The sequence below is a fragment of the Pantoea eucrina genome (assembly GCF_002095385.1).
Taxonomy (GTDB): Bacteria; Pseudomonadota; Gammaproteobacteria; order Enterobacterales; family Enterobacteriaceae; genus Pantoea; species Pantoea eucrina.
The window spans coordinates 1-45,141 of sequence record NZ_MIPP01000032.1 but is presented as its reverse complement, the minus strand read 5'-3'; the positions used below and the strand labels follow the sequence as shown (position 1 = coordinate 45,141).

The 45,141-nt window shown below is 56.5% G+C and carries 43 protein-coding genes, 1 tRNA gene and 2 pseudogenes; 22 read left to right on the top strand and 24 right to left on the bottom strand.

All coding sequences use genetic code 11. The annotated features are described in order from the left end of the window. The 10 genes from bcsO to HA43_RS13665 form a co-directional block, all read right to left on the bottom strand. On the bottom strand, nucleotides 1-291 hold a 291-nt coding region (bcsO, locus tag HA43_RS13710; protein ID WP_128083818.1), incomplete at its 3' end, for a cellulose biosynthesis protein BcsO. Nucleotides 292-764: 473 nt separating this feature from the next. Continuing rightward, the gene (gene dppF / locus HA43_RS13705; protein ID WP_039381655.1) at nucleotides 765-1,775 is read right to left on the bottom strand and encodes a dipeptide ABC transporter ATP-binding subunit DppF; all 1,011 of its coding nucleotides are present in this window, start codon (nucleotides 1,773-1,775) and stop codon (nucleotides 765-767) included. Then, the gene (dppD, locus tag HA43_RS13700) at nucleotides 1,765-2,751 is read right to left on the bottom strand and encodes a dipeptide ABC transporter ATP-binding protein (protein ID WP_039381653.1); all 987 of its coding nucleotides are present in this window, start codon (nucleotides 2,749-2,751) and stop codon (nucleotides 1,765-1,767) included. The genes dppF and dppD overlap by 11 nt, the downstream gene beginning before the upstream one ends. Before the next feature lie 12 nt (nucleotides 2,752-2,763). Then, complete coding sequence (dppC, locus tag HA43_RS13695) at nucleotides 2,764-3,666, bottom strand: dipeptide ABC transporter permease DppC (protein ID WP_094111900.1); 903 nt, start codon at nucleotides 3,664-3,666, stop codon at nucleotides 2,764-2,766. Nucleotides 3,667-3,675: 9 nt separating this feature from the next. Next, nucleotides 3,676-4,695, bottom strand: coding sequence for a dipeptide ABC transporter permease DppB (dppB, locus tag HA43_RS13690; protein ID WP_039381648.1), 1,020 nt, complete (start codon nucleotides 4,693-4,695; stop codon nucleotides 3,676-3,678). 200 nt (nucleotides 4,696-4,895) lie between these two features. Next, nucleotides 4,896-6,506, bottom strand: a complete 1,611-nt coding sequence (dppA, locus tag HA43_RS13685) for a dipeptide ABC transporter periplasmic-binding protein DppA (RefSeq protein WP_039381644.1) — start codon at nucleotides 6,504-6,506, stop codon at nucleotides 4,896-4,898. A gap of 841 nt (nucleotides 6,507-7,347) precedes the next feature. Beyond that, a tRNA-Pro gene (locus tag HA43_RS13680) sits at nucleotides 7,348-7,424 on the bottom strand. Between the two features lie 121 nt (nucleotides 7,425-7,545). Continuing rightward, nucleotides 7,546-9,237, bottom strand: coding sequence for a kdo(2)-lipid A phosphoethanolamine 7''-transferase (eptB, locus tag HA43_RS13675; RefSeq protein WP_094111899.1), 1,692 nt, complete (start codon nucleotides 9,235-9,237; stop codon nucleotides 7,546-7,548). A 260-nt stretch (nucleotides 9,238-9,497) separates the two neighbouring features. Then, a complete protein-coding gene (locus HA43_RS13670; RefSeq protein ID WP_039381640.1) occupies nucleotides 9,498-9,926 on the bottom strand; it encodes an organic hydroperoxide resistance protein in 429 nt (142 codons plus the stop codon). A 73-nt stretch (nucleotides 9,927-9,999) separates the two neighbouring features. Continuing rightward, entirely contained in the window at nucleotides 10,000-10,464 is a 465-nt protein-coding gene (locus HA43_RS13665) for a MarR family winged helix-turn-helix transcriptional regulator (RefSeq protein WP_071668230.1), read from the bottom strand. A gap of 60 nt (nucleotides 10,465-10,524) precedes the next feature. Between HA43_RS13665 and HA43_RS13660 the strand changes: the two genes are divergently transcribed. Beyond that, nucleotides 10,525-11,118, top strand: coding sequence for an HD domain-containing protein (locus tag HA43_RS13660; protein ID WP_094111898.1), 594 nt, complete (start codon nucleotides 10,525-10,527; stop codon nucleotides 11,116-11,118). Between the two features lie 41 nt (nucleotides 11,119-11,159). Here HA43_RS13660 and HA43_RS13655 read toward each other — a convergent pair whose 3' ends face one another. Then, entirely contained in the window at nucleotides 11,160-11,456 is a 297-nt protein-coding gene (locus tag HA43_RS13655; protein WP_039381633.1) for an HTH-type transcriptional regulator, read from the bottom strand. A 699-nt stretch (nucleotides 11,457-12,155) separates the two neighbouring features. Between HA43_RS13655 and HA43_RS13650 the strand changes: the two genes are divergently transcribed. From HA43_RS13650 to HA43_RS13630, 5 genes are all read left to right on the top strand, one after another. Next, nucleotides 12,156-12,872, top strand: coding sequence for a DUF3053 domain-containing protein (locus HA43_RS13650; RefSeq protein WP_071668231.1), 717 nt, complete (start codon nucleotides 12,156-12,158; stop codon nucleotides 12,870-12,872). A gap of 431 nt (nucleotides 12,873-13,303) precedes the next feature. Continuing rightward, on the top strand, nucleotides 13,304-15,238 hold the full coding sequence (locus HA43_RS13645) for a PTS mannitol transporter subunit IICBA (protein WP_039381628.1): 1,935 nt from the start codon (nucleotides 13,304-13,306) through the stop codon (nucleotides 15,236-15,238). Between the two features lie 93 nt (nucleotides 15,239-15,331). Continuing rightward, nucleotides 15,332-16,480, top strand: a complete 1,149-nt coding sequence (mtlD, locus tag HA43_RS13640; RefSeq protein WP_039381626.1) for a mannitol-1-phosphate 5-dehydrogenase — start codon at nucleotides 15,332-15,334, stop codon at nucleotides 16,478-16,480. Between the two features lie 63 nt (nucleotides 16,481-16,543). Continuing rightward, nucleotides 16,544-17,089 carry a mannitol operon repressor MtlR gene (gene mtlR, locus HA43_RS13635; protein WP_175540444.1) on the top strand — a complete coding sequence of 182 codons (546 nt, stop codon included), beginning with the start codon at nucleotides 16,544-16,546 and terminating at the stop codon, nucleotides 17,087-17,089. Nucleotides 17,090-17,178: 89 nt separating this feature from the next. Continuing rightward, nucleotides 17,179-17,541, top strand: coding sequence for a YibL family ribosome-associated protein (locus HA43_RS13630; protein ID WP_065647847.1), 363 nt, complete (start codon nucleotides 17,179-17,181; stop codon nucleotides 17,539-17,541). A 6-nt stretch (nucleotides 17,542-17,547) separates the two neighbouring features. On the opposite strand, the gene HA43_RS13625 is transcribed toward HA43_RS13630, so the two are convergent. The 3 genes from HA43_RS13625 to fdhD form a co-directional block, all read right to left on the bottom strand. Next, the gene (locus HA43_RS13625; RefSeq protein WP_094111897.1) at nucleotides 17,548-18,510 is read right to left on the bottom strand and encodes a VirK/YbjX family protein; all 963 of its coding nucleotides are present in this window, start codon (nucleotides 18,508-18,510) and stop codon (nucleotides 17,548-17,550) included. A gap of 184 nt (nucleotides 18,511-18,694) precedes the next feature. After that, nucleotides 18,695-19,312 carry a superoxide dismutase [Mn] gene (gene sodA / locus HA43_RS13620; protein ID WP_039381619.1) on the bottom strand — a complete coding sequence of 206 codons (618 nt, stop codon included), beginning with the start codon at nucleotides 19,310-19,312 and terminating at the stop codon, nucleotides 18,695-18,697. Between the two features lie 149 nt (nucleotides 19,313-19,461). After that, nucleotides 19,462-20,253: a formate dehydrogenase accessory sulfurtransferase FdhD gene (gene fdhD / locus HA43_RS13615; RefSeq protein WP_223811803.1), complete on the bottom strand. Its 792-nt coding sequence runs from the start codon at nucleotides 20,251-20,253 to the stop codon at nucleotides 19,462-19,464. A 332-nt stretch (nucleotides 20,254-20,585) separates the two neighbouring features. Here fdhD and fdhE point away from each other — a divergent pair, with 332 nt between their 5' ends. Together fdhE and HA43_RS13605 are read left to right on the top strand one after the other, a co-directional pair. Further along, entirely contained in the window at nucleotides 20,586-21,512 is a 927-nt protein-coding gene (gene fdhE, locus HA43_RS13610; RefSeq protein WP_094111895.1) for a formate dehydrogenase accessory protein FdhE, read from the top strand. A 48-nt stretch (nucleotides 21,513-21,560) separates the two neighbouring features. Further along, nucleotides 21,561-22,172: a glutathione S-transferase gene (locus tag HA43_RS13605; protein WP_071668235.1), complete on the top strand. Its 612-nt coding sequence runs from the start codon at nucleotides 21,561-21,563 to the stop codon at nucleotides 22,170-22,172. A 57-nt stretch (nucleotides 22,173-22,229) separates the two neighbouring features. Here HA43_RS13605 and glyS read toward each other — a convergent pair whose 3' ends face one another. Together glyS and glyQ are read right to left on the bottom strand one after the other, a co-directional pair. Further along, nucleotides 22,230-24,299 carry a glycine--tRNA ligase subunit beta gene (glyS, locus tag HA43_RS13600; RefSeq protein ID WP_094111894.1) on the bottom strand — a complete coding sequence of 690 codons (2,070 nt, stop codon included), beginning with the start codon at nucleotides 24,297-24,299 and terminating at the stop codon, nucleotides 22,230-22,232. Nucleotides 24,300-24,308: 9 nt separating this feature from the next. Then, nucleotides 24,309-25,220, bottom strand: a complete 912-nt coding sequence (gene glyQ / locus HA43_RS13595) for a glycine--tRNA ligase subunit alpha (RefSeq protein ID WP_039381606.1) — start codon at nucleotides 25,218-25,220, stop codon at nucleotides 24,309-24,311. Nucleotides 25,221-25,423: 203 nt separating this feature from the next. Between glyQ and HA43_RS13590 the strand changes: the two genes are divergently transcribed. Beyond that, nucleotides 25,424-26,419: an acyltransferase gene (locus tag HA43_RS13590; RefSeq protein WP_039381604.1), complete on the top strand. Its 996-nt coding sequence runs from the start codon at nucleotides 25,424-25,426 to the stop codon at nucleotides 26,417-26,419. A 43-nt stretch (nucleotides 26,420-26,462) separates the two neighbouring features. Here the strand turns inward: HA43_RS13590 and HA43_RS19230 are convergent, their stop codons facing one another. Both HA43_RS19230 and HA43_RS19225 read right to left on the bottom strand, forming a co-directional pair. Then, a complete protein-coding gene (locus HA43_RS19230) occupies nucleotides 26,463-26,930 on the bottom strand; it encodes an alpha/beta hydrolase (protein WP_244555235.1) in 468 nt (155 codons plus the stop codon). Beyond that, complete coding sequence (locus tag HA43_RS19225) at nucleotides 26,930-27,379, bottom strand: alpha/beta hydrolase (RefSeq protein ID WP_244555234.1); 450 nt, start codon at nucleotides 27,377-27,379, stop codon at nucleotides 26,930-26,932. Before HA43_RS19225 ends, HA43_RS19230 begins: the two co-directional genes overlap by 1 nt. Before the next feature lie 289 nt (nucleotides 27,380-27,668). Between HA43_RS19225 and HA43_RS13580 the strand changes: the two genes are divergently transcribed. Together HA43_RS13580 and HA43_RS13575 are read left to right on the top strand one after the other, a co-directional pair. Next, nucleotides 27,669-28,772: an EpsG family protein gene (locus HA43_RS13580; RefSeq protein WP_223811801.1), complete on the top strand. Its 1,104-nt coding sequence runs from the start codon at nucleotides 27,669-27,671 to the stop codon at nucleotides 28,770-28,772. Between the two features lie 242 nt (nucleotides 28,773-29,014). Continuing rightward, nucleotides 29,015-30,052, top strand: coding sequence for an acyltransferase family protein (locus HA43_RS13575; RefSeq protein ID WP_039381595.1), 1,038 nt, complete (start codon nucleotides 29,015-29,017; stop codon nucleotides 30,050-30,052). Nucleotides 30,053-30,117: 65 nt separating this feature from the next. On the opposite strand, the gene HA43_RS13570 is transcribed toward HA43_RS13575, so the two are convergent. The 4 genes from HA43_RS13570 to HA43_RS13555 all read right to left on the bottom strand — a co-directional run bounded on the left by HA43_RS13570 (nucleotide 30,118) and on the right by HA43_RS13555 (nucleotide 33,384). Further along, nucleotides 30,118-31,251: an ROK family transcriptional regulator gene (locus tag HA43_RS13570; RefSeq protein ID WP_094111892.1), complete on the bottom strand. Its 1,134-nt coding sequence runs from the start codon at nucleotides 31,249-31,251 to the stop codon at nucleotides 30,118-30,120. Between the two features lie 93 nt (nucleotides 31,252-31,344). Then, nucleotides 31,345-32,085, bottom strand: coding sequence for a replicative helicase loader DnaC (gene dnaC, locus HA43_RS13565; RefSeq protein ID WP_094111891.1), 741 nt, complete (start codon nucleotides 32,083-32,085; stop codon nucleotides 31,345-31,347). Then, on the bottom strand, nucleotides 32,085-32,621 hold the full coding sequence (dnaT, locus tag HA43_RS13560) for a primosomal protein DnaT (protein WP_039381566.1): 537 nt from the start codon (nucleotides 32,619-32,621) through the stop codon (nucleotides 32,085-32,087). The genes dnaC and dnaT overlap by 1 nt, the downstream gene beginning before the upstream one ends. Before the next feature lie 100 nt (nucleotides 32,622-32,721). After that, entirely contained in the window at nucleotides 32,722-33,384 is a 663-nt protein-coding gene (locus HA43_RS13555; protein ID WP_094111890.1) for a hypothetical protein, read from the bottom strand. A gap of 128 nt (nucleotides 33,385-33,512) precedes the next feature. Between HA43_RS13555 and HA43_RS13550 the strand changes: the two genes are divergently transcribed. The 10 genes and pseudogenes from HA43_RS13550 to HA43_RS13505 all read left to right on the top strand — a co-directional run bounded on the left by HA43_RS13550 (nucleotide 33,513) and on the right by HA43_RS13505 (nucleotide 43,643). Then, complete coding sequence (locus HA43_RS13550) at nucleotides 33,513-34,073, top strand: DNA-3-methyladenine glycosylase I (protein ID WP_094111889.1); 561 nt, start codon at nucleotides 33,513-33,515, stop codon at nucleotides 34,071-34,073. 108 nt (nucleotides 34,074-34,181) lie between these two features. After that, nucleotides 34,182-34,844 carry an OmpA family lipoprotein gene (locus HA43_RS13545; protein WP_039381558.1) on the top strand — a complete coding sequence of 221 codons (663 nt, stop codon included), beginning with the start codon at nucleotides 34,182-34,184 and terminating at the stop codon, nucleotides 34,842-34,844. A 153-nt stretch (nucleotides 34,845-34,997) separates the two neighbouring features. After that, nucleotides 34,998-35,993, top strand: coding sequence for a LacI family DNA-binding transcriptional regulator (locus HA43_RS13540; RefSeq protein WP_094111888.1), 996 nt, complete (start codon nucleotides 34,998-35,000; stop codon nucleotides 35,991-35,993). A 61-nt stretch (nucleotides 35,994-36,054) separates the two neighbouring features. After that, entirely contained in the window at nucleotides 36,055-37,080 is a 1,026-nt protein-coding gene (locus HA43_RS13535) for a LacI family DNA-binding transcriptional regulator (RefSeq protein ID WP_039381552.1), read from the top strand. A gap of 127 nt (nucleotides 37,081-37,207) precedes the next feature. Continuing rightward, nucleotides 37,208-37,953, top strand: a pseudogene (locus HA43_RS13530) (sugar phosphate isomerase/epimerase family protein). 10 nt (nucleotides 37,954-37,963) lie between these two features. Then, nucleotides 37,964-38,911 carry a sugar kinase gene (locus HA43_RS13525; RefSeq protein WP_071668244.1) on the top strand — a complete coding sequence of 316 codons (948 nt, stop codon included), beginning with the start codon at nucleotides 37,964-37,966 and terminating at the stop codon, nucleotides 38,909-38,911. A 93-nt stretch (nucleotides 38,912-39,004) separates the two neighbouring features. Continuing rightward, a pseudogene (locus HA43_RS13520) lies at nucleotides 39,005-40,284 on the top strand (MFS transporter). Nucleotides 40,285-40,351: 67 nt separating this feature from the next. Further along, nucleotides 40,352-41,326, top strand: coding sequence for a glyoxylate/hydroxypyruvate reductase GhrB (gene ghrB, locus HA43_RS13515; RefSeq protein WP_039381539.1), 975 nt, complete (start codon nucleotides 40,352-40,354; stop codon nucleotides 41,324-41,326). Nucleotides 41,327-41,410: 84 nt separating this feature from the next. Next, nucleotides 41,411-42,697, top strand: coding sequence for a valine--pyruvate transaminase (locus HA43_RS13510; RefSeq protein WP_094111887.1), 1,287 nt, complete (start codon nucleotides 41,411-41,413; stop codon nucleotides 42,695-42,697). A gap of 40 nt (nucleotides 42,698-42,737) precedes the next feature. After that, nucleotides 42,738-43,643 (top strand): EamA family transporter, encoded by a 906-nt coding sequence (locus tag HA43_RS13505; protein WP_094111886.1) that lies wholly within the window; start codon nucleotides 42,738-42,740, stop codon nucleotides 43,641-43,643. 55 nt (nucleotides 43,644-43,698) lie between these two features. On the opposite strand, the gene ibpA is transcribed toward HA43_RS13505, so the two are convergent. After that, the gene (ibpA, locus tag HA43_RS13500; protein WP_039381531.1) at nucleotides 43,699-44,115 is read right to left on the bottom strand and encodes a small heat shock chaperone IbpA; all 417 of its coding nucleotides are present in this window, start codon (nucleotides 44,113-44,115) and stop codon (nucleotides 43,699-43,701) included. Between the two features lie 287 nt (nucleotides 44,116-44,402). On the opposite strand from ibpA, the gene HA43_RS13495 reads away from it, so the two are divergent. Continuing rightward, a complete protein-coding gene (locus HA43_RS13495) occupies nucleotides 44,403-44,759 on the top strand; it encodes a YceK/YidQ family lipoprotein (protein ID WP_223811800.1) in 357 nt (118 codons plus the stop codon). On the opposite strand, the gene HA43_RS13490 is transcribed toward HA43_RS13495, so the two are convergent. Continuing rightward, on the bottom strand, nucleotides 44,728-45,141 hold a 414-nt coding region (locus HA43_RS13490; RefSeq protein ID WP_211279579.1), incomplete at its 5' end, for a TolB-like translocation protein. The two genes, HA43_RS13495 and HA43_RS13490, sit on opposite strands and share 32 nt — an antisense overlap.

Below are 45,141 nucleotides of genomic sequence, written 5' to 3'. Positions count from 1 at the left end.
CGGCGCGGTAGCCGCCAGGCTGCTGAGCAGCGAGGCGCCCTCCTCTGCCGGAGCACGCGGAGCGGCAGGTATGGCTGGCGCGGCAAATGCCTCAGGGCCGGCCGGCTGTGGCTGCGGCAGATCGATACGCTGCCCCTGGCCCAGCTCCGGCGCATCATCTGTGCTCAGCTGGCGCAGAATGGCCCACTGATGATGATCGGCGCTCTGCGCCTGACCCGACATATCTTTGAAATCGATATCAAGCGTCTGCGTTTTTTCTTTGAAACGCTGCAGATCGTCATAATTCTTCATGATCAGTGCCTGTGAAAGCAGAGGGAATTTTTTGGCGAATATAGCACACACATTAAAAGTCGGTGAGAAAATTCTGATTATTAAAACCGCATATCTGATAAAGCTGCTTTATCTGTGTTTATAAAAAACCGGATGCTTTACCGGCGGGAGATACGCGGCGAAAAGAGACTAATGCATTGCCGTTAACCGAAACGAAAATGCCGCCGAAAAGAAATTAAATATCTGTAAAATAAGGATATTTATGATTTTAGCGTTGCGTAACCCCAGCGGTTCAGCCGGCAACGCCTGCACGGTGATTTAAGAATTTGTCTTAGCGCGCTGCGCGGGGAGCCCTGTCGCTGACGGTCAGATAACGTAATGTGATAGATTTCCGGACTTATGCCCGGTTAACCTGATAAAGGTTAGCATTGCTGAACTGTTTTCGCTAAAAAAAGAAAGGCTCCCGCGGGAGCCTTTTTTATCAGTGGCGTTAATCAGGGTGTTTCCAGCGGCTGGTTTTCATCCTGATCGACGGCAAAGCAGGCAACCTGCTGATCGCCATAGCGTTTGAGTTTTGGCTGCAGCTGCACGCAGGTGCCAAAACGGCGCCGGCAGCGTGCGTTGAACGCACAGCCCGGCGGCGGATTGAGCGGGCTGGGCAGCTCACCGGTCAGTTTGATACGCTCGCGCCGCTCATCCGGATTAAGACGCGGCGTGGCGGAAAGCAGCGCCTGCGTATAAGGATGGCGCGGATTGCTGAAGATCGCCTCTTTACTGCCTTTCTCCACGCAGCGCCCGAGGTACATCACCATAACTTCATCGGCGATGTGCTCGACCACTGAGAGGTCGTGCGAAATAAAGACGTAGGAGAGGCCCAGGTCCTGCTGCAGATCCATCATCAGGTTCAGCACCTGCGCGCGTACCGAAACATCGAGCGCTGAAACCGGCTCATCCGCGATCAGGACATCCGGATCCAGCATCAGTCCGCGCGCAATGGCAATACGCTGACGCTGACCGCCGGAGAACATGTGCGGATAGCGATCGTAATGTTCGGTCTTGAGACCCACTTTCGCCATCATCTCCAGCGTTTTTTCGCGCCGCTCCGCTTTGCTCAGCGCGGTGTTGATAATCAGCGGCTCCTCAAGGATCTGGCTGATTTTTTTACGCGGGTTGAGCGAGCCATAGGGGTTCTGAAAGATGATCTGAATTTTCTGCCGGCGCAGTTTTTGCGCCTGCGGATCGTGCTTCAGCAAATCCTGTCCGTGCCAGTAAAGCTCGCCTTCGGTCGGGGTTTCGATCATGGTCAGCAGACGGCCAAGCGTGGATTTTCCGCAGCCCGACTCACCGACTACCGCCAGCGTTTTACCCCGTTCGAGGTTGAAGGAGACGCCATCCAGCGCCTTCACCAGGCGCTCCTGACCAAACAGGCCTTTCTTCACCGGGTAGTGTTTTTTCAGGTCAATCGCCTGCAGCAGATAATCCTGCTTCGTGTTATCAGGACTCATAGGTCGGTCTCCCGGCATCATCCAGTGGGAAGTGGCATTTAGACTGGCGGCCCGGAATGTCGCGCAGCGCAGGTTCTTCGGTACGGCAGCGATCGGTCACATAGGGGCAGCGCGGATTCAGCAGGCAGCCAGAGGGCCGGTCATATTTGCCCGGCACCACGCCCGGCAGCGATGCCAGCCGCGCCTTGTCTGCCGCAAACTCCGGCAGCGCCCGCAGCAGCGCCTGCGTGTAGGGATGACGCGGCGCCCTGAAGATATCCACGGCTTTGCCGCTCTCCACCACCTGACCGGCATACATCACAATAATGTGCTGCGCCGCTTCGGCAACCAGCGCCAGATCGTGGGTGATGAGGATCAGCGCCATGTTCTCCTGCTTCTGCAGCGCCAGCAGCAGTTCGATGATCTGCGCCTGAATGGTGACATCCAGCGCCGTGGTTGGCTCATCGGCAATCAGCAGCTTAGGCTTGCAGGCAATCGCCATGGCGATCATCACGCGCTGGCTCATGCCGCCCGACAGCTGGTGCGGATAGACATCAAGCCGCGAAGCCGGATCGGGAATACCCACCTGCTCCAGCAGATCGATAGCGCGCTGGCGGCGGGTGCGTTTACTGCCGCCCTGGTGCACCTTGAGCGCTTCCATAATCTGGAAACCCACGGTATAGCAGGGATTGAGGCTGGTCATCGGATCCTGAAAAATCATCGCCACTTCTGCGCCAACCAGCTGCCGGCGCTCTTTTTCAGAGATCTTCTGCAAATCGCGCTGGTTAAACTCCAGCTTCTCAGCCATGACGCGGCCAGGAAAATCGATCAGACCCATAATCGCCAGCGAACTGACTGATTTACCAGAGCCCGACTCACCGACAATCCCTACGACCTGGCCCTGCTCGACCTGATAACTGATGCGGTCAACCGCACGGAACGGTGTTTTTTCGTCGCCGAAATGCACCGATAACTTCTCTACATTTAATAACGCCATCTCGGTGCCTCTTTACTGCTTGAGTTTCGGGTCGAGTGCATCACGCAAACCATCGCCCATGAGGTTGAATGCCAGAACCGTCAGCAGGATGACCACTCCGGGGAAGGTCACTACCCACCAGGCACTTTGCGCATACTGCAGAACGTCAGAGAGCATGGTGCCCCACTCCGGCGTCGGCGGCTGCGCCCCCATTCCGAGAAAGCCCAGCGCCGCCATGTCGAGGATGGCGTTGGAGAAACCGAGCGATGCCTGCACAATCAGCGGAGCCAGGCAGTTTGGCAGAATATTGACGAACATCTGACGCAGCGTTCCCGCACCTGCCACGCCGGAAGCGGTGACATAATCGCGGTTAACCTCAACCAGCACCGCCGCGCGCGTCAGGCGGATATAGTGCGGCAGCGCCACAAACGTCAGCGCCAGCGAAGCGTTGACGATGGAGGGGCCAAAGATGGCTACCAGCACCAGCGCCAGCAGCAGGCTGGGCAGCGCCAGCATGATATCGACCAGACGCATAATAGTGGCATCCACCACGCCACCGAGGTAGCCCGCCATCAGGCCAAAAATCACGCCAAAAATCAGTGACAGTACCACGACCAGGCAGCCTACCAGCAGCGACAGGCGCGCCCCGAACATCAGGCGTGACAAAATATCGCGGCCCACATCATCGGTGCCGAGGAGATAACTCCAGCTGCCGCCCTCCTGCCATACCGGCGGATGCAGCAGCGCATCGCGGAACTGCTCTGCCGGACCGTGCGGTGCCAGAAAATCGGCAAAAATTGCAATCAGCAGCATCAGCGTGATGTAGACCAGGCCGATGACTGCGCCCTTATTACGTTTAAAATAGTGCCAGAATTCCTGAAACGGGGTCATCGGCTTTGGTGCGGCAGTTACGCGCGCGGGTTCAACAGCAGACATAGCTCCCCCTTATTTCTTATGTCGGATGCGCGGGTTGACCACGCCATACAGCAGATCAACCAGCAGGTTGACCAGAATGATCAGGATAGCAACCAGCAGCACGCCGCCCTGCACTACCGGATAGTCGCGGCGCTGCAGCGCTTCAATCAGCCAGCGGCCCAGACCCGGCCATGAGAAGATAGTCTCGGTCAGAATCGCACCGGCCAGCAGCGTGCCGACCTGCAGACCGATAACGGTGACCACTGGCAGCATCGCATTACGCAGCGCATGCACGACAATAACCCGCATGCGCGTCAGCCCTTTGGCGCGGGCGGTGCGGATATAATCCTCGCCCAGCACCTCCAGCATGGAGGAGCGCGTCATACGCACAATCACCGCCAGCGGAATGGTGCCCAGCACAATCGCCGGCAGGATCATATGCATGACCGCATCTTTGAAGTCGCCCTCTTCCCCCCACAGGAGCGTATCGATCAGCATAAAGCCGGTCAGGGGATGGCTGTCGTCAAGGAAGATGGTATCGCTGACCCGGCCAGAGACCGGCGTCAGGTTGAGCTGCACCGATACCAGCATAATCAGCATGATCCCCCACCAGAAGATCGGCATGGAGTAGCCGGTCAGGGAGATCCCCACGGCGGTATGATCGAAAACCGATCCGCGCTTTACGGCGGCCAGTACGCCCACCGGAATACCCACGGCGATAGCAAACAGCATGGCACAGATGCCCAGCTCCAGCGTCGCCTGGAAGCGCGGGACAAACTCATCCCACACCGGAATGCGGCTTTTCAGAGAGATACCGAGATCGCCGTGCAGCACCCCGTTGATATAGGTGATGTACTGCTTCCACATCGGCTGGTCGAGGCCAAACTGCGCCATCAGCTGTGCGTGACGCTCCGGGGAGATACCGCGTTCGCCCGCCATGATCAGCACCGGGTCGCCGGGGATCAGATGAACAAACGCAAAGGTCAGTAGGGTAATACCGATAAACGTCGGGATGACAAGGCCCAGACGTCGGAGTATGAATTGCAGCATAAGCCGGATTCTCAGTCATTCTCCCGCAGCGGAAAGTCGTCGCGGGACTACATTGCTCATAACGCGCGGTCGGCAAAGCCGGACGCGATGCAGGCAGCGCTTCAGTAAAAGTATTTGCCGGAAAAAAGTACGGGACACGGATGGCGAAGAGCGCATCCGAGGGCCAGCAGGCTGGCCCTCACCGTGATAATCCGAAAGGGTTATTCCTGAATATCGACGTTTTCGAAGTGATGCTTACCTAACGGATCAACCACATAGCCGCTCACTTTCTTGCTGACAGGCTCATAGACGGTCGAGTGTGCAATGATCAGTGCCGGAGCCTGATCGTGCATAACAACCTGCGCCTGCTTGTAGAGCGCAATACGTTTATTGTGATCGGCTTCCGCACGGGCCGGCTGGATCAGATCTTCAAACGGCTTGTAGCACCAGCGGGAGTAGTTGGAGCCATCTTTTGCCGCTGCACAGCTGAACAGGGTGGCAAAGAAGTTATCCGGATCGCCATTGTCGCCGGTCCAGCCCATCATCACCGTCTGGTGTTCACCTGCTTTGGCGCGCTTGAGATATTCGCCCCACTCATAGGTAACAATTTTGGCTTTTACGCCAATTTTCGCCCAGTCCGCCTGAACCATCTCCGCCATGCGGCGCGCGTTCGGGTTGTATGGACGCTGCACCGGCATTGCCCAGAGATCGATAGAGAAGCCATCCGCCATGCCTGCTTCTTTCAGCAGCGCTTTGGCTTTTTCCGGATCGTAGGCGTAATCTTTGATCTCGTCGTTATAGCCCCACATGGTTGGCGGGATCAGGTTTTTCGCTGCCTGCCCTGCTCCCTGATAGACCGCATCGATGATCGCCTGCTTGTTGACCGCCATGGTCAGTGCCTGACGCACTTTGGCGTTATCCAGCGGCTTTTTCTCTGTGTTAAATGAGAGATAACCCACGTTCAGGCCAGGCTGCTCCATCAGATTGATTTTGCTGTCTTTCTTCATGCTGGCGATGTCAGCCGGGTTTGGATAAGGCATCACCTGGCACTCGCCCTTCTGCAACTTGGCGTAGCGCACTGACGCATCTGGCGTAATAGAGAAGACCAGACGATCGATTTTTGGTTTAGTGCCCCAGAAGTCCGGGTTCGCTTTGTAGAGAATGCGTGAATCTTTCTGATACTGCTGCAGTACAAACGGGCCGGTGCCGACCGGATTCAGGTCGAGTTTTTCCGGCGTGCCTGCTTTCAGCATGTTATCCGCATACTCTTTAGAAAGAATAGAGGCGAAGTCCATACCGAGGTCAGCGAGGAAAGGTGCTTCAGGACGGGTCAGGGTAAAACGCACGGTGTGATCGTCAACTTTTTCAATTTTGCCGATCAGCTTCGGCATATCCATGCCTTCAAAATATTCGTAGCTGCCGCCAGAGACGCCGTGGAATTTATTGTTTTTATCGAGCTGGCGCTCAAATGAAAACACCACGTCATCGGCGTTAAATTCACGCGTTGGTTTGAAATCTTTCGTGCTCTGCCACTTCACGCCCTGGCGCAGGTGGAAAGTGTAGGTTTTGCCATCTTCGCTGACATCCCACTTTTCAGCCAGGCCTGGCTGCAGTTCAGTGGTGCCGGTTTTAAACTCAACCAGACGGTTATAAATCGGGACCGAGCTGGCGTCATAGGTGGTGCCAGAGGTAAAGAGCTGCGGGTTGAAACCTTCCGGCGAGCCTTCTGAACAGTAGACAAGGGTCTTCGCCTGAACACCGGCAGCGACGGTCATCGCAATCAGGCTGAGACCGGCCTTCAGCATCCTGGATTTAGCCCGGGAGTTCATCATGTTTTGCTCCATTGTGATGTGATGTTGTGTGCATCGCCCGTCCTCTGATTTTTTTATGCGGTACGGGCAGGTCTGACAGCGACCAGAATGTGAGCGGTTATTGTTATTGCCCTGGCGGGATACACCAGCCAGATGCGTCCGTCTCTACATCTTACTGAGGCATCAATTTGTCAACAGTTGCAACGAACGTCAATACAACGTGGGGTTATTTACACAGAGTGTGAGTAAGTGCAAGCAACGATAAAAAAGAGCACTGGAGAGAGAAACCGATATATAAGGCGGTGAAAAAGCGTTCGATACCGCTGGATTATCTGGCGCTTGCGTCAAATAACAGTGATTATCACCGCTAAAAAACATTTTAAAATTGTCGATAAACGTCGAATATCTGAACGATTCCCCGTGCGTTATGACGTTCGGGTAGCGAAATATGCTGGCGTAATGGCATAAGAAATCAGCAAAAAGCAAAAGCCGGTCATAAGCAGAATGTGTCGCGAATTAAGAGAGGTGCTTTGATGCAGCAAGTGATGAAGAGCGGTGTTGAGGAATAATAAGGTTTATCCCGGTGATGATTAATGGAACGCGTAAATTGATGACTTTGCTTGATCGCTGCCGGGATGTGAGTCTGGTTCAGGGAAGGCCAGTAAATCCTCAGTCATCACCGAAGCCGGATAAAGGGTGAAATGCGGGGCCGTGGAGTAAAGCGTCACACGCCATGAATGGCGTGTGACGGGCGATCAGGGACGGACCTCGTCTTTACGGAGCGGTCGCGGATTTCACCCTGAGAGTGCAAATACGACAGACGAAAAAAACCTGCTTTTTGCAAAGCAGGTTTCTTAAATGATGGTCGGCGAGAGAGGATTCGAACCTCCGACCCACTGGTCCCAAACCAGTTGCGCTACCAAGCTGCGCTACTCGCCGATGGGGGCGAATATTACTGCTGCGCCTTTACAGCGTCAATCCCTTTTCCCTTTAAAGCTGCCTGATTGCCTGAAAAGCAGGCAACCGCGCCGGGAAGGCGATCTCAGCGCGGGCATACCGGTCAGAGATTGCTCTGTGCTTTAGCGGCGGGAGCCTGACACCAGTTGTTTGCCGGATTGATACCGCCATTGGGTGAGGTGTAGCCCAGACAGCCCAGTATGGTATCAAACAGCTCAACGTGACGATGCGTTTTACCGACACGCTGCTGCGCCTGCAGTCGCTCAAAGTTGCTGCGGTTCACCGGATCGTCCAGATATTTATCGGACGCCCAGACCATCATCGGCACGCGGAACTGCTCAGGCGGCGCCATCTCACGTGGGGTGCCGTGCAGGTGCATATTTTCGCTGATCGACTCGCCGTGGTCCGCCGCATAGAACACCAGCGCTTTTTTATCACGCAGCTGATCCAGTACGCTGTCGAGCATCGAGTCCACATACAAAACAGAGTTGTCATAAGCGTTGATCAACTGCGCCTTGCTGCAGGTGTCATCCACGCCCATGCACTCAGGCTGATAACGCGCGAAGCTGCGGGGATAGCGCTGCGAGTAAAGATAGTGTGAGCCTTTGGTATGCAGCACCACCAGATGTTTGCCTTTCGGGAAACGCTGCAGGGAAGCCTGCAGTTCCGGCACCAGCAGCATGTCGTCTACCGCTTTACCCTGATTACGCTTTTCAGAGCCGATCTGCTCGCGGAAAGAGAAGTTATTCACATCGGCATTGTCATAGAACCAGACCTCGCTCTGCATGGCGAACAGCTCAGAGGTAAAACCCAGCTCTTTCATGACGGCAAATACGTTCTGCTCTTTCAGAGTACGGCCCGGATTATCCATGGTGCCGCCTTCGCGAACAAACATGCAGCGCAGCGAGAGCTTGGTTGCGGTGTCGCAGGACTCACCGCGGAACGCCACCAGGTTTTTCTCTTTGGAGAGCTTTGGCGTGGTATCGCGATCGTAGCCCAGCATCCCCATATGATCCCAGCGCGTGGTTTCACCGATAACAAACACGACGTAAGTGTCATCAATGCCTGCCGGTGCCACATAGGTAAAGTTTTTCGCCGGATCGAACAGCGCTTCGCTGTCCAGCTTTTCATCCACTTTAGTCCAGGTAAACAGCCCCAGAGCAGCAATCCAGTTAGAAGGCAGATAAGAGTGTGCCACTACCCCGCCATAGCTGGGCAGATCGATATTCGTGATCTCTTCCTGCGTTTTCTGCAGTTTGTCAAAATAGCGGATCGGCAGCCATACCAGCGCCACGCTCAGCAGCATAATAGCTACCGGTTTCAGGCGCTGTCCCGGTGTTTTTAGCTGCTCAATCAGCGTCATACGCAGCCGGTTGCGCCAGATCAGCAGCAGCGGCAGCGCGCTGACCAGCACCATCCAGACAATAAAATGCAGGCCGATCACTTCTTTAGAGAGATCGATGTCGGTTGTCATAACCGAAGCCACAATGCCGTAGCCAATCACGACATTAAAGAAGGTCATGTAATATGCCGCGGCCACGGAAATCACTACCAGCAGACTGGCCAGCACGCGGTAAGCCCATTTTCCACCCAGCGAGAGCAGGCGCATCAGGAAAAAGGTAAGTAAAACAGCGGCCGTGACTTCAGCAACAGCAGAAAGCCAGTCGGACGGGGTTGATTTGGTTAAGAAGCCGTCAAAGCGGCGGTAAAAAATTGGCAGGTTTAGCAGGATGCCAAGATAAAGTGCGAGCAGCAGAGAAAGCTTCTGCTGAGTTAAACTTTTGATATAATTCATTTAAATTTTCTGTTCCCGACCCGGTGTCGATTTATCACCGTTCCTGTGACTCTGTTCAGACAGCAAGGTTCGCTTTGAGAATGGAAAAGCGTGACGTATCGAGCAGGATCGGGACGAATCTGAACCGAAAATAACTGCGATGCCGTGTTAAGCGCAGCAGTAGAACATTTAACCAATGGTAAGACCAGATTTTTTTGTGCGGGCTAAAAGCGGGTGAATAAAAAAGGCTCCCGCAGGAGCCCGGTTAACCGCGTGCGTGCTTAATTAATGATATTCAGCGTCACGTCGATATTGCCGCGGGTGGCATTAGAGTAAGGGCACACGATGTGTGCAGCATCGACCAGCTTTTGGGCTTCTGCAGCATCCATCTCCGGCAGGTGGATATTCAGCGTAGCTTCAATACCAAAACCGGTCGGAATCGGGCCGATGCCAACTTCACCTTCAATCCATGCCTCTTTTGGCATCGCGATTTTGTCGCGACCGGCAACAAATTTCATGGCGCCGAGGAAACAGGCTGAATAGCCCGCCGCAAACAGCTGCTCCGGATTAGTCGCCTCGCCACCGGCTCCGCCCATCTCTTTTGGCACGCCCAGCTTAACGTCCAGGACGTTGTCAGAAGAAGTTGCACGTCCGTCACGGCCACCGGTTGCTTTTGCTTTAGCTGTATAAACCACTTTGTCTAAAGACATACTTTATCTCCGTTCGCTATATAATAACGCGCTACTTATCCGCGCCGATGTAAATGCTTTTTTATCCGCGCAGTCAGCCTGCGCGGTTCAGATTGGTGCGCAGCATATCAAGCTGCTCTTTCAGCGCTGCCATCGTCCCGGTGTCACAGGCCGTCGCACACTGCACCGCTTCCGGAATCGCAGCGGCGCGCGCCTGTAGCTCGCGCCCCTCATCGGTCAGCGTCACCACGACCTGCCGTTCATCCTGGCGTGAACGCTGCCGGCGCACCAGCCCGGCTGTTTCCAGCCGCTTAAGCAGCGGCGTCAGCGTCGCGGAGTCAAGAAACAGCTGTTCGCCAATCTCTGACACCGTGACATCATCCTGCACCCAGAGCACCAGCATCACCAGGTATTGCGGATAGGTGATATTGAGTGCCGCCAGCTGCTGACGATAGACCTTATGCATGGCCAGATTTGCCGAGTAGAGCGCGAAACAGAGATGCTGATCAACCTGGAGTGGCGGCCGCTTCACTTTTTTGCCATCTTGATTACTGTTCATGCAAATTAATATAGATAGCGCGCTAGATAATTGCAAGCTACTTTTCACGGGAGAGTGAAGATGCAGGATTCACTGGAGGAGCAGGCGCGTCGTTTTGCTACTGAACTTCATGCAGCTACAGGCCAGCGACGTAAATACACCGATGAGCCCTATATCGTTCACCCGCAGGCAGTGGCTGAACTGGTGCGCAGCGTAACCGATGATGAAGAGATGCTGGCAGCTGCCTGGCTGCACGATACGGTAGAAGACACATCCAGCACGCTACAGGATATTGAACAGCAGTTTGGCCAGCGCGTAGCCGGCCTGGTCGCGATGCTGACTGACAGCGCCCAGCCGCAGGCCAGAAACCGCGCGGCGCGCAAACTGGCACACTTCCGGCATACGGCGGACGCCTCACCCGAAGCGCAGACGATCAAGCTGGCAGATATTATCGATAATACCCGCGCGATAGTGCAGTTTGACCCGGATTTTGCGCGCGTTTATCTGATTGAGAAGCAGGTGCAGATTCAGCTACTGCTGCAGGGCGATAAACAGCTCTGGCAGCAGGCGCATCAGAATATCAAACAGGGATTGCAGCAACTGTCGCAGCCCCCCTATAACCTTCCGGAAAGCTGGTTCGCCCGTCAGGCGGCTAAATTTGAAGCGCTGAAATAAAAAACCCGCCGTGCAGGCGGGTTCGGAGAACCGATAATTGGTTACTCAAGCAGCTGCCGTCCCAGATAAGGATTCGCCTGCAGCAGCTTCATCAATTTGCGTGCCGTAGCGGAGGGGCGCGTGCGCTGCGCTTCCCAGCTTTTTACTGATGAGACGCTCACCCCCATCACGCGGGCGAACTCATCCACCTGCATGCCGGTCATCTCACGTAAACGCTGTGGCTCGGGAACTGACACCGTGTTGAGTGCAATATCTGATACGGAAGGCTTAGCATCACGTGTCAAAACAATTTGCTCAAGACTGCTGAGTAATTCAACCATTGGATCTTTTAATTCCATAGAGAACTCCTTAAAACTCACTATGAAGCACGTGAAAGTAGAGAGGTAAGCATCAAATGATGCTGAAACCAGGCTTTATCAGGCTGCATCCCGCAGCGGTTTGGACGTTAGAGTTATAAAACCGTTACGGGACACAGCCTGCTGGGCACTGCGAACATGTCAGCGCAATGCAACAATTGCCGGGTTTCTTAGTATGGGTCAGAATCCAGGAATTGCTGTCTGTTTTTTGATTATTTTTTCATCTTGCTTATGGCTAAAACCTGCAGTAACGCTTAAGTGCCTGTCAGGTAAAAAGTTGCTGTCTGTCACACTCTGCCCCCTGTCCTGAATGAAGCAAAAATAGCGCCAGATCCGCATTTCGCATCCTGCGGACGTTTCGCACCGCCGCTGCGGCATTTTTGTTCGCATTGTGCTCAATAATAGAGCAGAGATGCACCAGTCTGATGCATATTAAAGGAGAGGTTATGAGTTATGCCGCCTCTGCTGCGTGCACTCCTTCGCCTGCTACGCTGGTCAGGGGCTGAAATAGGGCAGCGGTCTGCCACATCGTTGACTATTGCTGTGCCACACGGGCGCGCTGACCGGAGAGCATCACACTGCACGCCTTCGGTCATTGTGCACGCCAGGCCATTGCACTATTCTTTAGGACCATTCTCAGCGATTCACATATTGCCATTTTGTCACGACAGGAGTTGAAACATGGCGTCAGGAACTTCCCGCATCTGGATGCGTACCGGCATGCTGCTCGCCAGCGCGCTGGTCATATTGCAACTCACCGCCTGCGGTGACAAAGAGGGCGATCAGCGTAAGGCGTTTAACGATTTTCTGCAAAATACCGTGATGCGCAGCGGTGAACATCTGCCGGCACTGAGTGAAAACCAGAAGCAGACCTTCGGTAACTACGCTAGTGACTATGCCATTCTGTATGGCTTTTCTCAGCAGGTGAGTCAGGCCACGGAACAGGGTATGCGTCCGGTCGTGGATGAGCTGGCAGCGATTCGCGTTCCGCAGGATTATCTGACCCGCCGCGATACCCTGCGCCAGGTGAGCGGCAATCTCAGCGTTCTGACGCAGCAGATCCAGAGCGCGAAAATGCAGGCTGACAGCAGCAAGGCGACGCTTAAACAGCCCGACGACCTGAAAAAGTCGTATGACGCAGCCTATGCAAAAGTGGTTACACAGCCGGCAGGCACGCTGATCCCGCTGCTGCCTAAGCTGCAGGCGCTGAGCCAGAGCGCTGTACAGACCGGAGACTATCTGCAATCGCAGGGAACACGCGTCACTTTTAATGATGGTGGCGTACAGTTCCCGACGCAGGATCAGGCGACCCGGTACAATGCGCTGATGAGTGAGCTGTCTGCAAATGCGCAGGCGCTGACGCAGGCGCAAAATGCAGTACAGGGTTCCTGGCAATAACGCCGGTTACGGGCAGTATTACCACTGCCCGGTTCTCGCTGCGCTTCGCTTTATAACGGCCTGCCGCTTTACCTACCCGCCTGTGATCTGGCGCAATTATGACCAGAAATTCTTTGTGACGCTAATCACACTTCTGCAATAAACCCGCACTACCAAAGAGTGAGGCTTATCACATAAAACCCGCTTTTTTGCTGAATTTTTCGGCGTCGCTGCTTTTTTATCCTGTCTTTGTGTGACAAGAGTCACATTAACCCCCCCTGTTCACCCCGCTTTTGCGTGATATGGATCACACTAATCCCGGACGCTACGCACGCTCCTGAACAAGTGCTAGAGTCCGCCTGCATACAGTAATGCCACGGCCCCCGCCGTAATGTCTCAACAAAAACAAATGCGCGCTCTTATTGCAGCGCGTCTCAATAAGGGGTGGGTTTATGTCCTCATCAGTCAAGGTCAGAGTGCAGAGCTTTGGTCGCTTTCTGAGTAATATGGTGATGCCTAACATCGGTGCGTTTATCGCATGGGGTATCATCACCGCGCTGTTTATTCCAACCGGATGGATCCCGAACGAAACGCTGGCGAAACTCGTCGGTCCGATGATCACCTATCTGCTGCCGCTGCTGATTGGCTTCACCGGCGGCCGTCTGGTCGGCGGCGATCGCGGTGGCGTGGTCGGCGCCATTACAACAATGGGCGTCATTGTCGGTGCCGATATGCCGATGTTCCTCGGCGCGATGCTTGCCGGACCGCTGGGCGGCTGGGCAATCCGCGCGTTTGACCGGGCCGTTGACGGCAAGATCAAAAGCGGTTTCGAGATGCTGGTGAATAACTTCTCCGCCGGCATCATCGGTATGCTGCTGGCGCTGCTGGCGTTCCTGGCTATTGGTCCGCTGGTGCAGGGGCTGTCGCACATTCTCGCCGCCGGGGTTAACCTGATGGTGCAGAACAACCTGCTGCCGCTGACCTCTATTTTTGTTGAGCCGGCGAAAATCCTGTTCCTTAACAACGCCATCAACCACGGCATTTTCTCGCCGCTGGGTATTCAGCAGGCGAGCGAAGCGGGTAAATCGATCTTCTTCCTGATCGAAGCTAACCCGGGCCCGGGGATGGGCGTGCTGGTCGCTTATATGATCTTTGGTCGCGGCAGCGCCAAACAGTCAGCGGGCGGTGCCGCTATTATCCACTTCCTCGGCGGCATCCATGAGATTTACTTCCCGTATGTGCTGATGGCGCCGCGCCTGCTGCTGGCGGTGATCCTGGGCGGTATGACCGGCGTATTTACGCTGACGCTGCTGAATGGCGGCCTGGTCTCTCCGGCGTCACCGGGTTCTATCCTGGCCGTGCTGGCGATGACGCCAAAAGGCGCCTATTTTGCTAACGTTGCCGCTATCGTAGCCGCTTTTGCCGTCTCTTTTGTTGTCTCTTCTATCCTGCTGAAAACCAGCAAAGTGAAAGAAGACGAAGATATTGAAGCGGCGACCCAGCGTATGCGCGACATGAAAGCGCAGTCTAAAGGCCAGCCGGCGGCAGGCGCACCGGTAGTAGCTGACGCTCACAGCGTAGACGTGAGCCACGTGCGTAAAATCATCGTTGCCTGTGACGCCGGTATGGGTTCCAGCGCCATGGGTGCCGGCGTGCTGCGCAAAAAAGTGCAGGATGCGGGCCTCACGAATGTGTCGGTGACGAACAGCGCTATTAATGCGCTGCCGGGTGACGTTGACCTGGTGATCACACACCGCGATCTCACGGAACGGGCGATGCGTCAGGCACCGCAGGCGCAGCATATCTCGCTGAATAATTTCCTTGATAGCGCGCTCTACACCAACCTGACCGAGCGACTGGTCACGGTAAACCGCAGCGTGGCGCATCGCGAAACGGTGCAGTCAACGCTGGCAGACAGCTTTGATAACGAGAATACGCACCTGTTTAAGCTCGGGACGGATAACGTATTCCTCGATCTGAGCGCCAGCAACAAAGAGCAGGCGATCCGCTTTGCCGGTGAGCAGCTGGTAAAAGGTGGCTATGTCCAGCCAGAGTACGTTGAGGCGATGCTGGCCCGTGAAAAGCTGACGCCAACCTATCTGGGTGAGTCGATTGCGGTTCCGCACGGAACGGTAGAAGCAAAAGATCGCGTGCTGAAAACAGGCGTGGTGTTCTGTCAGTATCCGGCAGGCGTACAGTTTGGCGATGAGCCGGATGAGGTGGCGCGCCTGGTGATCGGGATTGCGGCCCGCAACAATGAGCACATTCAGGTGATCACCAGCCTGACCAACGCGCTGGATGATGATAGCGTGATTGAACGACTGGCGCAGACCCGCAGCGTGCAGGAAGTGCTGGATCTGCTCTCAGGCAGCAGCGTCAAAGCGTAATCAGTCAGCAGTTTTTTCCCCGGGGCGGGCAGGCCCGCCCTGTGTCCGGGGCGGAAATGCCCGCCCTTTCGCTATTTGAGATGGGTCAATTTTATGAAAGCGTTACATTTTGGAGCAGGCAATATTGGTCGCGGATTTATCGGCAAGCTGCTGGCCGATGCCGGCATCGAGCTGGTCTTTGCTGACGTCAATCAGGTTGTGCTGGATGCCCTTAACGCCCGTCACACCTATCCGGTTCATGTTGTTGGCGAACAGGCAAAAACAGAGACGGTCACCGGCGTCAGCGCCGTTAACAGCACCAGCGATGACATCATTGCGCTGATCGCTGAAGTCGATCTGGTCACGACTGCCGTCGGACCGCAGATCCTTGAACGTATTGCCGGCAGCGTGGCGCAGGGTCTGATCGCCCGCCACGATCGGGGTAATACCGCACCGCTTAACATCATCGCCTGCGAAAATATGGTGCGCGGCACCAGTCAGCTGAAGCAGCATGTGCTGAAGGCGCTGCCGGCGCAGCATCACGCCTGGGCAGAAGCGCACGTCGGCTTTGTCGATTCCGCCGTGGATCGTATTGTCCCGCCTTCTGAAGCGGGCAGCAGCGATCCGCTGGAAGTGACCGTTGAGACCTTCAGCGAATGGATTGTTGATAAAACGCAGTTTAAAGGGGCGCTGCCGGCGATCCCTGGCATGGAACTGACCGACAATCTGATGGCGTTTGTTGAACGCAAGCTCTTTACCCTTAATACCGGCCACGCTATTACCGCTTATCTGGGCAAACTGGCGGGTCATGTAACCATTCGCGATGCGATCCTGGATAGCCGCATTCGCGCCGTGGTTGAGGGGGCCATGCAGGAGAGCGGCGCCGTTCTGATCAGGCGCTACGATTTTGATGCAGAGAAACATGCGGCTTACATCAGCAAAATCCTTACCCGCTTTGAGAACCCTTACCTGAAAGATGACGTCGAGCGCGTAGGCCGCCAGCCGCTGCGCAAGCTGAGCGCAGGCGATCGCCTGATTAAACCGCTGCTCGGCACGCTGGAGTACCAGCTACCGCACGATAATCTGGTGCAGGGGATCGCAGCCGCGATGCACTACCGCAGCGATGCCGATCCGCAGGCGCAGGAGCTGGCCACGCTGATCGCGGAACAGGGCGTTGCAGAGACGCTGGTAAAAATTTCCGGCCTGGAGCCGGAGAGTCAGGCAGTAGAGGCTGTGGTGAGCGCTTACAGCGCTATGGCATAATGCGCGCCCCCGGGTGAGCAAACCGGGCGCAACAGGGTTGCGCCCGCAGACGGTAGCTGAACGATGCAGGCAATGATGGAAGAGAAGCAGGCTTTTGAAAACCAGGTGCTTGAGCGCCTGAACGCCGGTCGTTCGGTGAGAAGCTTTCTGATTGCTGCGGTTGAACTGCTGGCAGAAGCGGTTAATCTGCTGGTGCTGCAGGTCTTTCGCAAAGATGATTATGCGGTAAGGTACGCCGTCGAACCGCTGCTGCTGGGAGACGGGCCGCTGGGCGAGCTGTCGGTACGTCTTAAGCTTGTTTACGGACTGGGCGTGATTACGCGGCAGGAGTATGAGGATTGCGAACTGCTGCTGACGCTGCGCGAAGAGCTGAACCACGACGCCAGCGACTATCGCTTTACTGATGACGAGGTGCTGGGTCCGTTCAGTGAGCTGCACTGCGTGGTCGCCTGGCCGCCACAGCCCGACTTCACCCGCGATGATGAGGCGCTGCGCATTATGCAGCAGCAGCGTTATCTGCAGATGGTGCGATCCACCATGGTGCTCTCTTTGACCGAACTTATTTCCCGTATTTCGCACAAACAGGCATTCAAAAAGCCCGCTGTCTGACCTCAGGCAGCGGTACATCGAACAGTCGTACTGCCCGCCCGGCCTAAATTAATGTATCCTTTCCCTGTTTTCCTTAATGAGTTTTTCCAATGAAAGAACAAGTCAAAGCCGAGATCAAACGCCTCAGCGATCAGCTGGACGCACTGAACCGCAAAGAACCCCAGCTGCTGGAAGCGGGTGACGCTGAAAAGCTGGGTGCGCTGCTGAAAGAGAAAGAGACGCTGGTGCAGGAGATTGAACGTCTGCGCGGCGTACGTGATGAAAAGCTGAGCAAAGAGGCGCAGCAGCTGCAGCAGCTGCCGTTCAGCCGTGAAATCACGAAAAAAGAGCAGGCCAACATGGGTGCGCTGAAGAAAAGCGTGCGCGGCCTGGTTGTGGTGCATCCGATGACCGCGCTGGGACGAGAAATGGGTCTGAAAGTCATGACCGGCTACGCAAAACAGCCGTTCTGAGGCTGTTCAGGCTGCACGGTCTGCGCGGTGAGCGCAGCCGGCGGCCTGCTGAACCTGCTCTTTCAGGCTGTCGAGCAGCGTGTAGCGCCGGCGATATTCGGCGCGCTTTTTACTGGCTATCTCCTCCAGCGCTTTGCGCTCCATCTGCAGCGGCAGCGTAAAGCAGCCGTCGGCCCGCTCCTCGCCGCCCAGCGACAGCCAGAACTCACTGTAGCTGGCAAAAAACTTATCCCCTTTACTGTGTCGATAGCGCAGGCTGCGAAACACATGCGTGGTGTCGCCGACGGCGGCTATCGCTTCTGCTCCACACGCCTCCGCCAGCAGAAACAGTGCTTCCATCAGCACGCGCTTGGGAAACAGACCGTGCGCAGCTTTGGTCGCTTCGCGGATCGCCTCCGACGGAATATGCTTGCGCGGCCCCTGTAGTCCGCCAATAAACAGCGTACACCGCTGCGGCCCGCCAATCAGCGAGAATGAGAGAGAGGCCAGCAGCATACTTTGATAGTGCAACGTCAGCGTCAGCTCACCTTCGCGATCGTAATAGCCGGAGCTGCAGGCAATCGTAAACTGCTCTTCATTTTTGCCGCTGAGCTGTGCAACAGGCGTACCGGCCGGATTCAGCATTAGTTGACGCAGGGCGGGATTATCAAGCTGTGCAACATGCTGGTAGTGCTGCACGATAGCGCGTGCGCGCTGCGCCACGCTAAACCGCGAACAGAGATAGGGACGATGCGGTTTAGCGGGCAGCAGACCCTGGCTGGCCATCAGCTGTGGCAAAAAGGGCAGCTGCGCCAGCTGCTGCAGATAGGTCAGCGTGGTAAACGGATAGAGCGCCGTTCGCAACGCAAACTTGGTACGAAAGCGGCCGCTGTGCCAGAGATTATCAGGTCGAAGTTTGCCGCTGATCAGCGGAAAAAACAGCGCTGAAGAAGAGAGATCGCCCGATTCAGTGTGGGTAATTGTTGTCATAAGGAGCTTAACGTCTCGAAAAAACCTGCTGCAATGTTAAGCACAGCCGCTTCAACGATTCGTTAATGACCCCACCCCGCCGGCACTAAACGGTTTGCTGTTTAGCTGGGGTTTAGATTGCCGTGACGCAGATAAAAAAAACCGGCGACATCGCACCGGTTTTTTACGCAGAAATAAGCGCTGATTATTTTGCTGAAGCAAAACGCGCTGCTGCTTCGTCCCAGTTCACTACGTTCCAGAACGCTTTGATGTAGTCAGGGCGCTTGTTCTGATACTTCAGATAGTAAGCGTGCTCCCACACATCCAGACCAATGATTGGGAAGCCAGACGCACCGGCGATCGCGTCACCCATCAGCGGGTTATCCTGGTTAGCGGTTGAAACCACAGCCAGTTTGTCGCCTTTTTTCACCAGCCACGCCCAGCCAGAGCCAAAACGGGTAGCTGCTGCTTTTTCAAACTCTTCCTGGAATTTCTCAACGCTACCGAAATCTTTTTCGATAGCCGCTTTCAGGTCGCCCTGCAGCGTGGTGCCGGTTTTCAGGCCTTTCCAGAACAGGCTATGGTTAGCGTGGCCGCCAGCGTTGTTACGCAGCGGGCCTTTTTTGTCTGCTGGCAGCTGATCCAGTTTGGTAATCAGCTCATCAACCGGCAGATCGGCGAATTCGGTACCTTCCAGCGCTGCGTTAGCGTTGTTTACGTAGGTCTGGTGGTGTTTGGTGTGATGGATTTCCATCGTCTGCTTGTCGAAGTGCGGTTCCAGTGCGTCGTAGGCGTACGGCAGGGATGGCAGTGAATAACTCATGTTCTTCCTCTCCATTTAATGTTTTGCAGCATCACCTTACCAGTGTGCCGCGTAAGCAGTGGGATCATTATAGTTAAAATCATGATCCATAAAAGGGTTATCAATGCCGTAGAAATGATAAGGATTTGCGGTTCAGCGGCCTGAACCGGCTAGCGCAGCCGCTGCGGGTGGGTATAGATCGTTGCCCGCCCTGGCTTACTGAAGCCTACCAGCGTCAGATTACTGCGCTGCGCAACCTCTACTGCCAGCTGGGTGGCGGCCGAGACCGCAAACAGGATCTCCACGCCGCACATGGCGGACTTCTGCACCATCTCATAGCTGGCGCGGCTGGAAACCAGTACTGCGCCCTGCTGCCATCCCTGCTTACTGCGCAGCCCCAGCAGCTTATCCAGCGCAACGTGCCGCCCGACATCTTCACAGCCGCCCGGCAGCAATCCCTCGGGTGAGAGCCATGCCGCCGCGTGCGTACAGCCGGTAAGATTGCCCACCGGCTGATAGTCACGCAGCCGCGCCAGCCCGCTGTCCAGCTGAGCCAGGTCAAACGTCTGGGTAAAAGGCAGCGGCTGCAGCGGCTTACCAATCTGATCCAGCTGCTCAACGCCGCAAACGCCGCAGCCGGTTCGCCCCGCCATCGCCCGGCGCTGCGCTTTTAACGCCATAAACCGGCGGCTGGCGAGCTCAATCTGTACTTCAATGCCGTTGCAGCCCGGCACCACATCGATGCCATAGATCTCAGCCGGTTGTTCAATAATCCCTTCTGAAAGCGAGAAACCCAGCGCAAACGCCTCGAGGTTGTCAGGCGTCGCCATCATGACCACATGCGAGATGCCGTTATAGACCAGCGCTACCGGCACCTCCTGTGCCAGCCAGTCAGTTTCGGCCGTTTCCGGTGTCCGGCGCTGCCACACTTCAGCCTGGCTTACGCCAGCGATCGTTTTCACAGGTTGCTCACCTGCCTGCTGTTTTGCTGTCACGTTATCTGTCTCTTATTGCACTCATCAAAAGCGGCGGGCCTCACGGCCTGGACGCTATACCGGCTGCCGGTTCAGATGCTGAGCATGAACGTCGGCCAAAAATTTTTCTTCAACTTATGTGCTGGCACTCTGGCTGCGCGGCCTGCGGCGGTCACAGAATCGTCCCTCCCTCCGGCTGCCGTCACCGGCAGTTAATCGTCCGTCAGCCAGCCGCCTGAGCGTCAGGCTGCTATCATCAGCGTAGTCGTGCTGCTTTCATTGTTGGCAGCGTTATCGCCAGAAAATAGAGGTGTTCCCTGATGAGTATTCGCATTATTCCGCAGAATCAGCCGGAAACACGCGAACCGCAGACCGCGGAACAGATCCCGCCGCTGCTGTTTCCCCGGCTGAAAAATCTCTATAGCCGTCGCGCTGCACGCCTGCGCCATCTGGCGGCAAAAAATCCGCTGGGTGACTATCTGCGCTTTGCTGCAGTGATCGCTCAGGCGCAGGAGATTGTGCTGTATGACCATCCGCTGCGGCTCGATCTGCGTCCGCGCCTTGCAGAAAGCGCGCAGCGCAATGAGCCGCCGCTTGATATTCGCCACTATCCGCGCGATCGTCACTGGCAGCAGCTGCTGCATTCACTGATTGCAGAACTCAAACCGGAGATGAGTGGCCAGGCGCTGGCGGTGCTGGAGAACCTGGAAAAATCGTCCGCCAGCGAGCTGGAGACGCTTGCCAGCGCGCTGCTGGCCGGGGAATTTAGCCGGGTCAGCAGCGATAAGTCGCCTTTTGTCTGGGCTGCACTGTCGCTGTACTGGGCGCAGATGGCCGCTATGATACCCGGCAAGGTGCGGACGGAACAGGGCGATCACCGGCAGTTCTGCCCGGTCTGCGGCAGCGTTCCGGTTACCGGCCTGGTGCATATGGATGTGGCGCAGGAGGGATTACGCTATCTGCACTGCAACCTGTGCGAAAGTGAGTGGCACGTCGCCAGTGACCGATGCTGCAACTGTGAGCAGACGCGCGATCTGCACCTCTGGTCGCTCGATAATCACCAGGCTGCCGTTCATGCAGAGAGCTGCGGCGACTGCGGCACCTATATGAAACTGCTCTGCCAGGAGCGGGATCCGGCGGTAGAGCCTGTTGCCGACGACCTGGCGTCGCTGGTGCTGGATGCGCGCATGGAGCAGGAAGGGTTTGCCCGCAGTAGCCTGAATCCATTTATGTTTCCCGGCGAATAGCTGGCCCGGGCGTTACCGCTACGTACCGCGTTTTATACGGAGGCTTTGATGAAACTGATAGGCAGTTATACCAGCCCGTTCGTGCGCAAAATTTCAGTTATTCTGCTGGAAAAGGGCATCGTGTTTGAGTTTATAAACCATACACCCTGGGCGGAAGATAGCCAGGTGCCCCACTATAATCCGCTGGGAAAAGTACCGGCTCTGATCGACGAGCGCGGATTAACCTGGTACGACTCTTCTGTCATTGCTCAGGTTATTGAGCTGCGTGATGAAGCACCCGCCCTGCTGCCTGATGATGCGCTGCGCGCGCTGCAGGTACGCCAGCTGGCAAAGCTGGCTGATGGTATTAACGACGCGGCGGTGACCATTGTGCGGGAACAGATGCGGCCTGGCGCGCAGCAGTCTGAAGAGGTGCTGCTGCGCAACCGTGAAAAAATCCAGCGCGGTCTGGATGCGCTGGAGGCGGCCGCGGCGAAAGCGGAGTTGATCAACACCGGCACACTGAATCTGGCGGATATCGCGACCGGCTGCATGATTGGCTATCTGAATTTCCGTCGCGTGCTGCCGAACTGGTGTGTAAACCGCCCGGCGCTGGTCAAACTGGCGGAAACCCTGTTTCAGCGCGAGAGCTTCGCGCGTACCGTGCCGCCGGCAGGTTAGACGGCAATAAAAAAGGGACGATTGCTCGTCCCTTTCGCTACCGCATCCTGCTGCCGTTTACTGCAGCAGGGAAATATCTGCCACCTGCAGGAACAGCTGACGCAGCTGTGCCAGCAGCGTCAGACGATTCACGCGCACGGCATCATCTTCTGCGTTAACCATAACGTTGTCGAAGAAGTTATCTACCGCTTCACGCAGCTGTGCCAGCTCCACCAGCGCATCCTGATAGCGGCCTTCAGTAAACCAGGGATGCAGCTTGTCGCTCAGCGCGGTGACGAAAGTCGCCAGCTGGATCTCCGCGTTCTCTTTCAGCAGCGATGCCTGCACGCTGTCGTTCAGCGGATCGCTGGCTTTTGCCAGAATGTTCGACACGCGCTTGTTGGCCGCTGCCAGCGCTGAGGCTGCCTCCAGCGTGCGGAAATGCGATACCGCTTTCATGCGCGCATCGAAATCTGCCGGACGGGTAGGACGACGCGCCAGTACCGCCTGAATGGTATCAACGCTGTGACCCTCTTCCTGATACCAGGTACGGAAGCGACCCAGCATGAAGTCGATCACCTCATCAACCGCTTTCGCGTTGCTCAGCTTGCTGCCGTAGAGGCGCACGGCCTCTTCGGTCAGACTCTGCAGATCGAGCGGCAGATTCTTCTCGACGATAATACGCAGTACGCCCAGCGCGGCGCGGCGCAGTGCAAAGGGATCTTTGTCGCCTTTCGGATGCTGACCGATACCAAAAATGCCCGCCAGCGTATCCATTTTATCTGCAATCGCGACGGCACAGGCCACCGGGTTAGAAGGCAGCGCATCGCCAGCAAAGCGCGGCTGATACTGCTCATTGAGCGCTACCGCCACATCTTCCGCTTCCCCGTCATGACGGGCGTAGTGCATACCCATGACGCCCTGGGTGTCGGTAAATTCAAACACCATGTTGGTCATCAGGTCGCACTTGGAGAGCAGGCCGGCGCGGGTCGCGTGATTGACATCTGCACCAATCTGCGCGGCGATCCAGCCTGCCAGCGCCTGAATGCGGTCGGTCTTATCACGCAGCGTGCCCAGCTCTTTCTGGAACAGCACCGTCTCCAGACGCGGCAGATTATCTTCCAGACGCTTTTTACGATCGCTGTTAAAGAAGAACTCCGCATCCGCCAGACGGGGACGCACAACTTTTTCATTACCGGCCACGATCTGCTGCGGATCGCCTGACTCGATGTTGGTAACGAAGATGAAGTTCGGCAGCAGTTTTCCTTCCGGGCTGTAGACCGGAAAATATTTCTGATCGCCTTTCATGGTATAGACCAGCGCTTCCGCCGGTACTGCCAGGAACTTCTCTTCAAACGTTGCGGTCAGCACCACCGGCCACTCCACCAGCGAAGCAACCTCTTCCAGCAGGCTGTCGCTGAGATCGGCGACGCCGCCCAGCTGCTGTGCAGCCGCTTCCGCATCCGCCTTGATTTTTGCTTTACGCTCAGCGTAATCAGCCATTACCTTACCGCGCGCCAGCAGCTGCTGCGGATAGTGATCGGCGTGCTCCAGCGTAAACTCCGGCTCGCCCATAAAGCGGTGGCCGCGAATGGTGCGCGCTGACTGTACGCCCAGGATAGTGGCCGGGATCAGCTCCTCTCCCAGCAGCAGCGTCACGGTATGCACCGGGCGCACGAACTGGACATCGCTGGCGCCCCAGCGCATCAGTTTTGGAATCGGCAGCTTGCTCAGTGCGGTAGTGACCATTGCCGGCAGCAGCGCGCTGGCCTGCTCGCCCTTCACCGCGGCGCGATGCACCAGCCATTCGCCTTTATCGGTGCTCAGGCGCTCAGCCTGATCGACCGTGATGCCGTTGCCGCGTGCCCAGCCTTCAGCTGCTTTCGTCGGATTACCCGCTGCGTCAAACGCAGCCGCGACGGCGGGGCCGCGCTTCTCAATCTCGCGATCGGGCTGCGCCGCCGCCAGCGCTGCGACTTTCAGCGCCAGACGGCGCGGAGCAGCAAACCAGCTGACTTCGCCGTGCGTCAGGCCAGCGCTGTCCAGCTCGGCAGTAAAGTGTGCAGCAAAAGCTTCCGCCAGGCTGCGCAGGGCTTTCGGAGGCAACTCTTCGGTGCCAATTTCCACCAGGAAAGTTTTATCGGTCATGGCTGCCTCTTACTTATTACGGTTGCACATCGGGAAACCCAGCGCCTCGCGTGACGCATAGTAGGCTTCCGCCACGGCTTTCGTCAGGGTGCGAATACGCAGAATATAGCGCTGGCGTTCGGTAACGGAGATCGCCTTGCGCGCGTCGAGCAGGTTAAAGCTGTGGGCCGCTTTCAGAATGCGTTCATAGGCTGGCAGCGGCAGCGGCTTCTCCAGCGCCAGCAGCTGCTGCGCCTCTTTCTCATACTGCTCAAAACAGCTGAACAGGAAACCGACGTCGGCATATTCGAAGTTATAGGTCGACTGCTCTACTTCGTTCTGATGAAACACATCGCCGTAGGTGGTTTTGCCAAATGCACCGTCGCTCCAGGTCAGATCGTAGACGCTGTCCACGCCCTGGATATACATCGCCAGACGCTCCAGGCCATAGGTGATCTCACCCGTGACCGGCTTGCACTCAAGGCCGCCAACCTGCTGGAAGTAGGTGAACTGCGTCACTTCCATACCGTTGAGCCACACTTCCCAGCCGAGGCCCCAGGCGCCCAGCGTCGGGTTTTCCCAGTTATCTTCTACGAAACGAATATCGTGGATAGTGGGATCGATACCCAGCTCTTTCAGCGAGCCGAGGTAGAGCTCCTGAAGATTGTCCGGGTTAGGCTTGATCACCACCTGGAACTGATAGTAGTGCTGCAGACGATTGGGGTTTTCACCATAGCGTCCGTCGGTCGGACGACGTGAAGGCTGCACGTAGGCGCTGGCCATCGGCTCCGGGCCAATAGCGCGCAGGCAGGTCATCGGGTGTGAGGTGCCGGCGCCCACTTCCATGTCCAGCGGCTGGACAATGGTGCAGCCCTGGCGCGCCCAGTAATCCTGCAAGGTCAGGATCAGGCCCTGAAAGGTCTTGGTATCAAACTTTTGCATGTTGAATTCGCACGGGATACGGGTGAATTAAAAAGAGTTCGACAGTATACCCTTTGACCGGGCAATGTGCAGCCGGAAATCCTGAGGCTGTGCGGGTCGCGCGCGCTTTTGCCGCACAGAGGGCTCTGAATTACGGCGGCAGATGTTGTTGAGTGGCGGCACAGCGGCTACCCTTCCTCGCACCATCTGTACGCGAGGATCCCATGCCGCAAAAAATTAGCTGGATCGACAACTTACGTGCGGTCGCCTGCCTGATGGTGATCGTGATCCATACCACGACCTGGTATATCACCGGACCGATGGCGGTCACCGGCATAACCTGGGATGTGGCCAACCTGATGAACGCCGCCTCCCGCGTCTGCGTGCCGCTGTTCTTTATGATCTCAGGCTACCTGTTTTTTGGCGAGCGCAGCGCGCAGGCGCGACATCTGATACGCATTGTGCTTTGCCTGCTGTTCTACAGCGCGGTCGCGCTGGCGTATATCACCTGGCTGACACCGATCAGCGAAGGTCGATCCATCATGAAGCTGCTGCAGAAGCCGGTGTTTTATCATCTGTGGTTCTTCTTTGCGATTATCGGTATCTACCTGCTTTCGCCGCTGATACAGGTCAAAACGGTACAAAAACGCTATGTGGCGCTGCTGGTGGTGGTGCTGGCGGTGGTGGCAAACCCGAATACGGTCAGCCAGTCAGTGGGATCCTTTCGCTGGCTGCCGGTCAATCTCTATGTCAGTGGCGACAGCATCTACTACCTGTTGTACGCCCTGCTCGGACGCGCTATCGGCTGTATGGAGACGGGCGGCCGCCGGATCGGCTGGCTGGCGGGAGGCGTTTTTATCGCCTGCGTGCTGGGTATTGCACTCGGTACAAAGCAGCTGCTGCAAATCAACGGCGCCTTCAACGACACCTGGTATCTCTACTGCGGGCCGCTGGTCTTTATCGCGGCCATCAGCCTGCTGGTTCTGTTTAAAAACAGCCTGAACCAGCGGCCGCTGCCGCTGCTGGCGACCATTTCTCGCTATTCGCTGCCGGTATATGGTTTTCACGCGCTGTTTATTCACTATCTGCGTACTCACCACTATGACGATATGTCACGCCCCTGGCTCGATTTGCCGTGGGTGTTTGGCGTCACGCTGCTGGGCAGCCTGCTGCTGGCAAAGGTGCTGAAGCGCATCGATACGCGACAGCTGGTCAGCTGAAAGCGCTGACCGGCTCGCCAGAGTTCATCGCGCATTCTGGCTTTTACCGGTCAGTCAGCGTGCTCTGCCAGTCATGAAACAGCGTCAGCCAGTTTCTTACCGGCAGCTTTAGTTTTTGTCCGGTCCCGAAACCGTGCCCGCCCTGCTGGAACAGGTGCATTTCTGTTTTCACTTTATGCTCGCGCAGCGCGGCAAACATCAGCAGCGTATTCTGCGCTGAAGCCGTACCATCATTCAGCGCGTGAACGAGAAACGTCGGCGGCGTACGATCGCTGACGCGCGCTTCCTGCGACTGCTGCAGAAGGGTCTGCGGGCTGATGTTTTTGCCGTACATGGCGGCGCGCGTGCCCGGATGTGTTACGCCATCCTTAAGCGACAGTACCGGATAGATAAGGGCAGTGAAGTCGGGACGGGCTGAGACGCTGTCCTGCGCATCCTGTGCCGGATAGTTATCAGCCTCTGGATCGTTACTGAGATTCGCGGCCAGATAAGCCCCTGCAGAAAAACCCATCACGCCAATACGATCGGCAGCAATATGGTATTGCGGGGCATTAGCCGGATAAGCCGAAGTGCCCGCTGCGCATCCGCAAAGGCCGCCTGGCGATTCTGTGTGGTGCCGTCATGCGGCATACGATAAAGAAGAACGAAGGACGTATAACCCTGACGACTTAACAGCGTGGCGATATTAAGCCCCTCAAGATCTTTCATAATATAAGAAAATCCCCCACCGGGAATGATAAGCACGGCTGTGTGATTATTTTTTCCCGCAGGCGCTACATAAATCATTTCCGGCGAATTAACCTGCGTAACGGCACGATTATTATCAGCAGGATTTTTACTGAAATTAATAAATTTATTCTGTGTTATGTTTTCGCCCGGCCAGATAGGAATTTCCTTAGAGGCAAAGGCCAGCGGAAGATAAAGCAGTAAAAACGCGCTTATCAGGCGAAAAAGGATCATTCTTCTGGCTCCATATTATTAATAAAAACAGTTACAAACGCACTTTAGCCTCGGCCTTTTCTTTACCTCTGCGGATCGGCAACTCTCTGAAAAGGAAAAATATCAGCAGCAGAATTTGAAAATAGCAGAAAGCGGATGAATAATAATCCCGGCAGTAATCTGATAAAATACCGGGCCAGGAAAAATTAGACTTTTCTCATGTTTACCAAAACATAGCCCTATGTTATAAGTGCATTTTAAACTATAAGAATCTGTGACCATGGGAATTTACTGGATCATAAGTCTTAGCATGACTTTTGTCGCAATTGTCGAAATCATGTTAAGTAAAAATGAAAACACAGCACATATCAGGACGTGGCTTTATTTTATTGCTGTTGTAGTACTTTTTACTTTTGGCGGCATCCGTGGCCTGGGAACCGGCCTTGATGACTTCCAGTATCGCGACTTCTATGCACAGTTTCTCGATAAAATTATTATCGAGGGCTTCTGGCGCGCCGTGGTCGAGTTTCGCTATGAGCCTGCTATTTATGCGATTGCCGGTGCAACGCGCATTTTTACGGCCAATGCTGACATCTTTATCTTTGTTATCGCCTTCATCGCGGTATGCGTTAACGCGCACTACTTCCGCAAGCTGACGCCGCTGCCGCTGGTCGCGCTGGCCATCTACTCGGCGCACCTGTTTATCAACAAAGATATGAACCAGATCCGCTTTGGTCTCTGCTCGGCGTTTCTGCTCGGCTTTGTCTGGCATATGTCGCGTCGCAGTAAATCGGGTATGGTGACCACATTTCTGCTGTCGTTTTTCTGCCACGCAACGGCCGTTGTCGCGCTGCTTATTCCGATGGCGATGATTATCCGCAAAAACAAATATGTGCCGATTGCGATCGTCGTTATCAGCCTGCCGCTGGCCTTTATGGGAAGCTCAGCACTGATCTCCGCGCTCTCCAGCCATCTGGGTTCACTGGGCGACAGGGCCATGGGCTATGCCGATGCAGAGTCGCGCCAGGAGCAGGGTATTCTTACGCTCTCTAACCTGAAAAACATTGGCTTTGTCTTTATCTTCAGCTACATGCTGCTGAGTGATAAAATCAGAAACGCCGACCCGGCAAAATTTAACACTTACTATATTCTGGCGATTACGTTTGCCATCGGCAGTGGCCTGCGTATGGCGCTGCAGGACTACGCCTCTGGCGGCCGCCTGGCAAACTACCTGCTGCAGGTTGAACCGGTGCTGATTTCACTCTGTATCTGGGAAACCAAAAAGCTGAGAAAGGTCATCGCCGTAGCGATAACCGTGCTGATGGTGCTCTACTATCTCTACTATAACACCATGGCCAGTAAGCAATCGATCGTCGGCTACGAGGTGTCGCGCAGCTTCCAGCTGTTCCGTTAATTGTTAAAAACGCTAACCAACTGGTTAGCGTTTTTTATTTATAACCTCTTTTTTCCACCATACCAGGGAAATTCTGAATATTACGCCGCGCTTATACATCGCTTGATTTTTCTATCGTTTAAAACTCTAATAGTTTACATCTGCCGCGGCAGAGCTTAACGCTTTTAATCAGAACACCATCCGATACAGGCGCTTTAATTATTATTACAGCGCGTTGTTATCCCATTAAAAAGAATGCTGATATGAACGAAAAAAATAATTTTGATATTGTCAGGCTTTCGCTTGCCTTTATCGTTTTGCTGGTACACTCAGCTGAAGTCACCAGAAATGCCGATATTCGTTTCCTTGCACATTATCTGAATAGCGATTTTGCTGTGAAAGGATTTTTTGCAATAAGCGGATTTCTTATTGCAAAAAGTTACTTAAGAAGCCGCTCGCTGAACTCTTATTTTATTAAGCGCGCCCAGCGCATCCTGCCCGCTTATATATTTGTGATTTTGATGTGTTTTACCATTGGCCTGTGTCTGACGACATTGCCGCTAATGGATTTTCTGAAACATCGTGAAACTATTAAGTATCTGGTGGCAAACTTTACCTTTCTGAATTTTATTCAGGCTTCACTGCCGGGTGTGTTTACCGATAATCCAAACCAGCCGATGGATGGCTCACTCTGGACGATCAAAGCGGAACTGACGCTCTATGTGCTGTTACCGTTTATCGTTCCGCTGATGAAGCGTAATCCGCTGAAAGTCTGGGGCGCCATTTTCATCATCTCCTGCGCCTGGTTCTTCTATTTCACCTCTGTCTATAGCGGCCCCAAAGCCGATACGCTGGCGAAGCAGTTTGTCGCCCTCTCCTCGTACTTTTTCTTTGGCAGCCTGCTGGCGATACACAAGCCCGCTTTTGATCGGCTGAAGCTGATTACGCTGGTGTCGATGGCGGCATGGCTGCTATGCAAACGCAGCGAGTATGCGTTTCTTATTGAGCCGGTCGCGTTCTCTTCAGTGGTGATTTTCTGCTGTACCAGCCTGTGTCGTGAGATAAAAATCAGCCAGTTTGGCGATCTTTCTTATGGCATGTACCTTTATCACTGGCCGATTATTCAGGTACTGCAGCACTTCGGCGTGTTCAGCGCCAACGCCTTTGCTGGCCTGCTTCTGACTATCGTCATCACTCTGGCGCTGGCGTGGACCTCATGGACCCTGCTGGAGAGCCGCTTCCTGAAACGGGCGCATCATACACCGCCTTCCATCGTACCACCGGCTGCTGCCCGCGACTGAATCAGCCAGCAGGCCACCTGCGGGTGGCCTGACCTGCGATGAGGTAAAAAGAAGGGTGCACGGCGTTAATAATCTGCCTGCTCATACTGCGCAATAACCGCCAGAGCCAGACCCTGGGCCGGCTCAAGGCGCTGCGCCAGAAAATGGAGCGTCGTATGCGCGTGGGTGAACGCCAGCGTACTGGCCTGCATCGTCTGCTGTACCGCCTCCCTGAAAACAGCTGAGCTGTTCCACGGCGCGTCAATAATGATACAGGCCGGGTTAACCAGCTGCATGACCTGACTCAGCGCAAAACCAAGATGCTCGCCCGCTTCGCTCATCAGCGGATTAAACAGTGAAGGTTCACTCTCACCCTGCTGCCAGCGCAGGCCCGGCTTGCGTTTGCTCAGCTGCTGCTGAATGGCGGGCTGACCGATCAGCGTCTCCAGGCACCCCCGGCGGCCGCAGCTGCAAAGCTGCCCCTCGCGCTGCATCCGCAGATGGCCGATTTCACCGGCGGTCCAGCTGCTGCCGGTATACAGCGCGCCGCGATCGATCAGCGCGCCGCCCACGCCCTCCGCAATACGCAGATAAAAATGGCTCTGCGCCTTACTGAGCTGCAGCTGCTGTACAGAGAGCAGCGCGGCTGCCTTGACGTTGTTGAGCACCAGCAGCGGCAGGCTGACGCAGCGTTGCAGCGGTGCCAGCACCGCCACGTTCTCCCAGCCAAGCGGCGCAGAGAAGTGCACAAAGCCGCGCTGTGAATCGATAATGCCCGGCAGACCAATCGCAATCCCTGTCAGCTCCGGATGCGCGGCGCATAATGTCTGACACACTTCAGCCAGTTCCTGCAGCAGCCGCTCCGGGGCGGCCGTTTCGGTGCGCCACGTCTGTTCCGCAATAACCTGTGAGAAGTAGTCGCGTACCTGCCAGTGGATTGTCTGTCGCGCTACCATGATGCCAGCGCTTTTCAGTTTTTCCGGCCGCAGGGCGATCTCAATTTTGGGCCGTCCTGCCGCCGTCACGCTGACCGGCCCCAGCTCGCGCACCAGCCCCTGCGCCAGCAGGTCGTCGATAATCAGTGAAACCGTGTTTTTGCTCAGATCCAGCGCCCGGGCGATGTCCTGACGGGAGGTGATGCGGGCGGAGCGCAGCTGCGCCATGACCCGCTTCAGATTATTCAGTCGAAGTACCGCTGGTCCTTTACCGGCTGCTTTCATGGCGCCTTCACCTGAGGATGAGATACGGTTCAGTTTAGCAGCCCGGCATCACCCGGGCGCGCAGGCGGCCGCGCAGTTTACCCGTTTCAGCTATCAATATTCATCACCGCGCACGCGGCTGCGGTAGCTCTCCCAGTCGAAGCGTACCCACAGGCTGTTTCCCAGCCGCATCCGGTCCATTACGCGCTCGCCCAGCAGGCTGTTCATTCCTGCCGGGTCAAGATTAGAGAGCATGCCGGTAGGGCGTTTTGAAGAGGAGCGCCGATCGACAATCTGATTAATAATCACTTTTTCGTAGCGCGATTCACTCTGCATGCCGATCTCATCGATCACCAGCAGATCAACCTGCGTAAGATCCTGCAGCAGCCGCTCTTCCGTGATATCGCTGCCGCCGCTGAACGTACCCTTCATGCTGGACATCAAATCGGCCACCGTCACAATCAGGACGCTCCTGCCGCGAATGATCAGATCATTCCCGATCGCCGCCGCCAGATGATTCTTTCCGGTGCCGGGACGGCCGGTAAACACAAAGCTGGCAATACTGTTCTCAAATCCGGCCGCGTACTCGCGCGCCAGCGCCAGCGCTTTGCGCTGCCCGTCATTCTCTACGCGATAGTTGTCAAAAGAGCAGTTCATATGCAGTTCGCGAATACCGGAGCGGCCCATAATGCGCTGCATCTTCATGGCGCGGTTCTCACGTATTATCGCTTCTGAGCGCAGACGGCCCTGCTCCTGATTCCACGCCAGCAGCTCAGCGCCATTTTTGAATTTTGGCTGCACCTCTTTCGGCATGATTTTTTTCAGGCGATTGAAAAGATCGGTTGGCGTTTTCATTACTCACCTCGGAAACCATCGGGAATATCGTAATCAGTATTGTCGATACGCGTAATATCGCGCTTTGGCTGGCCCCCATTGCCGGCACGATGCATCTGCACGCTGCGCGCCAGCTTCTGCTGCCACTGCACATGATGAAAAGGCCGCCCTTCTGCCTGCCAGTAAGCTACAAAGGTAGCCAGCTCAGCGGGCGTCACCGGCTCGCTGAGCGCCACGCCCCATATGGCGGCCTGACGCTGAAAGTCGCTGTCGGGCTGCCAGCCCTGATACATGGCAAACTTACCCGCCGGGATAGCCAGCGCGGCGCTATCCGGCTGAAACAGAGTGTCATCCAGCGCGACATCGCTGGGCTGCCGGGCTGCCGCCTCCAGCGCCAGCAGCGCTGCCAGGCGCTGCGGCGTCAGCGCATAAAAAGCGGGCACGTTATCCTGCAGCACGGCCAGCGTACCGTTATCGGCCTGGTGCAGTGCGGCAAGCGGATCGCGGCAGAAGCTGTCCAGCCCGGCCAGCGTTGAAGATAAGATTTTTACGGACATGAAGAGACCTGACGTTGAGCATTTCGGGGCGCCAGATAACCCGGCGCCAGAGAGACAGTGTACCTGTTTTAGCACCGGGGATCGTCATAAAAGGCAGGAATCAGCGTGCAGCGCGGCTCAGCACAGGCGAGACGCTATCGCGGGGCAGAGACGCCTGCGCCGTATGCGTCTGCCACAGATAACGCAGCGATGCGATAAGGCAGAGAGTGTAACCAAAGAGTTCGCAGCCCTCTTCGGCCATATTCTTCACGACCCGGTTATACCCCTCCATCATCAGCTGCTGCCAGAGCTGATGCATACCGAATAGCCGGGAAAACACCAGTATGGCCAGTAAGCCTGCGGCCATCATCTGCCAGCTGCGGTGCTGCAGCAGCGCAGCGAGACCAGGCAGGATCTGCGCCGGGGTACGCAGCGCCAGCGCCAGTGACGCGGCGGTGGTCGCGAGCGCAAACCAGAGCCAGGCACCGTGCCGGATAAGATCAAACAGATAATCGAGTTCGCGTATCAGCATGCAACTGTAGAATCCACCCACCAGAATCAGCGCGCTGCGCTGCTCAGGTCGCTGCGACGCGGCGCGGAAGAACAGCGCAGCAAGCAGAGTCAGCATCACGGCCTGCGTGATTTCAGTAAACGACGTTTCGTGTAATGCGTTGTGCATCCAGGCGACGTCGATATATACCATCGCCATACAGAAAACCAGAAGCAATCCACTGATGAGAAAGGCCGCCATCTCGCGGCTAATAAGAGTAATATGTTCACGCATTATAATGTAACCAAATGATAAAATAATTAGCGTGCTTAGTATATTTCACCCGACTTATCGCGCTTCTCATTTGGTGCCGGTTTTCAGCCTTGCCGCTGAACGTTCGTAGCAGAAACAGGGAGCAGAGCATGCAGCGATGTGGCTGGGTAACCGCAGATCCGCTTTACGTGCGTTATCACGACCGTGAATGGGGGGTTGCGCAAAGAGAAAGGCGCGCCCTGTTTGAGATGCTCTGCCTTGAAGGGCAGCAGGCGGGTCTCTCCTGGATCACCGTGCTGAAAAAGCGCGAAAATTACCGCCGGGCGTTTCATGATTTCGATCCGGCCACCGTCGCGCGAATGGACGAAGCGGATATCAGCCGTCTGATGCAGGAGAGCGGAGTGATCCGCCATCGCGGCAAGCTGGAAGCGATTGTGCAGAACGCACGCGCCCTGCTGGCGATGGAAGCAACAGGCGACGATTTTTCCCGCTTTATCTGGTCATTTGTGAACGATCGCCCCATTTTGCACCATTATGCCGATTACCGGCAGGCACCGGTCACTTCTGAACCGGCGATGGCGCTCTCTAAGGCCCTGAAGCAGCGCGGCTTCAAATTTATCGGTCCGACAATATGCCACGCATTTATGCAGGCCTGCGGGCTGATTAACGATCATCAAACCACCTGTTTCCGCCATCCCGATAATCTTTAACGCAAAAATTTACATTTTCAGATTCGGCCTCACGAATTTCCCCATCTTTGAACGGCATAATAGTGGCCTTCCGGGAGTGTTACCCATAAGTATATTGAGGGACTGATGATGAAAAAGCGTGCTCTGACGCTGGCCTTGTTTGTAAGCGGCAGCCTTGCGCTGTCGGGTTGTACTACCAATCCTTATACCGGCGAATCGCAGGCGGGTAAGTCCGGAATTGGTGCGGGTCTGGGTGCCGTGGTCGGTGCCGGAGTAGGCGTGCTCTCCTCCTCTAAAAAAGATCGTAAAAAGGGCGCGCTGATTGGCGCGGCATCCGGTGCGGCGCTGGGCGGCGGCGTGGGGTATTACATGGATGTTCAGGAAGCGAAACTGCGCGACAAAATGCGCGGTACGGGCGTCAGCGTAACCCGTCAGGGCGACAACATTGTTCTGAATATGCCAAACAATGTCACCTTTGACTCCAGCAGCGCAACGCTGAAAACGGCCGGCGCCAACACCCTGAGCGGCGTGGCTATGGTGCTGAAAGAGTATCCAAAAACCGCCGTTAACGTTGTCGGCTATACCGACAGCACCGGTTCACGCGCGCTGAATATGCGTCTGTCGCAGCAGCGTGCCGAAAGCGTGGCCAGCGCACTGGTGCTTCAGGGCGTAGCGCAGAATCGCCTGCGCACGCAGGGCATGGGACCGGATAACCCGGTTGCCAGCAACAGCACTGAAGAGGGCAAAGCGCAGAACCGTCGCGTTGAGATCACCCTCAGTCCGCTGAACTAAACAGCCTGCCGGCCTGCACCCGCAGGCCGGTTTCTGACACTTTCCGGAAATAACTGGAAACCATTCCAGAAAACAGTATATACTGCCCCCGCTCTCTGAAGACTACACTGGCTTATACCAGCGTGACAAAAACTCAACCGGTCGGATACGCCCATGTCACTCAAAGCGATCGCTGCCGCCCTTGGCCTCTCTGTTACCACCGTCAGTCGCGCGCTGAACGGCTACGACGACGTGGCGGAATCAACCCGGCAACGCATTCAGGATGAAGCACGCCGTCGCGGTTATCGGCCAAACATTGCGGCACGCCGTCTGAAAACCGGCCGGGCAAACGCCGTCGGGCTGGTATTACCCGTCAGTACCGCCTCGCTTAACGACAGCTACTACAGTGAAATGCTGCTGACGCTGGATCGGTGCCTGGCGCGTCAGGATATCGACCTGCTGCTGCTGCCGGATAAACCGCGCGATCAGCAGCGCAATTTATTGCGCATGCTGCGCAGCGGCGCACTCGATGCGCTGATCGTTACCCATACCACTCCGCACGACGCCCGCCTGGAGCGCCTGCAGCAGAAAGGGTTTCGCTTCCTTACCCTCGGCCGCAGCGAGCTGCCGCAGCCCTACGCCTGGTTTGACTACGATAACTACGCGGGGGCGCAGCTGGCGGCGCGGCACGCCCTGCAGCAGGGGCTGACGCGGCTTGCCTGGCTCGGTACCGATGAGCCGGGCACCTATATCCTCGATCGCCGCCGCGGCTTTCTCGATACGCTGCGGGATGCCGCACAGCCTGCAGAATTTGTTGCGGCACTGCCGCCTACCCGCCGTGCCGGACTGCAGCAAACGCTCGCCTGGCTGCGTCACCCTGCGCCGCCGCAGGCCATTATTACCGACTGCAGCACGCTCGGCGAAGGTGCAGCCATTGCGCTCCAGCAGCAGCAGCGGCTCTCCGGTGCGCGTGCGATCGCGCTCTACGTCTATGACGGTCTGCCCCATGACTCGATTATCGACCATCCGGTTAATGTGATCCTGCAGATCTCTCAGCAGCGCATCGGCGAATGTGTGGCGGAGATGGTGCTGCAGCTGCTGGCAGACAGGCCGGTCACCGAGCTGCAGACACTCTGGCAGCCGGTTTTGCGCCTTGCCGCTGACGCCTGATGATGGCGCGCCGCGCGTGCTGTGATAGTCTTCGCCTGATTTAACTTTTCAGGAATATGCAATGAAAACCAGGCCGCCACGCGCCACAATCAGCGATGTTGCCCGCACGGCAAATACAGGTAAAACCAGTGTTTCCCGCTATCTGAACGGGGAAGAACATCTCCTTTCGCCCGATCTGAAAACCCGTATTGAGCAGGCGATTGACGCGCTGAATTATCGTCCCAGCCAGATGGCCCGCGGCCTGAAGCGTGGCCGTACGCGATTAATTGGCCTGATCATTGCAGATATCACCAATCCCTATTCCGTGGATGTGCTGAGCGGCATTGAAGCAGCCTGCCGCGCCCGCGGATTTACGCTGCTGATGTGTAACACCAACAATGAGGTCGATCTGGAGCAGCACTATCTGCAGCTGCTGAGCAGCTATCAGGTTGAGGGCATTGTAGTTAACGCGGTCGGTATGCACGAAGTGGTACTCAACCGGCTGCAGCAGTCAATGCTGCCAATGGTATTGATCGACCGTAAAATTCCTGAGTTCGCCTGCGATGTTGTCGGGCTGAATAACCAGGAAGCAGCCTGCAACGCCACGCGTCATCTGCTGGATAATGGCTATAACGCTCTGCTGTTTCTCAGCGAGCCGCTGGGCAGCGTCAATACCCGCCGCGAACGCCTGCGCGCCTTTTTTGCCACCGCAGGTGCCGCGCCGGACGCCATCGCGGAGAATGCGGAAGTGCCGCTGCACCAGCCAGAACCTCTGGATCGGGCGCTGCTGGACTTTTATCAGCGGCATGCCGGCAGACGCGTTGCCGTGGTAGCTGCCAACGGTGCCCTGACGCTGCAGGTGGCACGGGCGCTCCAGCGCCTGGAGCTGGTCTGGGGTAAAGATATCGGCCTGCTGGGGTTTGATGAACTGGAATGGGCGGCGCTGGCCGGCGTCGGCATTACCACGCTGCGTCAGCCCACCTGGCAGATTGGCTATGCGGCCCTGGAGCAGGTGATCACCCGTATTGACGGCAGCGATGCACCGATACGGGATCAGGTGTTTTCCGGCGAGCTGATCGTGCGCGGGTCGAGCCAGCCGCTGCGCTGATACCGGAACCTGATGCTGACTTCGTGAGCAGGATCATAAATCCGCAGTCTGCGTCTTTCCTTTGGAACCGGTTCCATCTAACGTTTTCTCAACGATTGGGAGGCAGTTTGGTGCCCGGAGAGACGTGATGAGACCAGAAATTATTGTAGTGACCGCCGCCTACGGCGCGCATAAAATTGCCGAGCTTGGCGGGCAGAGCCGCCTGCTGCCGCTGATCAAAGCGGCTGGCGCTGACGGCGTTGAGATTCGCCGCGAGCTGTTCAGCGACATTGAGCTGCAGCAGCTGCCGGAGCTGGGCCAGACGGCGCGTGAGCAGTCGCTGCAGGTCAGCTACTCCGTTCCGGAATCGCTGTGGCTGGCAGATGGCGCACTCAATCCACGGCTGGCACAGTTTTTCCATGAAGCGGAGCAGCTCGGCGCGCAGCGGCTGAAACTCGCTATTGGCCACTTTGTTCAGCTGGCTGACCGGCAGCTGGTAGAGATTCTGGCGTCAACATCCGTGACGCTGGTGATTGAGAACGATCAGACCGCTGACAGTACGCTGGCGCCCATGCTGCGCTTTTTTCACCACGCCTGCGACGCCGCCCTGCCGCTGGATATGACGTTCGATATGGGGAACTGGCTCTGGACCGGCGAGGATGCGCTGCAGGCTGCTCATCAGCTCAGCCGCTACGTCAGCTATGTGCACGTTAAAGCGGCCGTTGCGCATCGCGACACGTTCCGGGCGATCGCCTTGATGATGCGGATGAGAGCTGGCGCACGCTGCTGCACGCCCTGCCCGCAGATGCACCGCGCGGTATTGAGTTCCCGCTGGAAGGCGGCGATCTGCTGGCGGTAACCCGCCACTATGTTGACCTGCTGCGTGCCGCCTAAGGAGCCTGCCATGACACAACCTTCTCAACTTGATGTCGTCACCATTGGCGAAGCGATGGCGATGTTTATCGCGCAGCAAACCGGCGACCTTGCGGCAGCAGAGCGCTTTATCAAGCGTATTGCCGGCGCCGAACTGAACGTTGCCATCGGTCTGGCGCGTCTTGGCCTGCAGGTTGGCTGGGTCAGCCGCGTCGGGGATGACAGCTTCGGGCGCTTCACGCTGCAGCAGCTGGCAAAAGAGAGCGTTGATCACCGCTGTGTGACCACGGATGCCCGCTACCGTACCGGCTTTCAGCTGAAAGCGCGCGTCGACGACGGCTCCGATCCGGAAGTGGAATATTTCCGCAAAGGATCGGCGGCAAGCCACCTCTCGCCGGACGATTTTAATCCGGACTATTTTGGCAGCGCGCGCCATCTTCATCTGAGCGGCGTGGCCGCTGCGCTCTCTGATTCATCGCTGGCGCTGCTGCACTATGCGGCACAGACAATGCGGGCGCAGGGCAAAAGTATCTCTTTCGATCCCAATCTGCGTCCGGTGCTGTGGCGCAGCGAAGCAGAGATGCGCCAGCAGCTTAATGCGCTGGCAGAGTATGCCGACTGGGTGCTGCCGGGTGAAAAAGAGGGCTATATCCTGACCGGCTATCGCCAGCCGGAAGCAATTGCTGATTTCTACCTCGATAAGGGCGTCAAAGCGGTGGTGATTAAAACCGGCTGCGACGGTGCCTGGTATAAAACGGCACAGGGAGAAAAAGGCGTGGTCGCCCCGGTGCTGGTCGACAACGTGGTGGATACCGTGGGCGCAGGCGACGGCTTTGCCGTGGGCCTGATCAGCGCCCTGCTGGAAGATAAAACGCTGCCGCAGGCGATTCTGCGCGGCAATAAGATCGGATCGCTCGCTATTCAGGTAGCGGGAGACAGTGAAGGTTTACCCACCCGCGCGGCGCTGGGTGATTACTGAGTTACTGCGCCGGCACGATACTACTTACCCTACAACACTATTATTCTGAGGCGCATCCACGGAATGTGCCCGCCTCAACCAGAGGAGTCACGCATGAAATCGCAGACAATCGCGCCAAAACGCTGGTGGTATATCATGCCCATCGTGTTTATCACCTACAGTCTGGCGTATCTGGACCGGGCGAACTTCAGCTTCGCCTCTGCCGCAGGCATTAATGACGATCTCGGCATTACCAAAGGGATGTCATCGCTGCTGGGCGCGCTGTTTTTTCTCGGCTACTTCTTCTTTCAAATCCCCGGTGCTATCTATGCCGAGCGCCGCAGCGTAAAAAAACTGATTTTCTGGTGCCTGATCCTGTGGGGCGGCTGCGCTTCGCTGACCGGGATCGTCAGCAATATTCCGATGCTGGCAGCGATCCGCTTTATCCTCGGCGTGGTGGAAGCGGCCGTGATGCCCGCGATGCTGATCTACATCAGTAACTGGTTTACCAAGTCGGAGCGTTCGCGCGCCAATACCTTTCTGATCCTCGGCAACCCGGTCACCGTACTGTGGATGTCGGTGGTGTCCGGCTATCTGATTAACGCCTTTGGCTGGCGTGAGATGTTCATCATCGAAGGTTTTCCGGCGGTGATCTGGCTATCGCCTGGTGGTTCCTGGTGCAGGATAAACCGGCGCAGGCAAAATGGATGAGCGATGAGGAAAAAGCCGCGCTGCAGGCGCAGCTGCAGAAAGAGCAGGAAAATATCAAAGCGGTGCGGAACTACAGCGAAGCGTTTCGCAATCGCAACGTCATCATCCTTTGCATGCAGTATTTTGCCTGGAGTATTGGCGTATACGGCTTTGTGCTGTGGCTGCCTTCCATTCTGCGTAACGGCACGCAGATGGGTATGGTGGAAGCGGGCTGGCTCTCAGCGGTGCCTTATCTGGTCGCTACTATCGCCATGGTGGTGGTGTCGTGGGCGTCTGATAAAACGCAGAACCGGAAACTGTTTGTCTGGCCGCTGCTGCTGATTGGCGCACTGGCGTTCCTTGGCTCTTATCTGGTAGGTCCGGGCAATTTCTGGCTCTCCTATGCGCTGCTGGTGATTGCCGGCGGAGCGATGTATGCCCCTTACGGTCCGTTCTTTGCCATCATTCCGGAAATGCTGCCGCGCAACGTTTCGGGTGGTGCCATGGCGCTGATTAACAGCATGGGTGCGCTGGGTTCCTTTATCGGTTCATGGATTGTCGGCTATCTTAATGGAGCAACCGGCAGCCCGGCCGCATCTTATATCTTCATGGGTTCAGCCCTGCTGGTTTCGGTCTGGCTGACGCTGATCGTCAAGCCTGCCGCAAACAAAACGCCGCCGATTCACGGGGCGAAGCACGCCTGAAAGCGTAAGAGATGACTTCTCCGGGCGGCACCTGTCGCCCGTCACCTATTTCTACAGGAAGCGATTCATGAAACCTGCTGTGATCCTCTACAAAAGCCTGCCTGACGATCTGCGCCGCCAGCTCGATACGCATTTTCACGTTACCGAAGTAAAAGATGTTTCACCGGAAACGGTGCGCCAGCATGCGGACGCGTTTGCGCAGGCAGAAGGTATTATCGGTTCCGGCGGCAAAGTCGATGACGCACTGCTGTCGCAGATGCCGGCGCTGCGCGCCTGCTCCACCGTCTCCGTCGGCTATGACAACTTTAACGTTGACGCGCTGAATCAGCGCAAGGTGCTGCTGATGCACACCCCGACGGTCCTGACCGAGACCGTAGCGGATACCATGATGGCGCTGGTACTGAGCACCGCACGCCGCGTGGCCGAGCTGGATAAATGGGTTAAAGAAGGCAACTGGAAAAAGAGCATCGGTCCGGATCTGTTTGGCACCGACGTTCACCACAAAACCATGGGGATTTTAGGCATGGGCCGTATTGGCCTGGCGCTGGCGCAGCGCGCCCATTTCGGTTTTGGTATGAATATTCTCTATAACGCCCGTCGTCAGCATGAAGAAGCGGAGAACCGCTTTCAGGCCCGCGCCTGCGATCTGGAGACGCTGCTGAAAGAGAGCGATTTTGTCTGCATCAGTCTGCCGCTCACCGAACAGACGCACCATATGATTGGTGCCGCGCAGCTGCAGCTGATGAAGCCCGGCGCAATTCTGATCAACGCGGGTCGCGGCCCGGTGGTGGATGAGCAGGCGCTGACGGCAGCGCTGAAAGCGGGCACCCTGCTGGCTGCCGGACTGGACGTTTTTGAGGTAGAACCCGTTCCCGCTGAGGCAGAGATCCTTACCCTGCCAAACGTGGTGGCGCTGCCGCATATTGGTTCAGCCACGCACGAGACGCGCTACGGCATGGCCCGTGATGCGGTTGAAAATCTGATTGCCGCGCTGACCGGTACACCGGATAAAAACTGCGTTAACCCGCAGGTTCTGCGCTGACAGGACCGCTTTAGCCATTGCGCCCGCCGCAGGCGGGCGTTATGGTGGTTTTCTCCATTCGCTTTCACAAAATTTTTACTTCCTATGTCCTTTTCTCAGTTCGGCGACAAATTTACGCAACCCACCGGTATCTCCCGTCTGATGGAAGATATGGGAGAGGGACTGCGCACACCCGGCACCATCATGCTGGGCGGCGGTAACCCGGCACAGATCCCGGCAATGAACGATTATTTTGACCAGCTGCTGCTGCAGATGCATAAAGATGGCACGCTGAGCGAGGCGCTGTGCAACTATGACGGGCCACGCGGCAAGGCGCAGCTGCTGGCATCGCTTGCCACCCTGCTGAGCGAGCAGCTTGGCTGGCCTGTCACGGCGCAAAATATTGCGCTGACCAACGGCAGCCAGAGCGCGTTTTTCTACCTGTTTAATCTGTTTGCCGGACACCGCGCCGACGGCAGCAAAAAGCGCGTGCTGTTTCCGCTGGCGCCGGAATATCTCGGTTACGCTGACGCCGGCCTTGAAGAGGGGCTGTTTGTTTCAGCGAAGCCCACCATCGAGCTGCTGCCAGAAGGGCAGTTTAAATATCATGTCGATTTTGACCATCTGCCGCTGCATGAGGATATCGGGCTGATTTGCGTTTCGCGCCCGACCAATCCGACCGGCAATGTGGTCACTGACGATGAGCTGTTGCAGCTGGATGCGCTGGCACAGCAGCACGGCGTGCCGCTGTTGATCGACAATGCCTATGGCGTGCCCTTCCCCGGTATCATTTTCAGCGAAGCGCGGCCGCTGTGGAATCCCAACACCATTCTCTGCATGAGCCTCTCCAAGCTCGGCCTGCCTGGCGCACGCTGCGGCATCATTATTGCCGATGAAAGCACCATCAGCGCGCTGGGTAATATGAACGGTATTATCAGCCTGGCGCCCGGCAGCATTGGCCCGGCGCTGGCAAACGAAATGATTGTACGCGGCGATCTGCTGCGCCTCTCTGATGAGGTTATCCGGCCGTTTTATCAGGCTAAAGTGGCGGAAACGCTGGCAATCCTGCGTCGCTACCTGCCGGAAGATCGCTGTCTGATCCACAAGCCGGAGGGGGCAATTTTCCTCTGGCTCTGGTTTCGCGATCTGCCCATCACCACTGAAGTGCTCTATCAGCGTCTCAAAGCGCGCGGCGTGCTGATGGTGCCGGGCCACTTCTTCTTCCCGGGGCTGGAGCAGGCGTGGCCGCATACGCATCAGTGCATGCGCATGAACTACGTACCGGAAGCGGCGAAAATTGAGCAAGCAGTCCGGATCCTGGCGGAGGAGCTGGAGCGCGCGCTCCGCGAGGCCGAAAGCGTCACGTATCCCGCAGACGAGAACCGGGTTTAACCGCCCGAAACCGGCTACAGCCTGAGAACAGGAAGCCCTTATGTCCATGAAAGATATGCTGTTAGCGCTGTGCGTCGTTGTGGCGTGGGGCGTCAATTTTGTGGTGATCAAACTCGGGCTGCAGGGCATGCCGCCTTTTCTGCTGGCGGGACTGCGTTTTGCCCTGGTGGCGTTTCCGGCCCTGCTGTTTGTAAAGCGTCCGGCTATTCCGCTGCGCTGGCTGGTCATCTATGGCATGACGATCAGCTTCGGGCAGTTTGCCTTCCTGTTTTTAGCCATCAAGCTTGGCATGCCCGCCGGGGTAGCGTCGCTGGTGCTGCAGGCGCAGGCGTTCTTCACGCTGCTGCTGGGCGCGCTGCTGCTGGCTGAGAAGCTGCGCTGGAATCATATTACCGGCATCGTGATCGCGACCCTGGGGATGTATCTGCTCGCCAGCGCCGGTATGGCGGGCCAGACGGCAGGCGGCATTACCCTGACAACCATGCTGCTGACGCTGGCGGCGGCGGCCTCCTGGGGGCTGGGCAATATCACCAATAAAATCATTCTGCGCAATCACCGCGTACCGGTGATGTCACTGGTGGTGTGGAGCGCGCTGGTGCCGGTTATTCCCTTTTTCATCTGCTCCTGGTGGTTCGAAGGCAGCGCGCTGATCGTGCACAGCCTGCAGGGCATTTCACTGCAGACTATTCTGGCGCTGATCTATCTGGCTTTCATCGCCACTATCATCGGTTATGGCATCTGGGGTCGGCTGCTGAGCCGCTATGAAACCTGGCGCGTCGCACCGCTGACGCTGCTGGTGCCGGTGGTGGGGATTATCAGCGCGGCCGTTGTGCTGGATGAAGCGCTGACCGCGCAGGAGCTGCTGGGCGCAGCGGTGATCGTTGCCGGTCTGCTGATCAATGTCTTTGGCGGCCTGCTAAGTCAGCGGCTACTCTCCCGCGCCTGATTCTGATCAAAAAAAACGCCGCATTGCTGCGGCGCTTAAGGCTTATGTAATGGCCTTATTTCAGAATTTCAATCCGGCGTGGTTTCGCTTCTTCAGGAACGATGCGCTCCAGATCGATGCTCAGCAGACCGAGTTCGAGACGCGCATCGCGCACCACGATGTGATCGGCCAGCTGGAATTTACGCTCAAAATTGCGCTCGGCGATGCCCTGATAAAGATATTTGCGCTCCGGCTGCTCTTCAGGGTGCGCGCCGCGTACCACCAGCATATTGTCGTGGGCGGTGATATCCAGCTCATTCTGGGCAAAGCCTGCTACCGCAATCGTAATGCGATAGTGGTTTTCATCCACCAGTTCGACATTGTAAGGAGGGTAACCTCCGTTCGCCTGGTTCTGGTTGGTTTCCAGCAGATTAAACAGACGATCGAAACCGATGGAAGAACGATAAAGTGGAGAGAGATCAAAGTTACGCATAATAAGACTCCTGATAATCAGCAAGTTTTGGCAACCTTCCACTATGGACAGGTTGTCCGGCCTGGCACTGTCCCATGCGGCAACAGTCATACGGCCGTAATGTGAAAATGGGTATGGTAGCGATCTTTTCAAGGGCCACCGGCGTGATTTTTTTGCAGCAAAACCGGTGAGATGACATACACTCAGGAAACCCTGCACCTGCACTGAAAACAGAGCCAGAGAGCGCTGATAACGTCAGGTGACATATTGCTGCCAGGGATGCAGCCATGACTGAAGGGATGATGACAATGAAGATGATAAAACGTTTTCCGCTGACCGGCCTGCTGGTGTGCTGTGTGATAACCACCTCCGGCTGCTCCAGCATGATGTCGCACTCCGGCGGCAGTCAGGGTTACTATCCTGGCACGCGCGCCAGTGCCAAAATGCTGACTGATGATGACACGGGCTGGGTGCTGAAACCGCTGGCGCTGATCGATCTGCCCTTCTCTGCCGTGCTGGATACGCTGCTGCTGCCGTGGGACTACTTCCACGCCGGTGAGGACAAACGCAGCTCCTCACCGCGCGAACGCGTGCTGCAAAGTGAAAGAGAGGCCAATACCCAGGCGAGCCTCGCTACGGCTGCCGCGATGCCGGCGTCGCACTGACGCAGAACAGCTGGCGCCAGCCCTCCACTTCACGCATATAGGCGATCTGTTTTCCGTCCGGCGACCAGACCACTGCGTCGCCGCTCAGCGCGGCGGCAGTGACCGGCGTCAGTGGCGTACAGCGACCGTCTGCCATTTCGCAGCGCATTACGCGGTCGGCACAGATAAAGGCGACGGCATCACCCTGCGGATGCCAGCTGAACGCAGACTGGATACTGCTGCTGAGCCGGGTGATCTGCCGCGGCTCACCGCCGTTGGGCGACACGCTCCAGAGCTGAATAATGTCCTGCTCATCGGCCAGCATAAAGGCAATCGCGCTGCCGTCTGGCGCCGCGCGCAGCCAGTGACGCGGCTGCAGCGCCAGACCCCGGGTATGCGTCAG

Excerpts from the sequence above, each read along its gene's own strand:
- dppF (WP_039381655.1), bottom strand. The coding sequence starts at position 1,775 with ATGAGTCCTGATAACACGAAGCAGGATTATCTGCTGCAGGCGATTGAC.
- dppD (WP_039381653.1), bottom strand. The coding sequence starts at position 2,751 with ATGGCGTTATTAAATGTAGAGAAGTTATCGGTGCATTTCGGCGACGAA.
- dppC (WP_094111900.1), bottom strand. The coding sequence starts at position 3,666 with ATGTCTGCTGTTGAACCCGCGCGCGTAACTGCCGCACCAAAGCCGATG.
- dppB (WP_039381648.1), bottom strand. The coding sequence starts at position 4,695 with ATGCTGCAATTCATACTCCGACGTCTGGGCCTTGTCATCCCGACGTTT.
- dppA (WP_039381644.1), bottom strand. The coding sequence starts at position 6,506 with ATGATGAACTCCCGGGCTAAATCCAGGATGCTGAAGGCCGGTCTCAGC.
- eptB (WP_094111899.1), bottom strand. The coding sequence starts at position 9,237 with ATGAATTATATCAAAAGTTTAACTCAGCAGAAGCTTTCTCTGCTGCTC.
- HA43_RS13670 (WP_039381640.1), bottom strand. The coding sequence starts at position 9,926 with ATGTCTTTAGACAAAGTGGTTTATACAGCTAAAGCAAAAGCAACCGGT.
- HA43_RS13665 (WP_071668230.1), bottom strand. The coding sequence starts at position 10,464 with ATGAACAGTAATCAAGATGGCAAAAAAGTGAAGCGGCCGCCACTCCAG.
- HA43_RS13660 (WP_094111898.1), top strand. The coding sequence starts at position 10,525 with ATGCAGGATTCACTGGAGGAGCAGGCGCGTCGTTTTGCTACTGAACTT.
- HA43_RS13655 (WP_039381633.1), bottom strand. The coding sequence starts at position 11,456 with ATGGAATTAAAAGATCCAATGGTTGAATTACTCAGCAGTCTTGAGCAA.
- HA43_RS13650 (WP_071668231.1), top strand. The coding sequence starts at position 12,156 with ATGGCGTCAGGAACTTCCCGCATCTGGATGCGTACCGGCATGCTGCTC.
- HA43_RS13645 (WP_039381628.1), top strand. The coding sequence starts at position 13,304 with ATGTCCTCATCAGTCAAGGTCAGAGTGCAGAGCTTTGGTCGCTTTCTG.
- mtlD (WP_039381626.1), top strand. The coding sequence starts at position 15,332 with ATGAAAGCGTTACATTTTGGAGCAGGCAATATTGGTCGCGGATTTATC.
- mtlR (WP_175540444.1), top strand. The coding sequence starts at position 16,544 with ATGCAGGCAATGATGGAAGAGAAGCAGGCTTTTGAAAACCAGGTGCTT.
- HA43_RS13630 (WP_065647847.1), top strand. The coding sequence starts at position 17,179 with ATGAAAGAACAAGTCAAAGCCGAGATCAAACGCCTCAGCGATCAGCTG.
- HA43_RS13625 (WP_094111897.1), bottom strand. The coding sequence starts at position 18,510 with ATGACAACAATTACCCACACTGAATCGGGCGATCTCTCTTCTTCAGCG.
- sodA (WP_039381619.1), bottom strand. The coding sequence starts at position 19,312 with ATGAGTTATTCACTGCCATCCCTGCCGTACGCCTACGACGCACTGGAA.
- fdhE (WP_094111895.1), top strand. The coding sequence starts at position 20,586 with ATGAGTATTCGCATTATTCCGCAGAATCAGCCGGAAACACGCGAACCG.
- HA43_RS13605 (WP_071668235.1), top strand. The coding sequence starts at position 21,561 with ATGAAACTGATAGGCAGTTATACCAGCCCGTTCGTGCGCAAAATTTCA.
- glyS (WP_094111894.1), bottom strand. The coding sequence starts at position 24,299 with ATGACCGATAAAACTTTCCTGGTGGAAATTGGCACCGAAGAGTTGCCT.
- glyQ (WP_039381606.1), bottom strand. The coding sequence starts at position 25,220 with ATGCAAAAGTTTGATACCAAGACCTTTCAGGGCCTGATCCTGACCTTG.
- HA43_RS13590 (WP_039381604.1), top strand. The coding sequence starts at position 25,424 with ATGCCGCAAAAAATTAGCTGGATCGACAACTTACGTGCGGTCGCCTGC.
- HA43_RS19230 (WP_244555235.1), bottom strand. The coding sequence starts at position 26,930 with ATGGGTTTTTCTGCAGGGGCTTATCTGGCCGCGAATCTCAGTAACGAT.
- HA43_RS19225 (WP_244555234.1), bottom strand. The coding sequence starts at position 27,379 with ATGATCCTTTTTCGCCTGATAAGCGCGTTTTTACTGCTTTATCTTCCG.
- HA43_RS13580 (WP_223811801.1), top strand. The coding sequence starts at position 27,669 with ATGACTTTTGTCGCAATTGTCGAAATCATGTTAAGTAAAAATGAAAAC.
- HA43_RS13575 (WP_039381595.1), top strand. The coding sequence starts at position 29,015 with ATGAACGAAAAAAATAATTTTGATATTGTCAGGCTTTCGCTTGCCTTT.
- HA43_RS13570 (WP_094111892.1), bottom strand. The coding sequence starts at position 31,251 with ATGAAAGCAGCCGGTAAAGGACCAGCGGTACTTCGACTGAATAATCTG.
- dnaC (WP_094111891.1), bottom strand. The coding sequence starts at position 32,085 with ATGAAAACGCCAACCGATCTTTTCAATCGCCTGAAAAAAATCATGCCG.
- dnaT (WP_039381566.1), bottom strand. The coding sequence starts at position 32,621 with ATGTCCGTAAAAATCTTATCTTCAACGCTGGCCGGGCTGGACAGCTTC.
- HA43_RS13555 (WP_094111890.1), bottom strand. The coding sequence starts at position 33,384 with ATGCGTGAACATATTACTCTTATTAGCCGCGAGATGGCGGCCTTTCTC.
- HA43_RS13550 (WP_094111889.1), top strand. The coding sequence starts at position 33,513 with ATGCAGCGATGTGGCTGGGTAACCGCAGATCCGCTTTACGTGCGTTAT.
- HA43_RS13545 (WP_039381558.1), top strand. The coding sequence starts at position 34,182 with ATGAAAAAGCGTGCTCTGACGCTGGCCTTGTTTGTAAGCGGCAGCCTT.
- HA43_RS13540 (WP_094111888.1), top strand. The coding sequence starts at position 34,998 with ATGTCACTCAAAGCGATCGCTGCCGCCCTTGGCCTCTCTGTTACCACC.
- HA43_RS13535 (WP_039381552.1), top strand. The coding sequence starts at position 36,055 with ATGAAAACCAGGCCGCCACGCGCCACAATCAGCGATGTTGCCCGCACG.
- HA43_RS13525 (WP_071668244.1), top strand. The coding sequence starts at position 37,964 with ATGACACAACCTTCTCAACTTGATGTCGTCACCATTGGCGAAGCGATG.
- ghrB (WP_039381539.1), top strand. The coding sequence starts at position 40,352 with ATGAAACCTGCTGTGATCCTCTACAAAAGCCTGCCTGACGATCTGCGC.
- HA43_RS13510 (WP_094111887.1), top strand. The coding sequence starts at position 41,411 with ATGTCCTTTTCTCAGTTCGGCGACAAATTTACGCAACCCACCGGTATC.
- HA43_RS13505 (WP_094111886.1), top strand. The coding sequence starts at position 42,738 with ATGTCCATGAAAGATATGCTGTTAGCGCTGTGCGTCGTTGTGGCGTGG.
- ibpA (WP_039381531.1), bottom strand. The coding sequence starts at position 44,115 with ATGCGTAACTTTGATCTCTCTCCACTTTATCGTTCTTCCATCGGTTTC.
- HA43_RS13495 (WP_223811800.1), top strand. The coding sequence starts at position 44,403 with ATGAAGATGATAAAACGTTTTCCGCTGACCGGCCTGCTGGTGTGCTGT.